This is a genomic window from Marinifilum breve, assembly GCF_003202155.1.
Lineage (GTDB): Bacteria > Bacteroidota > Bacteroidia > Bacteroidales > Marinifilaceae > Marinifilum > Marinifilum breve.
Genome location: NZ_QFLI01000002.1, coordinates 576,713 through 634,383, shown reverse-complemented (window position 1 = coordinate 634,383; position 57,671 = coordinate 576,713). Strand labels below are relative to the sequence as shown.

53 protein-coding genes (2 of these 53 running past the window's edge) are annotated in these 57,671 nt (G+C 35.6%); 38 read left to right on the top strand and 15 right to left on the bottom strand.

All coding sequences use genetic code 11. From position 1 onward, the window contains the following. The 12 genes from DF185_RS06705 to DF185_RS06650 all read left to right on the top strand — a co-directional run. Positions 1-739, top strand: partial view of a class I SAM-dependent methyltransferase gene (locus tag DF185_RS06705; protein WP_110359965.1) — the 3' portion only. It extends 53 nt beyond the left edge of the window; 739 of the gene's 792 nt are visible here — the last part of the coding sequence; its start codon lies off the left edge, out of view; its stop codon occupies positions 737-739. Between the two features lie 300 nt (positions 740-1,039). Then, on the top strand, positions 1,040-1,669 hold the full coding sequence (locus DF185_RS06700; RefSeq protein ID WP_110359964.1) for a lactate utilization protein: 630 nt from the start codon (positions 1,040-1,042) through the stop codon (positions 1,667-1,669). Between the two features lie 122 nt (positions 1,670-1,791). After that, complete coding sequence (locus tag DF185_RS06695; protein WP_165835967.1) at positions 1,792-2,202, top strand: lipocalin family protein; 411 nt, start codon at positions 1,792-1,794, stop codon at positions 2,200-2,202. A gap of 312 nt (positions 2,203-2,514) precedes the next feature. After that, entirely contained in the window at positions 2,515-3,660 is a 1,146-nt protein-coding gene (locus DF185_RS06690; RefSeq protein ID WP_165835966.1) for a TlpA family protein disulfide reductase, read from the top strand. Positions 3,661-3,761: 101 nt separating this feature from the next. After that, complete coding sequence (locus DF185_RS06685) at positions 3,762-4,205, top strand: GNAT family N-acetyltransferase (RefSeq protein WP_110359961.1); 444 nt, start codon at positions 3,762-3,764, stop codon at positions 4,203-4,205. A 45-nt stretch (positions 4,206-4,250) separates the two neighbouring features. Continuing rightward, a complete protein-coding gene (locus tag DF185_RS06680; protein ID WP_110359960.1) occupies positions 4,251-4,787 on the top strand; it encodes an HD domain-containing protein in 537 nt (178 codons plus the stop codon). A gap of 109 nt (positions 4,788-4,896) precedes the next feature. Then, entirely contained in the window at positions 4,897-5,718 is an 822-nt protein-coding gene (locus DF185_RS06675) for a hypothetical protein (RefSeq protein WP_110359959.1), read from the top strand. A gap of 1 nt (position 5,719) precedes the next feature. Beyond that, positions 5,720-6,253 (top strand): hypothetical protein, encoded by a 534-nt coding sequence (locus DF185_RS06670; RefSeq protein ID WP_133249980.1) that lies wholly within the window; start codon positions 5,720-5,722, stop codon positions 6,251-6,253. Between the two features lie 364 nt (positions 6,254-6,617). Continuing rightward, on the top strand, positions 6,618-7,289 hold the full coding sequence (locus DF185_RS06665; RefSeq protein ID WP_207784595.1) for an NAD(P)H-dependent oxidoreductase: 672 nt from the start codon (positions 6,618-6,620) through the stop codon (positions 7,287-7,289). Positions 7,290-7,616: 327 nt separating this feature from the next. After that, complete coding sequence (locus DF185_RS06660) at positions 7,617-8,090, top strand: hypothetical protein (protein ID WP_110359957.1); 474 nt, start codon at positions 7,617-7,619, stop codon at positions 8,088-8,090. Positions 8,091-8,128: 38 nt separating this feature from the next. Further along, on the top strand, positions 8,129-8,926 hold the full coding sequence (locus tag DF185_RS06655; protein WP_110360140.1) for an SDR family NAD(P)-dependent oxidoreductase: 798 nt from the start codon (positions 8,129-8,131) through the stop codon (positions 8,924-8,926). Positions 8,927-8,969: 43 nt separating this feature from the next. Then, positions 8,970-9,776 carry a glycine betaine ABC transporter substrate-binding protein gene (locus tag DF185_RS06650; protein ID WP_110359956.1) on the top strand — a complete coding sequence of 269 codons (807 nt, stop codon included), beginning with the start codon at positions 8,970-8,972 and terminating at the stop codon, positions 9,774-9,776. A gap of 25 nt (positions 9,777-9,801) precedes the next feature. On the opposite strand, the gene DF185_RS06645 is transcribed toward DF185_RS06650, so the two are convergent. Then, positions 9,802-10,659 (bottom strand): AraC family transcriptional regulator, encoded by an 858-nt coding sequence (locus DF185_RS06645; protein ID WP_110359955.1) that lies wholly within the window; start codon positions 10,657-10,659, stop codon positions 9,802-9,804. A 713-nt stretch (positions 10,660-11,372) separates the two neighbouring features. Here DF185_RS06645 and DF185_RS06640 point away from each other — a divergent pair. The 12 genes from DF185_RS06640 to DF185_RS06580 all read left to right on the top strand — a co-directional run bounded on the left by DF185_RS06640 (position 11,373) and on the right by DF185_RS06580 (position 23,380). Next, the gene (locus DF185_RS06640; RefSeq protein ID WP_110359954.1) at positions 11,373-12,551 is read left to right on the top strand and encodes an FMN-binding protein; all 1,179 of its coding nucleotides are present in this window, start codon (positions 11,373-11,375) and stop codon (positions 12,549-12,551) included. A gap of 9 nt (positions 12,552-12,560) precedes the next feature. Continuing rightward, the gene (locus DF185_RS06635; protein WP_110359953.1) at positions 12,561-13,196 is read left to right on the top strand and encodes a nitroreductase family protein; all 636 of its coding nucleotides are present in this window, start codon (positions 12,561-12,563) and stop codon (positions 13,194-13,196) included. A gap of 115 nt (positions 13,197-13,311) precedes the next feature. Next, on the top strand, positions 13,312-14,190 hold the full coding sequence (locus DF185_RS06630) for a DUF4437 domain-containing protein (RefSeq protein WP_110359952.1): 879 nt from the start codon (positions 13,312-13,314) through the stop codon (positions 14,188-14,190). Between the two features lie 651 nt (positions 14,191-14,841). After that, positions 14,842-15,717 (top strand): radical SAM protein, encoded by an 876-nt coding sequence (locus tag DF185_RS06620; protein WP_110359950.1) that lies wholly within the window; start codon positions 14,842-14,844, stop codon positions 15,715-15,717. 1,279 nt (positions 15,718-16,996) lie between these two features. After that, positions 16,997-17,407 (top strand): PEGA domain-containing protein, encoded by a 411-nt coding sequence (locus DF185_RS06615; RefSeq protein ID WP_110359949.1) that lies wholly within the window; start codon positions 16,997-16,999, stop codon positions 17,405-17,407. Between the two features lie 347 nt (positions 17,408-17,754). Further along, positions 17,755-18,684, top strand: a complete 930-nt coding sequence (locus DF185_RS06610; protein ID WP_110359948.1) for a hypothetical protein — start codon at positions 17,755-17,757, stop codon at positions 18,682-18,684. A gap of 249 nt (positions 18,685-18,933) precedes the next feature. Beyond that, positions 18,934-19,935 (top strand): hypothetical protein, encoded by a 1,002-nt coding sequence (locus DF185_RS06605; RefSeq protein WP_110359947.1) that lies wholly within the window; start codon positions 18,934-18,936, stop codon positions 19,933-19,935. A gap of 208 nt (positions 19,936-20,143) precedes the next feature. Further along, the gene (locus DF185_RS06600; RefSeq protein WP_110359946.1) at positions 20,144-20,710 is read left to right on the top strand and encodes a hypothetical protein; all 567 of its coding nucleotides are present in this window, start codon (positions 20,144-20,146) and stop codon (positions 20,708-20,710) included. A gap of 134 nt (positions 20,711-20,844) precedes the next feature. Continuing rightward, entirely contained in the window at positions 20,845-21,315 is a 471-nt protein-coding gene (locus DF185_RS06595) for a hypothetical protein (RefSeq protein WP_110359945.1), read from the top strand. Between the two features lie 165 nt (positions 21,316-21,480). Then, complete coding sequence (locus DF185_RS06590; protein ID WP_110359944.1) at positions 21,481-21,891, top strand: RDD family protein; 411 nt, start codon at positions 21,481-21,483, stop codon at positions 21,889-21,891. Between the two features lie 126 nt (positions 21,892-22,017). Next, positions 22,018-22,554 (top strand): hypothetical protein, encoded by a 537-nt coding sequence (locus DF185_RS06585; protein ID WP_110359943.1) that lies wholly within the window; start codon positions 22,018-22,020, stop codon positions 22,552-22,554. Between the two features lie 157 nt (positions 22,555-22,711). Continuing rightward, positions 22,712-23,380 (top strand): hypothetical protein, encoded by a 669-nt coding sequence (locus DF185_RS06580; protein ID WP_110359942.1) that lies wholly within the window; start codon positions 22,712-22,714, stop codon positions 23,378-23,380. Between the two features lie 157 nt (positions 23,381-23,537). Here DF185_RS06580 and DF185_RS06575 read toward each other — a convergent pair whose 3' ends face one another. Next, positions 23,538-24,431 (bottom strand): LysR family transcriptional regulator, encoded by an 894-nt coding sequence (locus tag DF185_RS06575; protein WP_110359941.1) that lies wholly within the window; start codon positions 24,429-24,431, stop codon positions 23,538-23,540. Between the two features lie 136 nt (positions 24,432-24,567). Here DF185_RS06575 and ftcD point away from each other — a divergent pair, with 136 nt between their 5' ends. The 3 genes from ftcD (at position 24,568) to hutU (ending at position 30,040) form a co-directional block, all read left to right on the top strand. Continuing rightward, a complete protein-coding gene (gene ftcD / locus DF185_RS06570) occupies positions 24,568-26,268 on the top strand; it encodes a glutamate formimidoyltransferase (RefSeq protein WP_110359940.1) in 1,701 nt (566 codons plus the stop codon). Positions 26,269-26,539: 271 nt separating this feature from the next. After that, positions 26,540-28,030: a histidine ammonia-lyase gene (hutH, locus tag DF185_RS06565; protein WP_110359939.1), complete on the top strand. Its 1,491-nt coding sequence runs from the start codon at positions 26,540-26,542 to the stop codon at positions 28,028-28,030. A 12-nt stretch (positions 28,031-28,042) separates the two neighbouring features. Further along, entirely contained in the window at positions 28,043-30,040 is a 1,998-nt protein-coding gene (gene hutU / locus DF185_RS06560; protein ID WP_110359938.1) for a urocanate hydratase, read from the top strand. A 783-nt stretch (positions 30,041-30,823) separates the two neighbouring features. On the opposite strand, the gene DF185_RS06555 is transcribed toward hutU, so the two are convergent. Beyond that, entirely contained in the window at positions 30,824-31,909 is a 1,086-nt protein-coding gene (locus DF185_RS06555; RefSeq protein ID WP_110359937.1) for an acyltransferase family protein, read from the bottom strand. A gap of 81 nt (positions 31,910-31,990) precedes the next feature. Beyond that, positions 31,991-32,578, bottom strand: a complete 588-nt coding sequence (locus DF185_RS06550; RefSeq protein ID WP_110359936.1) for an ankyrin repeat domain-containing protein — start codon at positions 32,576-32,578, stop codon at positions 31,991-31,993. 257 nt (positions 32,579-32,835) lie between these two features. Between DF185_RS06550 and DF185_RS06545 the strand changes: the two genes are divergently transcribed. Beyond that, positions 32,836-34,887, top strand: coding sequence for a helix-turn-helix domain-containing protein (locus tag DF185_RS06545; protein WP_110359935.1), 2,052 nt, complete (start codon positions 32,836-32,838; stop codon positions 34,885-34,887). Positions 34,888-34,922: 35 nt separating this feature from the next. Here the strand turns inward: DF185_RS06545 and DF185_RS06540 are convergent, their stop codons facing one another. Then, entirely contained in the window at positions 34,923-35,615 is a 693-nt protein-coding gene (locus DF185_RS06540; protein ID WP_110359934.1) for a Crp/Fnr family transcriptional regulator, read from the bottom strand. Positions 35,616-35,872: 257 nt separating this feature from the next. On the opposite strand from DF185_RS06540, the gene DF185_RS06535 reads away from it, so the two are divergent. From DF185_RS06535 to DF185_RS06505, 7 genes are all read left to right on the top strand, one after another. After that, entirely contained in the window at positions 35,873-37,477 is a 1,605-nt protein-coding gene (locus tag DF185_RS06535; protein WP_110359933.1) for a tetrathionate reductase family octaheme c-type cytochrome, read from the top strand. A 14-nt stretch (positions 37,478-37,491) separates the two neighbouring features. Further along, complete coding sequence (locus DF185_RS06530) at positions 37,492-38,661, top strand: cytochrome b/b6 domain-containing protein (protein WP_110359932.1); 1,170 nt, start codon at positions 37,492-37,494, stop codon at positions 38,659-38,661. Positions 38,662-38,674: 13 nt separating this feature from the next. Beyond that, positions 38,675-39,184 (top strand): rhodanese-like domain-containing protein, encoded by a 510-nt coding sequence (locus DF185_RS06525; protein WP_165835965.1) that lies wholly within the window; start codon positions 38,675-38,677, stop codon positions 39,182-39,184. Between the two features lie 56 nt (positions 39,185-39,240). After that, entirely contained in the window at positions 39,241-41,115 is a 1,875-nt protein-coding gene (locus DF185_RS06520; protein WP_110359930.1) for a rhodanese-like domain-containing protein, read from the top strand. A gap of 94 nt (positions 41,116-41,209) precedes the next feature. Continuing rightward, positions 41,210-42,250 carry a porin gene (locus DF185_RS06515; RefSeq protein ID WP_165835964.1) on the top strand — a complete coding sequence of 347 codons (1,041 nt, stop codon included), beginning with the start codon at positions 41,210-41,212 and terminating at the stop codon, positions 42,248-42,250. A 36-nt stretch (positions 42,251-42,286) separates the two neighbouring features. After that, positions 42,287-43,141, top strand: a complete 855-nt coding sequence (locus DF185_RS06510; protein ID WP_110359928.1) for a sulfurtransferase — start codon at positions 42,287-42,289, stop codon at positions 43,139-43,141. A gap of 655 nt (positions 43,142-43,796) precedes the next feature. Then, positions 43,797-44,384: a TetR/AcrR family transcriptional regulator gene (locus DF185_RS06505; RefSeq protein ID WP_165835963.1), complete on the top strand. Its 588-nt coding sequence runs from the start codon at positions 43,797-43,799 to the stop codon at positions 44,382-44,384. A 101-nt stretch (positions 44,385-44,485) separates the two neighbouring features. On the opposite strand, the gene DF185_RS06500 is transcribed toward DF185_RS06505, so the two are convergent. The 6 genes from DF185_RS06500 to DF185_RS06475 all read right to left on the bottom strand — a co-directional run bounded on the left by DF185_RS06500 (position 44,486) and on the right by DF185_RS06475 (position 51,358). Next, the gene (locus tag DF185_RS06500; RefSeq protein ID WP_243421755.1) at positions 44,486-46,600 is read right to left on the bottom strand and encodes a M3 family metallopeptidase; all 2,115 of its coding nucleotides are present in this window, start codon (positions 46,598-46,600) and stop codon (positions 44,486-44,488) included. A 203-nt stretch (positions 46,601-46,803) separates the two neighbouring features. Next, entirely contained in the window at positions 46,804-48,777 is a 1,974-nt protein-coding gene (locus DF185_RS06495; protein WP_110359925.1) for a peptidase U32 family protein, read from the bottom strand. A gap of 116 nt (positions 48,778-48,893) precedes the next feature. Continuing rightward, positions 48,894-49,484 (bottom strand): DUF4251 domain-containing protein, encoded by a 591-nt coding sequence (locus tag DF185_RS06490; RefSeq protein WP_110359924.1) that lies wholly within the window; start codon positions 49,482-49,484, stop codon positions 48,894-48,896. 131 nt (positions 49,485-49,615) lie between these two features. Further along, on the bottom strand, positions 49,616-50,065 hold the full coding sequence (locus DF185_RS06485) for a DUF3592 domain-containing protein (RefSeq protein WP_110359923.1): 450 nt from the start codon (positions 50,063-50,065) through the stop codon (positions 49,616-49,618). Positions 50,066-50,164: 99 nt separating this feature from the next. Then, the gene (locus tag DF185_RS06480) at positions 50,165-50,644 is read right to left on the bottom strand and encodes an S-ribosylhomocysteine lyase (protein ID WP_110359922.1); all 480 of its coding nucleotides are present in this window, start codon (positions 50,642-50,644) and stop codon (positions 50,165-50,167) included. A 15-nt stretch (positions 50,645-50,659) separates the two neighbouring features. Beyond that, positions 50,660-51,358 carry a 5'-methylthioadenosine/adenosylhomocysteine nucleosidase gene (locus DF185_RS06475; RefSeq protein WP_110359921.1) on the bottom strand — a complete coding sequence of 233 codons (699 nt, stop codon included), beginning with the start codon at positions 51,356-51,358 and terminating at the stop codon, positions 50,660-50,662. Positions 51,359-51,563: 205 nt separating this feature from the next. On the opposite strand from DF185_RS06475, the gene DF185_RS06470 reads away from it, so the two are divergent. Then, positions 51,564-52,085, top strand: coding sequence for a TlpA family protein disulfide reductase (locus DF185_RS06470; RefSeq protein WP_110359920.1), 522 nt, complete (start codon positions 51,564-51,566; stop codon positions 52,083-52,085). Between the two features lie 89 nt (positions 52,086-52,174). Here DF185_RS06470 and DF185_RS06465 read toward each other — a convergent pair whose 3' ends face one another. The 3 genes from DF185_RS06465 to DF185_RS06455 are packed head-to-tail and all read right to left on the bottom strand — an operon-like array spanning position 52,175 to position 56,139. Continuing rightward, on the bottom strand, positions 52,175-52,525 hold the full coding sequence (locus tag DF185_RS06465) for a hypothetical protein (RefSeq protein ID WP_110359919.1): 351 nt from the start codon (positions 52,523-52,525) through the stop codon (positions 52,175-52,177). A gap of 13 nt (positions 52,526-52,538) precedes the next feature. Next, entirely contained in the window at positions 52,539-53,174 is a 636-nt protein-coding gene (locus DF185_RS06460) for a thioredoxin domain-containing protein (RefSeq protein ID WP_110359918.1), read from the bottom strand. Next, the gene (locus DF185_RS06455; RefSeq protein WP_110359917.1) at positions 53,167-56,139 is read right to left on the bottom strand and encodes an AsmA family protein; all 2,973 of its coding nucleotides are present in this window, start codon (positions 56,137-56,139) and stop codon (positions 53,167-53,169) included. Before DF185_RS06455 ends, DF185_RS06460 begins: the two co-directional genes overlap by 8 nt. Positions 56,140-56,380: 241 nt before the next feature. On the opposite strand from DF185_RS06455, the gene DF185_RS06450 reads away from it, so the two are divergent. Both DF185_RS06450 and DF185_RS06445 read left to right on the top strand, forming a co-directional pair. Then, positions 56,381-57,328, top strand: coding sequence for a hydrogen peroxide-inducible genes activator (locus DF185_RS06450; RefSeq protein WP_110359916.1), 948 nt, complete (start codon positions 56,381-56,383; stop codon positions 57,326-57,328). Next, a complete protein-coding gene (locus tag DF185_RS06445; protein WP_110359915.1) occupies positions 57,325-57,642 on the top strand; it encodes an antibiotic biosynthesis monooxygenase family protein in 318 nt (105 codons plus the stop codon). Before DF185_RS06450 ends, DF185_RS06445 begins: the two co-directional genes overlap by 4 nt. A gap of 3 nt (positions 57,643-57,645) precedes the next feature. Here the strand turns inward: DF185_RS06445 and DF185_RS06440 are convergent, their stop codons facing one another. Further along, positions 57,646-57,671, bottom strand: partial view of a GlsB/YeaQ/YmgE family stress response membrane protein gene (locus tag DF185_RS06440; RefSeq protein ID WP_207784594.1) — the end only. It continues 298 nt past the right edge of the window; only the last 26 of its 324 coding nucleotides appear in the window; its start codon lies off the right edge, out of view; the stop codon is at positions 57,646-57,648.

The following is a 57,671-nucleotide window of genomic DNA, read 5'->3' as shown; positions in this document are numbered from 1 at the left end:
CACAGAATCTAGTTTTTACAATGTGGAAGCCTTTAAAGCAGGGGAAACTTCTCTGAATCATATCGAATTGGAAGAATTGGGAGATGTAAAAGGGAAGCGATTGCTTCATCTTCAATGTCACTTTGGAATGGATACTTTATCCTGGGCCAGAAAAGGAGCCGAAGTAGTGGGGCTTGATATTTCTGATGCTTCCATTCAGAAAGCTAAAGAGTTGTCCGAAGAATTAAATATACCGGCAAATTTTGTGCGCTCAAATGTATATGATATTGAGAAGGTCTTGGATGAAACTTTCGATATCGTTTATACCTCTTATGGAGCAATAAACTGGTTAAATGATCTTGACAAATGGGCGAAAATTATAAATCGTTACCTAAAACCAGGCGGAGTGTTTTACATGGTAGAATTTCACCCGTTTATTTATACGCTAAATGATGATTCTGAAATTACAGACAGTTATTTCAAGTCAGCACCATTAGAGACTGTTGTAGAGAAATCATATACCGACAAGTCAGTGGTTTCCAATAAAAACTTGAAGCATATTGAATGGCATCACTCTTTGAGTGAGGTTTTGAATAGTTTGATTTCAAATGGAATGAGGATTGAGTTCATGAATGAATTTCCTTATCAGGTTTACAACTGTTTCCCCAACCTGACAGAAATTAGCGAAGGAAGATGGGTATATGAAAAACATAGAGATAAGATTCCTCATATGTATTCAATAAAAGCCTGGAAAATATAAACAATTGTTTGTAGAGTGGATTCAAATTCTCTTCATGCAAAAAATATCGAAGCTTTAAAGTCTGGAAAATACTCATGACTTTAGAGCTTTTTTATTTCTACTTACAAATAAAGTTGAAGTGTTGGGCTATGAAGTATTATAAAGGAAAATGTTTTGTTTAAGAATTATTGTTTATAAATTTGATTGCTCTTATGTGATATACTTACACTATACTTGTTTTTAAGGGATATAAGTCACAAAGGATGATATAAGAAAAAGTCAGCTTGTATCATATAAACAGCAATCAAATCAGGGAACACTATGGATTTACTAGAAAAGACGAAAGAACAGCTGGAACGTAATAATTTTGAAGTACACATTTCAGAGAGTTTGGAAGCTGCATATCAGATATTTGTCGAGGAAATATTGCCAACATTAAATGCGAAAAGTGTTTCCTATGGTGATTCTAAAACGATGCATGAAACCAAAGTTCTTGATTATATCAAAACTTGTGATTCATATGAGTTTATAGACACGTTTAATCTGCAGTATACCTGGCGCGAACAAATTTTACAAAGGAAAAAAGCCTTAACTGCAGATTTGTTTTTAACCGGTAGCAATGCCATAACAGAAACTGGTTGCTTGGTAAATCTCGATATGATTGGAAACAGAATTGCAGCACTCACTTTCGGACCTAGGCATGTGGTTTTATTTGTTGGAAGAAATAAGATAGTGAAGGATCTGGAATCGGCCATGAAGAGGGTGAAAGGGCTTGCAGCAATAAAGAACGCGCAAAGTCATAAAAGCTTAAACATCCCGTGTCAAAAAACAGGGAAATGTATGGATTGTAGTAGTCCACACAGAATTTGTAATTCGTGGACCATTACGGAAAAGTCTTATCCCAAAAGTAGAATTAAAATTGTGCTGATAAACGAAGATCTTGGATACTAATTGAGGGTAATAGTATTAGGAAATAGTATACAAATATGGGATGATATGGCACAATATATGTGTCTTGATTGTGCTGAGCATTGAAGATGATTAAGGAACAAGAATCAAAAAAACATACAAGAATGAAGAGAACAATATTAGGTTTACTATTGATGGGGTTAATTTCTTTTGGGGCCTGTAAAGAAAACAAGAACACAGGGGAGAAGAACTTTAAAAAAGATGGAGTAGAGGTATCTGCAGCGCATATCAATAAGCAATTATTGGTAGGCTCCTGGTTGGATACATCTGAATCTCAACTTCACTTTTCTATGCTTCAGGATGGAACGGCACGTTCTGATAATATGGCAACGCTTTTGTATCAGAAATGGAGAGTAGAAGGAAGCAAGTTGATTTTAACCGTTAAAAGCATTGGAAATGGCAGTTCGTCTGTTGATGAAGAAAGTTATGAGATTAAAACATTAACGGAAGAAAAGTTGGTTCTTCAAAATGGGGATTTTACCATGGAATTTGAAAAGAAAATGATCAAAGAATAACTATCTACAATTTAAAAGATATGAAAGAAGCTTTAAAGCTTGGAATGATTCCAGGTTTTAGAGCTTTTTTTGTATTCGCTTACCATTTACAGCAGAATAGATGATAAGTTGTAATTCTCTTAAATATTATTAATGTAAAATGTTTTGATTGAAAATTATTGTTTATAAATTTGGTTGCTTTACAAATTATAATTACTCAGTGTTGTTGAATTTAATTGGGAAGAAGAGAATTAAGGTAGTTGAGATACATTTATTAATTAGAAATTCTTTATGAAATCATGCACTAAACATTGTCGCCAGAAAAAAACATTTATGAAACAAATATGGGTGTTCTTCCTGATTTTAGGAACTTCAAGTTGCACAGTAAGTCATGAACAGGTATTGGAAGAAACAAAAAATAACTTGACTTCAGAAAAAGGAATGGCTTACGATATAAATCAAATCCTTATACAAGGAAACCCCTCAACAGCTGATACCACAATTGTTCACACCACCACTCATGCCATTTTTGAGTATAATAAACAAGATAGTTTAATCAACTTTAAGTACAGCATAGAAGATCAGTATACACACCCTATATTTCAGGTATCTGTAAAGTCAAAATCCTATTACGATTGGCATAAGCACGTTAAGGTATTGGAGAGTGAGTTGAAAAATATGAAGAAAGAGACATGTCACCAAGAGATTGAAGCATCAACACTTGAAAGAGATACCAGAGGACATATAAGCACTGTTCTAAAAATTATTAATAAAGATGAATTTAAATTTAAAGCAGTAAATGACACAATTTTTAAGGATAAAAAATGCATATGTATTAAGGCAATTTCTGAGGAGGATATTTCACATCATTTAATCATTGACAAGGAAATGCATTTACCTGTAAGGCTTCAGATTATTGAAAGTTTTACTCAGCCTTTTATTAATGAATACAATTATTATAATTTCAGAGAAATACTTGATTTTAAAGAAGCTTCGTTTGAAAGCGTTATGCCATATAATGAGTTTGATGCAAAACCTTTGACAGTAGGAGATGTTATTCCTGAGTGGAGTTTGAAATACGTAGATAATAAAAAGATTTCAACTTCTGATTTCAAGGGTAAAAGCACAATTTTGTTTTTATCAGCCATAAATTGTGGCTGGTGTCAAAAAGCGATTCCATCCATAAGTAGAATTCAACAAAAATATAGAGAAAATGATAGTATTCAGACCTTTGTTTTTTATCCTTTAGATACGAAAGAAAAACTTGAATCTTATATTCAGGTTAAGAAAATTGATTTTCCCATTATCTATAATCCAGGCGAAAATAATAAAGAAAGAATAAGAATGCTTAATAGATTGAAATTTAGTTATCCTACAACTATAATTTTAAATTGTAATAATGAAATTGTGTGGTATAAAACAGGTTATGGTGATGGGTTTGAAGAGCTAATAGAAAAATCTATTCAGAAATATTTGTAGGTGGAATTATGGATATAAGTTCCATAAATTACAGGATTTAGCCGCATATTTGAAAATATAAACAAGTTGATGTAAATAACAAGAACACTTTAAGCATAGGAATGATAAGACCATATACAAATAAAGATAGATCCAAACTGATTCAATTGCTAAGACTAAATATCCCGGAATATTTTGCTCCTTCAGAGGAACTTGATTTTAAGGAATACCTCGAAAATGAAATAGAAGATTACTTTGTTTATGAAGAGAATTCTGAAATTATTGGAGCTGGTGGAATCAACTATTTTCCTGACGAAAAAACTGCTAGAATTTCCTGGGATATGATTGATCCAAAATACCAAGGAAAAGGAATTGGGAAAAAGTTGACACAACACAGAATTAATCATTTGAAGAATAAATCGAATATTCAATGGATCACGGTAAGAACTTCACAGTTAGCCTATCATTTTTATGAAAAAATGGGATTCGAACTTGAAAAAGTAGAAAAGGATTTTTGGGCAAAAGGTTTTGATCTTTATCAAATGCAAATGAATAATAAAGCCTAAAAAGCTGTACCAATTTATCAGGTAGAACTTTAAAAATAATAATGTATGACACAAGAAATATATCAAAAGGCAATAAAATTTGCTGGTGAAAAGCACAAAGATCAGAAGATGCCAGGAAGCAATTCGAATTATTTGCTGCACATTTCAAATGTAAGCATGGAGATATTGATGGCTTATGCAATTGAGAAGAATTTTGATGTGGATTTTGCCATTCAACTTGCCATATTGCATGATACCATTGAAGATACGGATACTGAGTTCTTAGAGCTAAAGGAAACATTTGGAGAACGGGTTGCCCAAGGAGTTTTGGCCTTAAGTAAAAATGAAAATCTTCCCTCGAAAGAAGAGCAAATGTTGGATAGTTTGTCGCGTATTAATCAATTGGAAAAAGAAGTTGGAATGATAAAGTTGGCCGACAGAATCACAAATCTTCAGGAGCCTCCATACTATTGGAATAATGATAAGATTGAGAGATATCGAAAAGAGGCTGAGTTGATTAGTAAGGCGCTGTCTGGTAAAAATGATTATCTGAATAAAAGATTGTTAGGTAAGATAGAAGAACACAAGCAATACCTAAAGTGATTTCCTGACTGAGGTATCCTGAATTATTCAATCGGTAAGAAAGCTAGATTAGCAAGTATAAGTTTAATTACCATTTAAAATTCTACAATCAATACATCCATTGCGAAGAATGAGAAAGCTTCTATTATTAATTGCATTACTATTAAGTATTTCACATTTCACAAATGCCCAACAACAAGTAGGGGTTTGGAATGTGAAAAATGGAAATATTGAAACCAACAATTCTGAAAATGATGAGTTGGGAGTTCAGTATTGGGAAACCATACATGCCATTTTGCCTAATGATTTGTTGAATAAATATGTATTGTCCTTGAGATTGTTTTCCGATGGCAAAAGTAAGGACATGGGAGGGATGAATCAGTTGGATGAGACCGTTGAGTTTTGGCAAATTGATTTGGATACTGCAGACATGAATATTTTTACCAGGGATTCCATTCAAATATTGGATTATACTCATACTCTGATTCATGAGTTTGGTCATTTGCTCACTTTAAATACCTCGCAGATCGAACTGACAGATGACAGAACTGAAAATCCTGATCAAGGATATTTAACTACCGAGGGATATGCCATTAAAGAGAGTTATTTGAACCTGTTTGTTGAAGCATTTTGGAAGCCAAATTTGTTACAGGAATGGGATAGAATCAATAAGAAAAGGAACAAGAAAAAGTTGGTAGATCGCTTGTATGACTTTTACCTCGATCATGCCAAGGAGTTTGTAACAGATTATGCTGCCGAAAATCCTGAGGAAGACATTGCAGAGTCGTGGACATTCTTTGTTCTATCGGATAAGCCATTAAAGAGTGGCGGCAAATATGAAAAGATTAAATTTTTCTACCAGTTTCCTGAGTTGGTAAAGTACAGAGCACACATAAGGGAGAATATCTCCTTTATCCCTGATTTCTATGTTGAAAATTTTAAACAAAACTAATATGAAGAAATACATATTGGTAGTCCCAGTACTACTTATCGCATTGTTTGCCTGTAAGCAAGAGAAGGCAAAAAAAATAAGCATCGACAAATTGGTAAATAGTGCTGAACAATTCGAAGGGAAAAGAGTAGAAACCCAAGGAATGGCCGTTCATTTTTGTGGAGCCGGGAAAAAGAAGCTAAAATTGAAATCGGAGAATGGTTCTGTGGTAAAAGTGATTCCTTCTAATTTGTTACTTCATTTTAGTGCCAAGCTCAATCATAAAAAACTAAAGATTGTTGGCAGAGTTGAGACCAAGAGAGTGGAAAGATCATTTGTTGACAAAATAGATCGAGAGAAAACCCTTTTGTGTCATATCGATCATACACCTTGTATAGATGAAGAGTGGGTAAAGAGAAAACAGGAAACAGGAGTTTCGGATAGTTTATCGGCTGTTGATGTGAAGAAATTAAGGAACAAGATGCAGAAATCAGGTAAAGACTATATTACTGTAGTTACCATTATAGCAGATGAGATTGAGGTAATTAAAGGGTAAGCCAATGCCATTAGGAACATTTAAGAAATGTGATCTTACTGATTTTAAACCTCGGCCACCACAGGCAACAAGATTTGGATGTTATTTTGTAATGGGATTTTTCCTGTTAATAGCTATCATTATAATCTGGGGAGATCGGATATTTCTGTAGTTTTCAGACTTTTATTCAAAAATGATTGCAGAAGATAGAATTGGTTAATTGCATATACAACCTTTTAAAATACAATTCTATGTGATTTTCTTACAACAATAGGGGACTTCTGATTGTATAGTTTTGTATTGTCAGGTTGTAGACGTGTTTTGATCGATAAAATCAATGATACCTGATCTCATTTGAATAGAATATTAATAAACAAAGTATAAAATGATGCAAGCAAAAAAAGAAGAGATTTTAAAGGCGCATGCTTATCGTCGTGCAATCAAAGAGTTTGAACCAGAACAAAAAATTAAGGATGAAGATTTTGAATTCATTTTGGAAGTAGGAAGACGTTCTCCAAGTTCATTTGGTTGGGAACCTTGGAAATTTGTGGTTGTTCAGAATCAAGAATTGCGTGGAAAATTATCAGAGCCAAGTTGGGGTGCACAGAAGCAATTGGCTTCGGCAAGTCACTTTGTAATTTTATTGGCTCGTAAAGGTGATGAGATGAGAGTGGGTTCGGATTACCTAAAATACAAATCGCAAGTAGTAGATAAATTGCCTGCTGAAATTGAGGAAATGAAGCTGAAGTTCTTCAAAGGATTTATGGAGAATGAGTTTGATTTAACAGATGATCGTAAGATTTTTGATTGGGCATGTAAGCAGGTTTATTTGCCATTTGCAAACATGATGACTGCAGCTGCACAAATTGGAATCGACTCTTGTCCGATCGAAGGTTTCGACAGAGCAAAAGTAGAAGAAATTTTAACGGAGGCTGGAGTTGTGGATACCAGTAAACTTGGAGTGGCTGCAATGGTAGCTTTTGGTTACAAAAAAGAAGACTCTCCATTTCCACAATCACGTTTCCCAATGGAAGAAGTTGTTGAATGGGTTAGATAATAACCAGACTGTTTGGTTTTATTGTTTAAAAGTCTGTTAGCTTTCATAGCTGGCAGACTTTTTTTGTGCCTTCAATTTTAATTAGAAGTGCACAGTGCAAGTAAAAGGGAATGGCAAGAAATCCCAATTGTTAAAGTGCATTCAAATTGGTTCAATTGATAAAAAGAATGGGTGAAATCAATGGAAATTTGATAATCCAATCGGAATTATACTTTCATATTGTATATACAACCAATTAAAATACAATTTTATGGGATTAGCTTACAATGTTATTACTATCTGATGTCTGTAGATTTGTAATTACTAAGTAAAAAGAATTTCAAAAAAATGGAAAGCAAGAACAGCCGGAACTTAAAGGTTTGTGAGATTATACTGGAAGAAGAAGCACTTCGATTTTGTTTCTTAGATAATGATAAGCAAAAGAAGGAAGTTGCTGTGAATGCTGGACGTAAATATGTTTCTGAACGGTTTTTTAAAGGTGATGTGCCAAAGGATGATGAAGTTGAAATTTCAATCTATCATGTTGAAGAATCGGTAATAGGGAATGAAGAACTCTTGAATCGTGGAGAGCACTTTGTATTTAAGCAGAAGCTACTGCCTGATATCTTTGATAAAAAAGTTGGTGAGACTATATCATTTGATGAGGTGGAGAAAGTAAACCACAAATTTTTTGATGTGATTGCAGGTGTGCCTGAATCGGTGATCCAAATTGACTTCAGCAAAGAGAAGTTTACAGTATTGATGATTCTTAGGGCAATTATGCATGTGCTTAAAATTAGACAAATAGAGATCGCTTGTTAGGTAGTGCTTAAAGTTTTGAACTATTAAAAGTTAAAATGATGAAGAAAACAATATTAATCACAGGAAGTACCGATGGAATTGGGAAGTTGACAGCCACTAAACTGGCTGCCGATGATCATGAAGTGTATCTGCATGGAAGAAACCAAAATAAACTGGATGCTCTAATAGCTGAAATTAAATCAGTAACGGGAAATGAGAGTGTAAAAGGTTTTACTGCTGATTTTTCTGATTTCGAATCGGTAAAACAAATGACCCAACAGGTAAATGGAGAACTATCAAAATTGGATGTTTTAATTAACAATGCTGGCGTATATCATAGTGCGGAATCGCATAACAAGAATGGACTGGAAATGAGATTTGTTGTTAATTATTTTGCACAGGTTTTGTTTACCAATGAGCTGTTGCCATTGTTGAAGAAATCAAATCAGGCCAGAGTCATAAATCTAAGTTCGGCTGCCCAATCATCAATTTCTTTCGGTGCTTTAATAGGAGAAGAAAACATAGGGGTAAGTGATGCTTATGCACAAAGTAAATTGGCTTTAACCATGTGGAGTTTTCATATGGCCCAAGAAGAGCCGGACTTGACTATTGTTCCTGTAAATCCAGGATCTTTGTTGAATACAAAAATGGTAAAAGAAGCCTTTGGGAATTCATGGTCGTCGGTAGATAAAGGTGCTGATATTTTAATTGCCTTGGGAGTATCTGATGAATATGTAGATGTATCTGGAAAATACTTCGATAACGACAGGGGATCATTTGGAATGGCTCATCCCGATGCTTACGATAAAACCATTGTAGATGAATTGATGGAGCTTACCCATAAAATTGTAGGATAATTGTTTGGAGATCTGCAATAAAGCTGTTAATGGAAAGAATCTCATGCATATTAAATACAGGAAAGTAATAAGCCTAGGAGTAACAGACCTCTCTTTTCATAGGGTAACAGCATCCTTACTGACAAATGTGTTGAGGAGTATGGGATTTGATGTAAATAGGGTATACGCACCACATCAGGATAACTTTGACAGGTTGCGATTAGGTGAGGTGGACATGTTGACATCCGCCTGGTTGCCATTTAGCGACGGTAAATTCAAGGCAGAGGTGGAAAAGGAGGTGTCTTTATTGGAACTGGGATTGCATTACAACCCCTATTCCATGTGGGCAGTTCCTGACTATGTTCCAATTGAAGAGGTCGCAGAGATTGCCGATCTTCACAAGCAAAAAGTATTTGAAAAGATGAGGCCTGCCATTCAGGGAGTTTGCTCTGGGGCTGGAATTACTCGCTCATCCAGGAAAATGATGAACTTGTATGGATTGAATAAAACAGGCTATCGCTTTTTTACAGGAACCGAAGAGTGTTGCTATGGTGCGTTGGAACATGCCTTTGCAAATCAGGAATGGATTGTAGTTCCCTTGTGGAAGCCCAATTATTTGCATCACCTTTATGGGATTCGAGAATTGAAAGATCCCAAAGGATTACTGGGATCAGTTGATAAAGCTGTGCTTTTATTGAGAGAAGATAGAAAGCACTTATTTTCTGCTGATCAACTGCATCTCTTGGATTCCCTTCGCTTTTCCAATGAAATTATCAGTGAATTGGATTACCAGGTTTCGTGTAAAAATGAGATTCTGGATGAACTTACCTATAGATGGTTGTTGGCAAACCATAAACTAGTTTTGGTATAAAATGAATTTTCACGCAGAAAATGATTTATGAAACACAATAGGAGTGACCGCCATTCTTGAATTCCTTAACTGTCATTCCGTAAACTTTCTTGAATGATCTCGACAAGTGGCTACTATCCGTAAAATTCAACTGATAGGCAATTTCCTTTAAGGAAAGATCGGTATGCAGAACTTTAGTCTCCACGATTCTTAGTTTGGATTTAATAATGTAGTCTGCCAAACTAATACCAGCCTGCTTTTTAAAGTATTCCGAAAAATAAGATTTAGAAATGCCGAACTTGTCAGCAAGCTTAGGAACTCTTAAATTTTCGCTGTTAAAGATATTGGTATTGATGTAGCGTAAGATTTCGCCAAAACGATTGTCGATCTCATTGGCCTGGTCAACATATCTTTTTTCAATGCTTCGCGCCAGTATGTTTAGGATGGAAGCAATAGAACCTGCAATAATTGAATCGGAGTAAGAATCTGCAGATAAGTATTCCTGGTAAATGGATTTGATGTTATCGATAATGAAATTTCGTTCACGATTGGTGGCAATGATATCACCAGGCACCTTATTGTAATTTGCCAGAATGTAGGCAACCTTATCAAACCAATCTTTATAATCTGTGAGGCCGTCATTTTTTAGAAAGTAATGATCGGTGAAGCGAATGAAATAGAAACGAGATTCTTCTTTAATTTTAAAGGAATGACAATCCAAAGGAGGAAGCAGGAATATATTGCCTTCATGGTATTCGAATTCATGATTGTTGATGCATTGGTAGCCTGATCCTTTTTCCACATAAACGATCTCAAAGAAATTGTGCTTATGTGGTCGCTTTCCCCAAGTTGATAATTCCTCTATATGAATCTCAAATAATTTGTTCGCTCTTTCTGTATGCATTGTATTAAAATTGGTTTGTTTGAACGCAATATACGGAATTAGGGCTGAAAAATCTTGTTAACAAAAACTTAAAGAGGCTGATTTGAAGTAAAATCCAATAATTATACAATTTTATCCAATACATGTACAATCAATACTTTTAAACGAGTTAACAAAATATTGTAGTAATGTCCCATTTTTCCCAATTTCAGTACAACAAGCATTCAAAGGCATCAAGTTAGATTTGTATTCTTCACCAATTAAGTATTGATACCCTCACTTTGAGTGAGAGCATCAATTGCTGATAGGCTGAAGGTATCACTTTAATGAAGTTTATGGCTTTCAAGTGTGGAATAATGGAATGACTCTGAAAATACGGAGCTCATGGGCATTGGAAGGTCAAGCTGCTTATACGCAGAAAACCTTATAGTAAGACGGGATAGCTGAGAACTTTGTTCGAAGATCCTCTCGCCGCACTTAAAGTTCTCAAGTAGAGGTAGTTTGAGTTTACACGCCCTAGATTCTTTGCTTCCTTTCTCATCAATGGAGAAAGGAAGAGCCTTCCGGCTTGAGGTAGAAGAATAAAAAGAATTTTTAAGCCTTGATTCAATTGAGGAGTGAAGGGTAGTTATAAAAACGAAATAGAAAGAAATGAGTGAAAAAAAGAAATTAAGCATTAGCGATGTAATCAACATCATACTGGCTGCAACAGTAATCATTTTATTATTGGCATTATGAGGAAGGGAATCGTAAAACAATCTACCATTCAAAAAATCTATGCCATTGCTATGATTGTCTTGCTGCTGGCTGTTTTGGCAATCCAAAGAGAGAAGATTTTTGGCTATGAAATTTTTGTGAGTAAAACAGATGTAAAGCAGCCAGCTAAATATACCATTGATGACATCAGGACTTTATTTTCGGATGCCTCAAGTTTTAAGCTTCAGAACGATAGTATTCTTGTTTTTTCAAATCAGGATCAGGTGGGCTGGGCTTACAATACCAGTCCTGTATCCGATTCGATTATTGGTTTTGCATCCTCGGTTCCGGTATTAATGGGTTTTACCAATCAGGATAGTCTTGTTGGGATAAGGTTGCTTAAAAACTATGAATCTTCTGATTTTGTTGAGAAGATTAGGAAAACAGGCTTTATGGAAACCTGGGATAAAATGGAAATTCATGATATTCTGAATTCCAAAGTGGATGTGGTAAGCGGAGCTACACTTACATCCAAAGCCATTATCAAAACCATGAAGCACAGTGCGGGAAAAATTCTGAATCAATCGGTTTCTCTTGCCGTTCAAACAGATTTCCTGGCCATTTTAAAGAATGTATTGGGAGTTGTTCTATTGATATTGGCTTTAATCCAGTTTTTTGTGCCTAAAATGCTGAAAAGATTTAGGATTGCCTACCAAATACTAGTTGTGGTAATACTGGGATTCTGGTCAGGAACTTTCTTGTCCTTGTTTTCTTTTAGCAATTGGACCACACATGGAATTGATCTGCCAGCCAAACTATTTGTATTTGGAATATTGGTCTTAAGTGTTGTACTTCCTTTGAGCAAGAGCAAATCTTTTTATTGTGCTCACCTGTGTCCTTTTGGCGCATCGCAGGATTTGTTAGGGAAAGTAAAGAAGAAAAAAGTAAAGTTATCGCCGACGGTAAAACAATTTCTGTCTACTCTGCGCGAGAAAGTATTTGCCACCATCATGCTATTGCTATTTACCGGTGTAAGTTTCGATTTGACCAATGTTGAACCTTTTTCAGCATTTCTGTACAACTCAGCATCAATACCGGTAATCGTATTGGCAGTTGCCTTTTTGATTTTGTCAATTTTTACCCCTCGTCCTTGGTGTACTTATGTTTGCCCGACGGGATATTTATTAGAAACCATTAGAAAACCATTCAAAAATTAAATAGATCATATGAATAAGAGTCATTTATTATCCTTGTTGTTAGCTGTAGCCTTATTGCTTACTACTTATAAGTTGGTTGACACAAGAAAGAAAGCAGAAGAGATTTCACAATCATCAAGTACCAAAAGAGAAGCCATACTATCTGTAATTCACGAACGCAAAAGTGTAAGAAATTATACCGATCAGAAGGTGTCGAAAGATGATATCATGACCCTATTGAAGGCAGGTATGGCCGCGCCAACGGGATTCGATGCCAGACCATGGCAGTTCTTGGTGATTGAAGACCGAAATACCATGTTGGAACTCCGAAAAGAGTTAAAGTATGCACGAGGCCTGGACGGATCGCCAGCAGCCATTGTGGTTTGTGGAGATATGAGTAAGGTGAGGGAAGAAGCACCCGAGTTTTGGATTACCGATACTTCAGCTGCAACTCAAAATATCCTTCTGGCCATGGAAGGAATGGGACTTGGAGGCGTTTGGAGCACCTTGTATCCAGGAAAGGAGAGAATGGAGCATGCCAGGAAAGTATTGAATTTACCAGATCACATCATGCCGTTGGCAGTGATTCCTTTTGGTTATCCAACTGGAGTTGAAAAGCCAAAGGATAAGTTTGATGCCAACAATATTCATTGGGAAAAGTGGTAAATGCTTAAGAGACTGAAATAAAGTTTTGTAAATTATAAGACCTCTTGCTGATGAATATGTATAAAGATAATTATTCGGCATTATTTGAGAGAAGTTTAATTTAAAAATCACTAGGATGAGAATATTTCTAATATTGGCATTGGCAAGCACTTTGTCAGCTTGCTCCAATTCAAAAAGCAAATCTGATGGTGTAAATGATACGAATACAAAGGCCATTTACGAACTTGTTTTAAGGTCAGAAGTTGAATGGACGCACCTAAATCCCAAACGTGGAGATTTGGCTCCAAAAGCAGGAACTTTATGGGGAGATAGAAAAGGAACTGAGCCAACAGGGTTTTTGTTGAAACCTACAGATGGTTTTTCATCACCTCCGCACATTCACAATGTTTCGTATCGGGGTGTTGTGATTAGTGGAGTGATTCATAACGATGATCCAAATGCTGGTGATATGTGGATGCCTTCCGGTTCGTTCTGGATACAGCCTAAAGGTCATGTACATATTACTTCTGCCAAGAGCAATAATACCATTGCCTATGTTGAGATTGAGGAAGGTCCGTATTTGGTACTTCCACCTGAGGAGCATTTTGATAGTGGAGAAAGACCAGTGAATGTAGATGAAACAAATATTGTTTGGTTGGGAGCTTCTGATATAAAATGGATTGATCAACCAGAAGCCAAAGCATCGAAGCATGGTGTTAAAATGGCATTTCTTTGGGGAAGTACTGAAAGTGGTCAGTTGAATGGTACCTTTATTAAACTACCAGCTGGTTTTAGTGGCAAAATAATTAGTCATGCTTCAAGTTTTAGAGCTGTAGTGATTAAAGGTTTACCAAAGTATCATGAACTTGGCAAAACAGAGATGAAAACATTGGAACCAGGCTCATATTTTGCATCAATGGGTGGAGGAGAGCATACAATCAATTCTGACTCGGAAGAAGAAAGTATTTTTTACGTTCGAACTGATGGTAAGTATGAAGTAAACTCGACAAAATAGATGTAATCGATTATTATAATTTTAAGGCTCTCTATGATTTATATTGGATTATTCTTTAGAAGTATCATTTCTGACCTTTATTTTGTTCCAGTGACCAATGTGGGCATTGGAAGGTCTAGCTAATTAGACGCAGAAAAATTTTTAGGAAGACGGGGAAGCTGAGAACTTGTTCGAAGATCACGCCGCCGCACTTAAATTTTTCAAGTATAAATAGTTTGAGCATACACGCCCTAGATTTTTTGCATCCTTTTTTATCAATGGAAAAAGGATGAGCCATGCGGCTTGAGCAAAGTAAAGTTAAAATAAAGAATGATAGGATAATTTTTTCATCAAATAATGATTGCTTTAGTTACCCACTATAAATCATACAGAACTGCTTTTAATAAGCAGAATAAGCATTGGGAAGTATTCTTCCTGATGCTTTTTTTTAATCCGCACTTTAATATGATTGTAATATTCTTGGTTAATGCCTGCCAGAAATGGCTTTTTGAAAAGGATTTGATAGGAAAAATTGGATAATTGCTGATGTATTGAAGGTATTGGCCACTAATCGTACAATACTATCCAGTTATCTTACTCTTAAAAGGAAATGGCACTCCTTAACTTTGCATTGTCAATTAATTAATGGGTTGAGAATTAAATTTTAAGAAAATGAATTACACAGGACCAGTTTACAGGCCACCTTACGAGGCCAATACACTTTTATTGCAAGTAACAGTAGGATGTGCACACAACAAATGTATATTTTGTACCATGTATCGCGATGTAAAGTTTTCGGTAGATAAAGTGGATCAGGTAGAAAAGGATTTGCAGGAAGCACAAACAAAGTATCCTACGGTAAAGCGTGTGTTTTTGGTGAATGGAGATGCTTTTGTATTGTCGGGAAGACGCTTAAAAGCAATTGCTGAATTGATTCACAAATACCTGCCTGAAGTTGAGATCATCACTATGTATGCATCCATCAACAACATTATGGGCAAAACAGATGAAGAACTGGCAGAACTGAAAAACTTAGGAATTGGTGATTTGTGGGTTGGCGTAGAAACCGGTTTAGGCGATGCGCTTGATTACTTGAACAAAGGGGCAAATATAGAAGATGCCTACACCCAACTGGAACGCTTAAATAAAGCGGGCATTACTTTCTTTTATGGATTCATGTTTGGAGCAGCAGGCAAGGGCAGGGGAATACAGAATGCCGAGGCCAATGCAAAATTAATCAACCAGGTAAAACCATTGGGAATTGTTCCCACTACTCTTAATGCCAATGAGGGAACCCAATTGGCGAAGGATATTGAAGATGGTAAATTCGAAATGGCAACGGAACGCGAGGTATTGGAAGAGCAAATCAAAACATTGGAGCTGGTAGATGTGCCTACCTATTATATGGGAATTCATATCATCAACACGGTGAGTTTTGATGCACAACTGCCCAGAGACAGACAGAATGCCATCGATCGTGTAAAGCATGTACTCTCGGATGCAGATGAAGCAGTATTAGACAGTGTTCCGGCACGTCACTCCATTTAAAGGCTGCTTTCTAGGCACATATTTGAAATTAAATATTGATCAGATACAGTTGGATTACAAGATAGAAAGGAAAAACAATTTAAAATGCACCCTTCTGGCTGTTGGTAGCTCATCAAGGAGAGGATTGAGGTGAGGTGACTTGAAATGGATTATACCGAATTGACCCAATGAACAAAAAATACCTCATTCTATCTTTCTCCTTAAGGAGAAAAGAACGTATAATGTAAAAAAAAAATGCATACCACATATTTTTCATTTGCCTGAAAGGCAAAGATCATTCAAGCCCAGAGGAAGGGAGCGAAGTGACTGCCACCCTGAGTTCATGGATTCTGCAGTAAATCGTCGCAACTGGAAGTGTTGTTTTATGGGGCGGATTTTATTGCGACGGAAAAGGATGGTTTTACCCTAGAAAACTCTCACAAATATCCTACGTCTTCACATTCTTTGCACAACTTCCTCTCCTTGAGGAGAGGATTGAGGAGAGGTGATATCGGAGAGAAAATACCTCATTCTATCTTTCTTCCCGATTAATCGGAACAGGCTCTAAATGAGAAAAGAACACCTGTTGTAAAAAAAAGCATAACACAAATTATCATTTGCCTGAAGGGTAAATATCATTATTGAATTTAATAAGATAGGGGTAGAAATTTAACATTAATATTTGAATGTGAATTGTTAAAATATTTCGTCAATTAATATATTTATTTTTGTAATTAATTGAAAGATAATGTTTAAGATTATTTTAAACAGAACAATATATGATGAAAATGTAAATGCTTATTAGGCTTTGTTTATGCAGATTTTAGCAATGGAATGAAGAGTACAATATACTTATTGGTAAGGAAATGAAAAGAAGTTGAGTGCTGGCATTTAAAGATTGACAGAAAGAAGGGGAAAGGTGATGCTACTCTTTGAAAGATTGTTGATGCCATCATAAAAATGGTAAGTGAAGTTTGGCTAATTGTAAGTGTTGATGCCAAAACTGTAAATGATGAAGTAGATACTGTAAATGAAACTTGATAAACTGTAAGTGCAGCATTCAAAAGTGTAAGTGTTGAACCCAAAATTGTAACTGATGAACCCAAAACTGTAAGTGTTGAAGTAAATACTGTAAATGAAGCTTGATAAACTGTAAGTGAAGCAAGCAAAAGTGTAAGTGATCAAATAAAAATTAAGGCATAGAGTATTGAGAATGCTTCTGATGAAATAAAAAATGCGCATGACAAAGAAGAAAACGCTTCTGAACAAACTAGAATGTAAGTGAAACAATTGGATACGTATGGTACTGTTAGACAAATACAATTTGTTGGTAAAAAGAGGATTGATGCTATACATGCGTAGCGTTTATGCTGAAAGTGATCCTGATTTGTTCGATGAGTTTTTGGTGATCATGACCAAAGACTATGCTTCGAGCACACAAAGAGCTCTACAGGGAATGTTTTCCAATGCCAAAACTGGTGAATCCATACGTAATGTAAGGATTTCTATTAATGGCAAGAAAGCAGTTACCCGCCGTGGAATACAGGGTGGTTTTTATATTCAAACTTTAAGTGCTGGTGAACACGATTTGCGTTTTAGCAAGAAGGGATACCTGGATGTTGTAATGCAGGTAGTTGTTTTGCCAGAACATACCTTCCAGTTGGATGTGAAACTGGAAGCTGTTGAAACCAATAAGCCTGTTATGGCTTAATAAACCCATAGTACCATACTTTTCAATTGTATGAAGCCTCCAATTACTTGGGGGCTTTTGTTTTTCAATCAAAATATAAATTGTATTGATAAATTCTATTGATCTTTATTGGGATAAATATTTTGGTTGGTAATAATTGTTGTTAAATTCGGAATTGTTTTTTCTTACAAGAGATATGAACTTATATGGGTGAAAAATCTTTTGCAAAAATTTAAAGTCCTTTAGATGTAATTATTGAGAATAAGTAGCTAGTTGTTAGTGTAATGAAAAAGCCAACAAATGAGGTAGGTAAAGTGCATTGCACTTTAGTCAAATGTTACCTGCAATTTTAATAAACCGAACTGCAAATGAAAAATCAATTCAAATTAGGTAACTTATCAAATATCGGATTTGGACCATATTTTGCCCTAATCCCCGATGAATATGATGAAGAATTAAAAAAACGAATTGCTTCAGCAATGGCGAGTAAACATTTAAGATTGAAATCCATGGATTACACAAAAAGCAAGTATATAGATTGTTTGAATCTTGATAATGGCACTGATGATAATCCATTCTCGAACCTTTTCACAAGAATAGATGCCGAAATCAAATGCGCACTTCATGAGCTTTATGAATATTTCGATTCAATTAACTTTGTTGGTGAAACTATCAGTAGCTTAGCTGTCGAAACAACATTACATCGATTAAGGAATAGTTACGAATGTTCCTTATTGCTAATGGGGCAAATGTTTTATTTCGAAACTATCGCTTTAATAAGACAAATATTTGAGCAACTTGCTTATTGTATGAATATTTGCGACATGACTAATGATGAATTCACTAATCTAAGTGAAAGTGGAAGAAAACATAAATTAAGAACCACTAACATTCATAATTTAAAGGAATTTTTAACTGACAGAAACATAGGGGCATTATATTCCTATTTAAGTCAGATAAGTCACATTGACGCAAAACAAATTGGAAAGTTTATCTCATACGACGAGCAAATTAAAAAAGTAGTAGTGCAAATGAAATCACCAATACAAGTAGCAGAATCCGCACTACTACTTCTAGGCATTATTGACATTCATACAGTAGTCCTCGAATATTCATTACGCATTCACTTGAAAAGTAAATACAAATATATAACAAAGGAAAATGGTCAATATTATATCTCTCAAAACAGAAAAGTTAAAAACTTGTATACTAAATACAGATTGGAATTCGATGCTCTTCTCGAATCAGAACAAAATGCCAATGCACAACACACGCTATATAACATAGGCGGGCAGTAGGTTTTCGAATGTTTTCTGCTTTTAATGCGCAACGTCAAGGTAGCTTTTTTAGAATAGTTATAGTTAAGTGTAGTCCTAAAATAGCTACCTTGCCTTTTTATAAAATTTGAAACATAAATCAATTAAGGCGCCTACGTTACATAGCGCCATCCGCTGTGTGTAATGTCTTCAAAACAAGTGGTTAGGGAATGATAAGAAAGCATAATCAATCACCTACCTCTAATTAAAATTATTGTATAAGGATTTAAGATGGAAATTAAAAAAAAAGAATTTTGGAAACTATTAAGCATTATTACACTAGCTTGTGTAATTGCAAGTTGTAGTTTTGTTGAAAGAAAAAAAGGACCTGAAATCCCTCCTCAAATTAGCAAACCAATATGGAAACTAACTTCTGATTTTTATGTGTCAATAATAAAAGGTGATTTTGCGAAATCAAAACATTTTCTGAATGAGTCAGTTTTTCGCACTAGTAACAATGAAGAATTACAGCCAATATTTTCTAAATTCCAGGCACTTTTGATAAGATTTGAATTTAATACACAGAATAGTTTTTATCAAAAAAGTTTTATTTCAAATTCAGTAGTTAGTACAAATTTTAATGATCCTGAAATAAGACCCTTTTCAATCAAGTACGTTGCAAACTGTAATGAATCCGCTTTTACAACTGCAATTATAGGTCAGGAAGCTGTTCAAAATTGCTTGACTACTATTATGGGCAAATATGATAATGAGTGGAAAATAGATGCATTTCTTATTGGACTTCTTAAAGTAAATGATAAAGATGCAGATGACTGGTTAAACGAAGCAGAGTATTGGTTTGAACAGGGTGATTATATAATGGCTGATTATTGTTTAAAGCTATCCAGTTGGTTATTAAAGCCTGCAAATGAATTCTGGAAATATGAGAATGAAAAAGAAATTTTGGAATCTTCTCAGATTTTAAGAAGGAAAATTAACAGAAAATTTAAACTCCCTAGCTCTATTGAAGAACTAAGTTCAAAACCAAAGATAGTAAAGATATTTCCAACAATATCTTATAGTAATGTATATCCTGCTATTACATATGTAACAAAATTTCCTCTAAACGATAGTATATCTCTTAGTAATGAATGTTCAGCACTAGAACCTACGATTAGTAATTATTTCAAGAATATTGAATCAGATTCTGTTATAATTAAAATCATTGATAAGTATGATCCTTGGTCAGAATCAGAAAAATATAAGCTAGCAATAAAAAAAATTGTAAAGTGAATGTAAAACTACCCTAGGTAGCTTGAGCTCTTAGCTCGTGCTCTGCGTAGCAGAATGCTTGTCAGCCCAATGGCAGAAGTCAGAGCTACAAGCTCGAACCAGCAAGGGGTATAAACAATACATTGAATGAATAATAGAGAAATAAACGCAATTGTGTTTAGCCTTAATTTTCACGTAATAATATCACAATAAACCTGAAATAGTAATTATGAAAAAAATTAATGTCAGAATAGAGAAAGTGATTCTAACCTTTGCCTTCATTTTATCTATTTTCTCTGCTAAATCACAGACATATAATGACATTGTTTCAGATTCAACAGTTAGTCAATTCGTAATTTCATATCTTGACAACTGCATTAAGGAGATTGATGTCCAATATCAAAAAAGACATCCATTTATTATTAATACAGACGAGATAATAGATCCTAAAAAACTTTCAAGTCAACTAGATAATTGGAATTTACTTTTTGAAGATAGTGAAACGAACATCGATTCATTATTCAATTTTGAAGATAAATTATTCATCATAAAACAAGAACAAACTCGAAAGAAGTTCACTTGGAAAATTAAACACAATATCGTTGAATTTAAAGATTTAAAGTATGGTGAAAGCTATTATAGGCTAAGCATGCCCTTATTTTCAAAATCGAAGAATATAGTAATTATTAAACGAAGTTTTGAATGTGGAGATGATTGTGGTGATAGTTTGATCTCAATCTATAGAAAAAGAAATAAAACTTGGGAGTTAATATCAGGATGGGGTTATATTATATGACCAAACCCCTGATAGCGGAAGCTCGTAGTTCTTGCTCTGCCTAGCAAAATGCATATCTGCCCAATGGCAGAGATCCGAGCCACAGGCTCGAACCTTTAGGAAATGTATAGTGAAATGAAATTATATAAAATTAAATGACTTTAACGAAATTATTAAAAATCACTTTTATAATTAGCTATTTGTTTTGGGGAGGTTTCTTTTTGCATTCTTTCTCGGAATTAATGTTACGAAATGCTTGGTTTGACTTTTTTGACATACAAAAAGTAAAGGCGGAAAAAATTGAATTCATACCCATTAATGGAAGAACAACTGAAATTAACTATGAATTTGAATATAAAAATGAAAAGTATATTGGCAAAAGAAGAGTAATTAATAGAATAATTGAAACTAGATTGCCTGAAAATAAAGAAAATGTTGAAATATCTTTTAACACTCTTATTCCGAGAGAAAATTATCTTGACCAGCTGGGCTTAAAAACAAGAAATGGAAATGTCGGCTTAATTTGTTCTGGTTTTCTTCTCCTTTTTACATTAGGCTTTGACCTCTTTGGCAATAAACAGAAATGGATTGGAATTTATAGAGGATATTTCTCAAGCGAAGGCTAACAAAAGTTAAAATTAAAGGTTGTTGAGCTTAACGAGATAATAAAATATGAAAGCGAAAACTTTTAAAGCACACTGAGAGGAGTATTCGGTTCATAGATCATATGTCATAAACCATTTGTCTTGTACAGCTGATAACTGTTTTCCTGAAAATGAATTTTAAGAAAAATGAATTCAATAAAAATTGCATCAAATACGAAACGATTTGTAAACTGGATAATAGATAGTATATCCATTTCTATTTTATGGTTTATCTTACTCCCATTTATAGTAATCGCATTAAAAAAAGCAGGATTACTAGAAAATTTGAAAGCAGGACAAACAATGAGTTTAGAGTTCACTCTTTTGCCAATAGCATTTATTTACTATATCATTCTTAAGGGAATCTTCCATACAACTCTGGGCAAACTAATTACTAGAACGAAGATTATTCGATTAGATAATGAAAAGGTGAATTTTATAGATATTTTATTACGAACACTGTGTAGATTTATTCCTTTAGAACAATTGTCTTTTTTTTCAGAAAAACCGATTGGATGGCATGACAGAATATCCGAAACACGAATCATTACCAAATAAAAGTTAAAAAAGTAGAGCTGTAAATAATGATGCGGTATTTAAAATTTTCCTCATATTTTGGCAAAACTGTTAGAGGTAATGCATACGAAAAAACTGAAACATATACAGAAGAAACTTTAGAAAAACATGAAACTATTTTTAACTCTGAAGCATTGGCAAATTTTTGCCTTGATGATTGTCTTGCCCTTAATTTTAACCCTTACAATATTTAAGCTATTTGATTTAGGAGAATATGAGTTAGATATACTTAGAGGAATATCACTCCTAATTTATTATACCGTTTATATGTGCTGGAACTACAGTGTTATAAATCACTTTAATAAACCTAAAAAAATACTTAGCAATTTACATTTTAAATGGGTAAATAGATTGATTGTTGTTGTCATACTTTATGTAATCGTCTTTTTACAGTTGCAAACCTACTATAGTGAATTAACTGTTCTATCAGCAATATTGATGCCGGTATTTTTATTCACTTTTATTTATTTAACCTATGGAGTTGCAAAAACCTTAAAGACAATTCAATTCCAAGAGAATATAAGAACGTCAGACATAATTGTTGAAATGCTTTTAATTCTCTATTTACCTTTTGGAATTTGGTGGATTCAAAAAAGAGTCAATCAATATTATAAAGAAAGTGCACATACCTCTAACAAAAGTTAAAATTTAAGGGGAGTAGAGGCCAAACATAGATAATGTAACAAAAACAATAAACTATTAAAATACAGAGAGAGGAGTATTCGGTTCACAAAGCATATGGTGTAAAGCATGTGATTTGTACAACTGTTAATGATGTCCCTGTGCTTACATTAAAACGAAGATGAAACATTTGCTTAAATTAATAAAACTGCTACTGGTATTAAGTTGCGCCAATTGTAACTTCCATCCTGCTAAAGGAGATTACGAATATAGTTTAAAACAATTAGGACAAGAACTTTCAGAACATTTCCCTAACTCTAACGAGTTGAAAAGTTTTGGAGTAACTACAAACTTTATTTATGGGGATAATTCTACGTTGGACGAAACAACATTTGACACACAATCCTTAATGGTCTATGGAAAAACAGATAAGGATGAATTTGAGAGAATAATGTTATCTGCTAAGAATAAATCAATAATGAAATATAATTCAAATGATACTTCATTGTTAACATTGATACCTTATAGCGATAGAACATTTGTTGACGGTAAATGGTATAAGAATTTAGAAACTCCAAAAAAACGAAGAATAGCTGAAAAGAACTCCAAAAGACTAGGAAAAATTCCAATTCCCTATTTTACATTAGACAAGTATCAAAACAGTAGTTCTTTATGCAATCTGTCTGATGATTATGAAATTTTTATAATTAAAGCAATCTCAGGTCGTAATCAGTTTAGTATTACCTATGACTGTGAATATTTACCAAATGAATGGCAACATGGAATGATGTGTGGATATGCATTAAATAATAAAACAGAGAATGTTATATATTGGGCAACTGTATGGTAAAATAACTACTTCTAATAGGGCGAGCTATAAGCTTATGCTCTGCGCAGCAAAATGCATATCAACCTAATGGCAGAGATTCGAGCTATGAACTCGAACCAGCAGGAAACATCATTTCATTTAAATCTTGATCATTTGTGAAATTCGAGGATTATTACTTTTAAAAATCAACATCCTCCGCAATATCCAAAAAGTTCTCCAATAGGGGATTGGTGTTTACGGAATTCCATACCAACTTTAAAGTGGTGCGCTGAGGAATTTTATCCAACTCAATGAACTTGATATTCATATCGAAACCCAGTTTTAAAGAAGTTGGAACAATGGATACCCCAAAGTTATTTTCGATTAGCCTGAATATGGAACTTGCATTTACCGTATTGTGTGAGATGATTGGTGCAAAGCCGGCATCGTCGAAAATCTGCATTACCTTTTCGTAATAGGACTGACTGTAGGAGGAATCAAACAGAATGAAAGGTTCATCTTTAAATTGTGACAATCCTTTAAAATTGCTGGCATCCACCTTGTGATCAGCAGGCAAAACCAGTGAAAAAGTATCCTCGAAAAGAGGAAGGATATTCAAACCCCTCGGAACACGTTCCATTCTAACAAAACCAACATCAATTTCCTGTTTCAACAAAGCTTTAATTTGTTTGTTGTTGTCCATTTCGTTGATGTCGAACAATACGTTGGGATGTTCCTCCTTGAACTTTAGTAATAAATCAGGAATAACCCTTTGCATGGCTGAACCCACATAACCTAACTTTAAATTACCATCCATACCATCGTTAAGCAATTTGGCATGCGAAATGATATCATCCAGGCGCTGAAAGTTATTGATGAGTTCGCGTTGCATGTATTCTCCGGCTTTGGTTAACTTTACTTTACGATTGTGCCTTTCAAACAGATTAACTCCCAATGCCTCCTCCATTTGCTTGATTTGTCGGCTCAAACCAGGTTGAGAGATGAACAACCTTTCCGAAGCTTTTCTAAAATGCAAGTCCTCGGCTAGTGCTAAAAAATACCTGAAATGTCTAAATTCCGTTTGATAACTCATAGTTATGAATCCCTAAATTAAATAGTATTGTTAGGTATCAAACTTAGTGATAACTTTACACAATTAGAAATCCTATTGCGATTACTCGAGTAAAGTAATGGGAAAATTTAAGCAACAAATTTAGATCTAAATCAATATGAAGCAATTAATCGAATGTGTTCCTAATTTTTCTGAAGGGAACGACATGAATATCATTAAGCAGATCACTAACGAAATTGAATCTGTAGAAGGCGTTAGCCTAATTGACGTTGATCCAGGAAAAGCTACCAACCGTACAGTTGTTACAATGGTTGGAACTCCTGATGAGGTTTGTGAAGCAGCTTTTCGTGCTGTAAAAAAAGCAGCTGAATTAATTGACATGAGCAAGCACACTGGTGCTCATCCACGTTTTGGTGCTACCGATGTTTGTCCATTGGTTCCTGTAGCGAATATCACAATGGAAGAAACTGTTGAGTATGCACACAAATTGGCTCAGCGTATTGGTGAAGAAGCTGGTGTACCAGTTTATTGTTATGAGCATGCTGCTCGTAAGGCAGATCGTAAGAACCTGGCAGTTTGTCGCGAAGGGGAGTACGAAGCTGTAAAAGAAAGAATCGGAACAGAAGAGTGGAAGCCAGATTTTGGTCCTGCTGCATTTACTGATGAAGTAGCGAAATCAGGTGTTACAGCGGTTGGTGCTCGTAACTTCCTAATTGCATATAACTTCAACTTGAATACTACTTCTACTCGTCGTGCAAATGCAATTGCATTCGACGTTCGTGAGCGAGGTCGTACCAAGCGTGAAGGACATCCTATCACAGGTAAAATTGTGAAAGATGAGAACGGTAAGCCAGTAATGATTCCTGGTACTTTGAAAGCTACCAAGGCAATCGGATGGTTTATTGAAGAATTCGGAGTGGCTCAGATCTCTATGAACATGACTGACATCTCTGTGACTTCAATTCACGAAGCATTTGATGAGGTATGTGCTAAGGCTCAGGCTCGCGGTATTCGTGTAACTGGTTCTGAGTTGGTAGGTGTTGTACCATTGAAAGCAATGTTGGATGCTGGTAAGCATTACCTACGCATGCAAGGTCGTTCAACTGGTATTGCTGATCGTGAAATCATCAAGATCGCAGTAAAATCTCTTGGTTTGGATGAATTGTATCCATTCGATGCAGACAAGAAAATCATTGAGTACATCTTGGAGAACGAAGCGAAGAAGGGTCAGAAGAAATTGGTTGACATGAACCTGACTGAATTCGTTGAAGAAACAGCTTCTGAATCTATGGCTCCAGGTGGAGGATCAATCTCTGCTTATATGGGTGCAATGGGTGCTGCTCTTGGTTCAATGGTCGCTAACCTTTCTGCTCACAAACCAGGATGGGATGAACGTTGGGAAGAGTTCTCTGATTGGGCTGAAAAAGGAAAAGAATACCACACCAAACTAACTTGGTTGGTAGATGAAGATACTAATGCATTCAACAAAATTATGGATGCGGTTCGTATGCCAAAAGGTACAGAAGAAGAAAAAGCTGCTCGTGCTGAAGCAATGGAAGAGGCTACCAAGTTTGCAACTATGGTTCCTTTCCAAACCATGGAGCTTTGCTTAGGCTGTATGGATGTTTGCAAAGCGATGGCTGAAATCGGAAACCCTAACTCGGTTACCGATGCTGGAGTAGGTGCCTTGGCTGCTCGTTCGGGTGTAATTGGTGCATTCATGAACGTGAAGATCAATGCTGCTGACCTTACAGATAAGGCTTGGGCTGAGGACATCATCGCTAAAGGACAAGCGATTGTTGACAAAGCAGTGGCTAACGAAAAAGAAATTGTTGATATAGTGAATGCTAAGATCTAATTAGTGAATTACTATGTTGTTGTTGAACCTGCCAGTTTTCTGGCAGGTTTTTTTTATCATTTATAGATTGATAACCATGTCTTTCATTTAATAATGAAATTAATCGCAATGAATGCTTTTTATTATTCATTACGCATTACTAATTGTCCATTGATAACTCTGGGTTATTATATCTTGATAAAACTAGTCTTGTTGGGTATTAAAATACCATTTACATTTGCAATAAATAAAACTGAGAGGTTTAGAATAAACGATATAAAATACTTAAACAATGTTTAAATACGGGATAGATCGACTAACAGTTGATAAAACAATACAGATTGCTCGTGGTGAGCTAAAAGCTGTCTTAACTGAAGAAGCTATTGCTAAAGTGAATGCATGTAGAGCTAAGGTTGAGACTATGGCCAATTCAGACAAAGCGGTTTATGGTGTAAACACTGGTTTTGGACCACTTTGTGATACTCAAATTTCTCCGGAAGAAACAAGCAAGCTTCAGGAGAACTTGATCATTACTCATGCCGTAGGTGTTGGTAATCCAATTGACAAAGAGTTGTCGAAAATCATGATGATTTGTAAGGTGCAAGCTTTGTCGCAAGGATTCTCAGGTGTTCGTTTGGAAGTAATCGAGCGTATTTTATTCTTTATTGAAAATGATATTTTACCAGTTGTTCCAGAGCAGGGTTCTGTTGGAGCATCGGGTGACTTGGCTCCATTATCGCATCTGTTCTTGCCATTATTGGGAGAAGGAGAATTTTGGGTGAATGATGAAATTAAACCTGCCAAAGAAGTATTGGCTAATCATGGTTTGGAGGCAATTAGTCTTGCAGCAAAAGAAGGATTGGGATTGATTAATGGTACGCAGTTTATTTTGGCACATACCATTAAAGGTCTGCACAGAATGGAATACTTGCTTGATTTGGCAGATGTTGCCGGAGCAATGAGCTTGGAAGGATTTATGGGAAGTGCTGCTCCTTACAAATCAGCGCTACACGAAATTCGTCCATTCCCGGGAAATAAAAAAGTAGCAGAGCGCATGCGCATGTTATTGGATGAATCAGAAAACCTTGCATTGCATAGCAATTGCGAGCGTGTTCAGGATCCTTATTCATTGCGTTGTATCCCTCAGGTTCATGGAGCATCAAGAAATGCATTTGCTCACGTGAATGAAATGGCAGAAATCGAAATGAACTCTGTTACCGATAATCCAATCGTATTGAGCGAAACAGAAGCAATTTCAGGTGGTAACTTCCACGGTCAGCCTTTGGCTATGGCAATTGACTATTGTGCATTGGCGGCTTCTGAGCTAGGTAATATTGCTGATAGAAGATGTTACTTGCTGTTGGAAGGAAAATATGGTTTGCCTCGTTTGTTGACAAACGGAGGAGGATTGAACTCAGGTTTCATGATTCCTCAATATACAACTGCAGCATTGGTAACCGAAAATAAATCATTGTGTTTCCCACCATCAGCAGATAGTGTTCCAACTTCATTGGGTCAGGAAGATCATGTTTCTATGGGATCTATCTCCGGACGTAAGTTCAACCAGATTTTGGGTAATATTGAGAAAATCTTTGCCATTGAGTTGATGTATGCTGCTCAGGCAATCGAATTCAGAAGACCAAACAGATTGTCTGATATCATCGAAAAGAACTTTGATATCATCAGATCGAAGGTTGACAAATTGGAAGATGACCGCGTATTGAAAGATGATATCAATGCAATGGTTGAGTTTGTGAAAAACAGAGCTTTTATCGTAAAATAGGAGAGAATCAAAATGACATTTCAAGAACTAATATTACAGGGAATTCCATCGGAATTGCCTGCTAAAAGAGAATATCCAAAGGATGCCAACAGAGCTCCTAAAAGAAAAGACATTTTATCGGTAGAAGAAAAGCAATTGGCTATTCGCAACGCATTGCGTTACTTTCCGGTAGAGTGGCATGCTGAATTGGCTCCTGAATTTGCACAGGAACTATTGGATTTTGGTCGCATTTACATGTATCGCTTCAAGCCAGAATACAAAATGTATGCTCGTCCAATCGAGGAGTATCCAGCAAAATCGAAGCAAGCTGCAGGTATCATGCTAATGATGCAAAACAACTTGGATCCAGCAGTAGCGCAGCATCCAGAGGAATTGATTACTTACGGTGGTAATGGTGCGGTATTCCAAAACTGGGCGCAGTACTTGCTTTGCATGAAGTATTTGGCGACTATGACTGATGAGCAAACATTGCACATGTATTCAGGTCACCCAATGGGATTGTTCCCATCATCAAAAGGGGCTCCTCGTGTAATCGTTACCAACGGTATGGTAATTCCGAATTACTCGAAGCCAGATCATTGGGAGAAATTTAATGCACTAGGTGTATCACAATATGGTCAGATGACTGCAGGTTCATTCATGTACATCGGCCCTCAGGGAATCGTTCATGGTACTACCATTACGGTAATGAATGCTTTCCGTAAAATGTTGAAAAAAGGAGAAACGCCATCAGGTAAGATTTTCCTAACAGCAGGTTTGGGTGGAATGAGTGGTGCTCAGCCTAAAGCTGGTAACATTTCAGGTTGTATTACCATTGCAGCAGAAGTAAATCCTAAAGCAGCAACCAAGCGTCACGAACAAGGATGGGTTGATGTATTGGTAGACAATATGGATGACTTGGTTAGCCGTGTAAAAGAAGCTCAGGCTAAAAGCGAGGTTGTTTCTATTGCTTACATTGGTAATGTTGTTGATGTTTGGGAACGTTTCGATAAAGAAGATATCTTCATTCACGTAGGATCTGATCAAACTTCACTTCATATTCCATGGACAGGTGGTTACTATCCTGTTGATGTTACTTTCGAGGAATCGAACAGATTAATTCGTGAAGAACCAGAGGTATTCAAGGAAAAAGTTCAAGCTTCATTGCGTCGTCATGCAGCTGCAATCAATAATCACACAGCGAAAGGAACTTATTTCTTCGATTATGGAAATGCATTCCTTTTGGAAGCTTCAAGAGCAGGAGCTGATATTATGGCAGAAAATGGTATCGATTTCCGTTATAAATCATACGTTCAGGATATCTTAGGTCCTATGTGTTTCGATTACGGATTTGGACCATTCCGTTGGGTTTGTACTTCGGGTAAACCAGAAGATTTGGATATGACCGATGAGATTGCAATGAATGTATTGCAGGAAATCATGGAATCATCACCAGAAGAGATTCAGTTGCAAATGCAGGATAACATTACCTGGATTAAGGATGCGAAGAAAAACAAAATGGTTGTTGGTTCTCAGGCTCGTATTCTATACGCTGATGCTGAAGGTAGATCAAAAATTGCTGAAGCATTCAACAATGCCATTGCAGAAGGAAAGATTGGTCCTGTGGTTCTTGGTCGCGATCATCATGATGTGAGTGGTACGGATTCTCCTTTTAGAGAGACTTCGAACATTTACGATGGAAGTAAGTTTACTGCTGATATGGCCATCCACAATGTAATTGGAGATAGCTTTAGAGGTGCAACCTGGGTATCCATCCACAATGGTGGTGGAGTAGGTTGGGGAGAAGTAATCAACGGTGGTTTTGGCATGCTGCTTGATGGAACTCCGGAAGCTGATGCTCGCTTGAAAAACATGTTGTTCTATGATGTGAACAACGGTATTGCAAGAAGAAGCTGGGCCAGAAACGATGAAGCTATGTTCGCTATCAAACGCGAAATGGAACGTCGTCCAGACCTAAAAGTAACTTTACCAAACTTGGTTGAAGATTCATTATTGGAAAACTTGTTCTAATACAAGCATCTCAATTCAAAATACAAAGGCTCAGAATTTTCCTGAGCTTTTTTTCATTCTTAATATTCTCATTAGGGCGTTCCCTCCTTCGTCGGTCGGGCTTTACGTTTCTACTCCTCGCTCGTTCCTCGCTGTGGGGTATCCACTTCAATCCTTAACGCAAAGTAGGCAAGCAGTACTTCGTATTCCCATTTGAGAAACAGCACTACAACTTGGTATTCTCACTCACAGTGAGATTACCAATACCACTGTGAGTATGATTATCAAGTAAAAAGGGGCGCTAGCCCTGATATCTGAATGCAGAATAATTGGTATGGAATAAACAGATGTCAGGGCTAACGCCCCTCTCAGTAGTTGGTATTTGTATTTTAACTCTTAATTGGCATCCTTACTTAATGGTGAAATTACCGATTGCATTGATTATACTATATATTACAGTACTCTGTACCTTTTCTTCATATTATAATTCTTTCTCTATAAAGATTATGGTGCTCTGCACCAAAATGTAGAATCAAGCAACGGAGTTGTGTTATATTTATAGATGCTAGTTATTGCTAAGCCATTAGGTACAGAGTACCGTAACTGGATTTCCTGAATCTTTTTTTATTCATTTATTTTGTGGTGTTTCTGTGCTATTTTCATTCTGAGGGTATCACTTTATGTGATGCTCTCAGTTATTCGTAAGATACAATCATCTTGTACAATTGATACTCTCACGGAAGTGAGAGCATCAAAAAGTGTTGAAGGATGCCATCCGACATTCCTATGGTCTTATTTTTTCGATTACGGAACTTGTTTTTGCAATTCTAATTTTGGTTTCAACTTTATTTTCAATCCAAACAAAGGTCGCAATACAATACTTCGTTTAATCACAAACTCATACAATGCAAAACATCCTACAAATGTGATCAGATTGATGAGTACAAACTGTAAGAATACCGGCATTTGCAAAGGAATTATCAGATAAGATGCACCAAATAGCATCACCATGTGCAAAATATAAACCGGATAGGCAGCCTCGCTTAGGTAAGTCAAAACTTTGCTCGCTTTGTTCAGGTATTGGAAAGCAAATCCAAATACAGCAAAAATCCATATGTTTGACTCTATTGCCATCAGGTAATTTGGTGCTTGTAATTCGAATACTACCAAACGGCATGTATACAAACCTACAGCAAGAAATAGAAAGAACCATTTCCATTTGACCAAAGTTCTTCGAAGGGTTTCTCCAGCCAGAATGAATACAAAACCAAAGAAAAAGGCTAACAGACCCAAAACAAATCCATGCACAGTCATTGCATACATTTCAAATGGATTTGGATTGATTAGGATGGCTTCCAATACAAAAGGGATCATTACAACTAGCAATCCTAAAGGTGTTTTGAACAGTTTATTCAACAAATTTTTTATCACGAAATGATTCTTTTTAATATAGAGGAACAGAGGCAATAATATCAATACATAGGCGAATATATTCCCCAGGAACCAAAGGTGACTTGGATTTGCCATGTAAGCTATATCCTGATTGTAATAACGCTGCCAAACTAGAAAATGTAGTGGTACAACACAAAGCATCCCAAATAGAAAAGGAATTAATATTCGAATACTACGTTCCTGAAGCAATTGTGCTCCAGATCTTTTGCGCATGGCAAAGCAAACGCCCATTCCCGAAACGAAAAATAGTAAAGGTATTCTCCAGATGTTTAGGGCCGACATGGGAATCCAGATGCTTTCCATTGAGGTTTCACTTTTAATAAAACCTATAAATGGCGCCCAAGGTTGAAATACAATTGCTATGTGGTAAATCAATAACAATCCTATGGTAATCACTCTTAACCAGTCAATATCGTATCTTCTTTCTGTCGTTGTCATGATTTGTGTTTTTAAATACCGATATAGAATCGAAGAATGATTCTTAATCGGTATAATTTTCCAATTTAATTAACTCTAAGCTTAGCCCTGATTGCTTAATAATTCAGCAACTTCAGGTCTGGCCTTTTCAATTCTTTCGAAATCCAATCTCAAGCCAAGAGGTCCCAATTCCTTATTAAAGAATTCATAAACACCCTTTACGTGTGCAAATGGAGCAGAAACACTTTCCAATGCAGTTGCACCAGCATTGTTTTTTATACTCTGATCAGCGCCTTTTTCAATAAGAGCCTTAACAATCTCGGTTCTACAAAAGAATGCTGCAACATGAAGTGCGGTTGAGCCGTCATTGTTTTTAATACTTAAATCTGCGTCAGCATTAATAAGAGCTTTTGCAACTTCAGTTTTGCCAAATAAACATGCAGTAATTAAAGGAGTAGATCCACCAATTGGTTCTTTGCTGTTTAAATTTGTTCCAGCTGCAATGTGTTGCTCTACCATTTCTAATTTTCCCATGAATGTAGCTGCATGAATATCGGTTTTAGGAGCTTTTACTTTTACAGCAGTATTTGATTTACCGTCTGATGATTTAGAATTCTTGTTTTCGCATGAGTAAACTGCCAATACAAATAGGATATACATTCCAAATACTAATAATTTATGTGCTTTCATTTTTACTGATTTTTAGTTCAACATTTATCTGATGTAAAGGTCTGGGAAATCGTGATGCAAGTCATATCATTTAAAAATCGAAGTGTATAAGCTTTTGACAACCAGTATAAATTATGACGCACATGTATAAAATATGATGCAAGCTATGCATTCTAAGCCCCAATTTGGTGGAATTACAGCCAAATAATTTAAGTCAGGGTGTTAATATTATTTGTATCTTTTTCACGAATTATTGATGACCCTTTTATCCCACTATAATGGCAACGAACCAATTTGAAGAGAATGATTTTTTATTGAAGCTGAAGTCTATTGTTGAAGAAAACTTATCCAATGAGAGTTTTGGTGTTTCCGAATTGGCTGATGCAATAGGAATGAGTCGTTCTAATCTCTTGCGAAAAGTAAAAAAGCAATGCAATCTTTCCGTTAGTCAGTTTATCAGGCAAATCAGACTTGAAAATGCGAAGGATATTTTATTAGGCGGAGATTCTAATGTATCTGAAGTTGCCTATCAGGTTGGTTTTAGCAGCACATCATACTTTATAAAGTGCTATAGGGAATTGTATGGATATCCTCCAGGAGAAGAAGGCAAACATGAAACACCAGAGAATGAAATTGAAGTAGAGAAACCAAAAAAGCGCAAAGGTCGTGTAATTATTGCATTAGCTGTTATACTGAGTATTGTGTCAACTTATTTTATTATAAATCCATTTCAGTTTATTCACAAAGAGGAGGATAAGTCAATTGCCGTTCTACCATTTAAGAACGATAGTAAAGATTCAGCCAATGTTTATATCGTAAATGGATTGATGGAATCTGTTTTGAATCATTTACAGAAAATTAAGGATGTTAGGGTAATTAGCAGAACATCGGTTGAGAAGTATAGAAATACGAATATGACGATTCCTGAAATTGCGAAAGAATTGGGCGTGAGTTATTTTGTAGAAGGTAGTGGTCAGAAAATCGGAGATCAGATCTTGTTGAATATTCAGCTTATAAAAGCCAGCAACGATAAGCATTTGTGGGCAGAACAGTACGACCGACAAGCCAATGATATTTTTAATCTACAAAAAGAAGTGGCTAAAAAGATTGCTACAAGCGTGGAGGCAATTATTACCCCTGAAGAGGAAGAATTAATAGATAAAATTCCAACCGAAAACCTTGAGGCTTATGATGAGTATCTAAAAGCAATGGAGCTAATGCGACAGGAGAAGAGAGAAGTATTACTTGAAGCTATTACTCATCTTGATAAAGCAATTGAACTAGATAATAAATTTGCTCGTGCATATGCATTTAAGTCTATTGGTTATTACTATTTAGACATATTTAAAGCTGAGAAAGTGCACGTTGATAAAGTTGTTGCTAATGCAGATAAGGCCATGTTTTATGATTCTAAAGATTATCAGAGCTTGATATCAAAGGCTTTATCGTATTTGGCAAAGGAAGAAAATGAAGCAGCAGTACCTTATTTTGAAAGAGCATTGGAGTATAATCCCAATTCTGCTTACGTATTGAATTACCTTTCGAATTTCTATGCGAACTACATGCCTAATTCTGAAAAATATCTTGAATATGCATTAAAAGGAATTCAATTAAACATTGCAGCTAATGATTCTGTAACAGCTAGCTTTATCTATCTGCATGTAAGTAATGCATTAATTCAATCTGGATTCATAGAGGAGTCAGAGGTGTATATCAACAAATCTCTGGATCACAATCCGAATAATTTATTTTCTGAATATTTAAAGGCATATATATTATTAGCAAAAAACAAAGATTTTAATGAAGCAAAGCAATTGCTTATTGCTGCGTGGAATAAAGATCAGACAAGATTGGATATTTTGCAGGAAATAGGAAAAGTTTGTTACGCTCAACGAGACTATGAAGAAGCTTATAAGTACTACAGCATTTTTGTAAAAGCCAGAAAAGATCGGAAACTAGACATCTACGCTGGCGAGGATTCTAAAATTGCTCATGTATATGCAAAAGTGGGCAAATATCAAGAAGCCAAATTGCTATTTGATTCCTATCGGGAATTTGCGAATACACACAGTTCAATATACAAGCATTTAAGTTTGGCAGTTTGTGCAGTGCAAGAGGGAGATAAGGAAAGAGCCTTTAAAGAACTGAATCTATTTGCTGAAGAAGATCAGTATTCTTTGTGGGTGATCATGTTTTTGGAAGATGATCCGTTGTTCGATGATATTCTGGAAACAAAAGAGTACAGACAGTTTATTGATATTTTAAAGAATAAGTTTAATAAACGACACGAAAGATTGAAGAAAGTACTAGAAGATCAAAAGTTGATATAAATGAAAAGGGTTCTGTTTAGAACCCTTTTTATATTTTAACCTAGATTACTAATTTTTGAGAGCATTTCTGCATTTAGTATTTCCAGAGTTTTGTCTTTTTGTAGAATGAGTCCATCATCCTTAAAATTCTTCATTACTCGAATAACGCTTTCTGTTGACATGTTTGTAAGTTCTGCCAATTCGCTTCTCGAAAAAGCAAACTCATAAGTATTACTTTTATATACACGATTCTTCAGACAAAGTAATATATCTGCAATTCTTCCGTGAAGTTGTTTGTTCGAAATACAGAAAAAGCGTCCATATATTTGAATTATATTTTCATTCATGATATTGAGCGCACGAAAAGCGAATTTTGCATTGGTTTTTAATAATTGCTGAAATACTTTCATGTCAATTAAATCAACAACCGATTCAGTATAAGTGGCAACAGAATAAACAGCCGTATTATTCCCTTCGTAGATGGAAGGCATTCCAATTAGGCTATTTTTTGGAGCGATTTTTAAAATCAAGTTATTGGTTTCACTTTCCAGATATACTTTTGCCAATCCTTCTTTTATATGCATTACATTAGAGGCAAAAGAACCTTGTTTACAAATTGTTTCTCCTTTTTTATAGCTAACCGTAAGCGTGTTTTCTTCTACCAACTTTTTTTCTTCATCACTAAGCTCATCAAAAAGAGTAAGATTCTTATTGTGTATTGTGCAGGTATTTGTGAATTTACAAGTCATACTTTCGATTTTGTTCGTACTTAAATGTATCACTTTTATTTCAAATTAACCACTTTGATAATGGATGCGAAAAAGTTAATTGTCATGAAATAAGGAGATTATTGAATTAAATAGGACGGAGATCATATAGAAAACTGATCTACATCAGCTTTCTATATGAGGCGAATCTTCTAAAAACAAAAGTTGCCTAATAGCGAATTATATCTTTATTAAAAGGTAAGGTCGTAGTTTTATCATGTACCTAATCTGTAAGGCTTATGAAAAAATTACAACTATCTTTTTTAGTCGCTTTTCTGTTTTCTATAACGAGTTTCGCACAAACAGATGTAGAAAATGTAGAGAGCGATTCTATCACAATCCTTAAATTGAGAAATTATATTATGCAGGCAGATAGGGATGCTAAGCCATCTGTAGATCATAGTACATTTCCACAATTGCAAAAAGAATTTAAGGATGCACACGAGGTTACTGCAGCTTGCCTGTCTTGTCATACTGGAAGAGCAGCTGAGGTAATGAAAACAAATCACTGGACTTGGGATCGAACAGAGAAGCTCGATGGACGTGAGGAAGTAGCCTTGGGAAAGAAAAATATACTGAACAATTTCTGTATTGGAATTGGTGGTAGTGAAAAAACTTGTACCCGTTGTCATATTGGATATGGTTGGGAAAACAAATCTTTTGATTTTTCTAACCCATTAAATGTTGACTGTTTAATTTGTCATGATAATTCAGACACTTACAAGAAGAAGAAAGGTGGGGCTGGTTATCCTGATGAATCCGTTGATTTAAATTTTGTTGCTCAAAGTGTTGGGAAACCTTCGAAGGTAAATTGTGGTGTTTGTCACTTCTGGGGGGGCGGCGGAAACAATGTGAAACATGGTGATCTTGATAAGGCTCTATTGAATTGCGATCGCAGTGTTGATGTTCATATGGCAGTTGAAGGTGAAAATATGAGCTGCGTTGATTGTCATACAACTGACAAGCATGTTATGGCAGGAAAGTTATATGCTTTATCGTCCGAAAACAAAAACAGAGCTACATGTACGCATTGCCATACCGATGCACCCCATAAGGATGAAATATTAAACGAACACTTCATTCGTGTAGCTTGTCAAACCTGTCATATTCCTACCTATGCAAAGGCCAACGGAACAAAAATGATTTGGGATTGGTCAACGGCTGGACGTTTGGATGAGGATGGACATCCAATGCATGAAAATGATGCCGATGGAAATCACAATTATCTATCTATTAAAGGAACATTTGTTTACGATAATGATGTGATCCCAGAATACTATTGGTTTAACGGACTGGCGGATCATCAGTTAATTACTGATCAGATTGATACAATTCCTGTTCAAATGAACACTTTGGCAGGATCATATCTTGATAAAGGAGAAAGACAAAGATCTGATAAACCTTCGAAAATATGGCCGGTAAAAGTACATCGAGGAAAACAAATTTACGATTCTATTCACAATACTTTAATTCAAGCAAAATTACATGCTGAAGTGAAAGGAGATAGTGCTTACTGGAAGGATTTTGACTGGCACAAAGCTTCAGTTGCAGGCATGAAATATTTAAATCTTCCATATAGTGGAAAGTATGGTTTTGTTGAAACTGAAATGTACTGGCCATTGAATCACATGGTCGCACCTAAAGAAAAATCACTGAGCTGTAAGGATTGTCATACCAGGGATGGTGGAAGACTGGCACAACTAAATGATTTCTATTTGCCGGGAAGAGACAAGAACACTCTCTTAGATGGTTTGGGAATTGCCTTGGTGGTATTGGCATCTCTGGGAGCTCTTTTGCATGGAGTTTTACGCATATTTTACAGGAAAAAATCAACATCTAAATAATAGGAGATAAGTCTATGAAAAAAGTATATATATACAAGATATTTGAACGTTTCTGGCACTGGACTCAAGCTTTATTGATATTGATTTTAATGATTTCCGGGTTTGAGATACATTCTTCCTTCGATTTGATTGGTTATCAAAAAGCAGTAGAGCTTCATAATGTGTCTGCATGGATATTCTTATGCCTAATTGTATTCGCCATTTTCTGGCATTTTACTACAGGTGAATGGAAGCAATACATTCCAACCACAAAATATCTGAAAGCACAATTCAATTATTACATAGGAGGAATCTTTACAGGTGCTCCGCATCCAACCAAGAAACTAGTTTACGATAAGTTTAATCCTCTTCAGAGACTGATTTATTTGGGTCTGAAAATATTAGTAATTCCTGTTCAAGTAATATCTGGATTTCTATACCTCTATTTTCATTATCCGGCAGAAGGAATGGAATTGCAGAGTCTTGAATATGTAGCAGTGATTCACACCTTTGGAGCTTTTCTATTGTTAGCTTTTATGATTGCTCATGTTTATTTGACAACTACTGGTCATAAACCGGGTTCTGCGATTAAAGCAATGATTACAGGATGGGAAGAAATGAGTGATGAGGAAATAAAAGAGAGAGTGATAAGCGATATTGAGGCTTCTATAAAAAAGAGCCGAGCACAATTGCAATCGAATGTTGAAATAGGTGATTTGTTTGAAGCTGCTATGAATAAAGCCTCTTTAAATGCGGGAGTTTCATCTATTGCAGATACTCGCTTTAAAGATGCGATTGAAAATAGTGGTGCAGGCTATTTCTGTATTGGAAAAGATGGCAATTATATCGATGTAAACGATACCTGGTTCAAACTGTATAAATATGATGCCAAGGAAGAAATCATAGGTAAGCATTACCGATTAAGCAGGAATAAAGAAGACTTTGAAGAACTGCAAGGGAACATTGATAAGGTTTTAAAAACCGGACAAATTATTAATCATGGAGAAGTGAAAAGAATTTGTAAGGATGGATCAGAAGGCTATCATACTTTGACCATGTCACCAGTTTATGAAGAGGCAGAAGTGGTGGGAGTGGAAGGATTTATTATTGATACCACAGGGCAATTATTAGCTGAAAGAGAAATGCTTAAGAAGCAAATTCGAATCAACGATGAATTAGATAAAAAGAAAACAAGTAAAGACTAAAACTTGAATGGAAATGAAAAATAGCAATGTAATATATCTGATAGTAGCTCTAATTATTGCTTGGGGCTGTGATAGCAATAAGGTTTATACCAATGTTGATGAAATGGTTAAAGAGGCGGAACAGATTGTGCCGACGATTACTGTTGAAGAACTGAAAGTTAAAATAGACTCTATGGAAATGTTTAACCTGATTGATGTGCGTGTAAAATCAGAGCACAATCATGGTTACATACCTAGTGCCATTAACATTCCGCGTGGAACATTAGAGTTTAAGATTGCTAATGAAAAATACTGGGAAAATGAAGGTTTGTATTTGCCTGCAAAGGATGAGGAATACATACTGTACTGTAAAAAAGGTAGTCGTTCTGTCTTGGCTGCTAAATCTCTAATGGAGCTGGGATATAAAAATATAAAATATATCAAAGGTGGTTTCAAAAAGTGGGAAATGACTTATCCGCTGTTGCAAGAAAAGAATTTGGAAGAGGAAGGGGGACACCATGAGGAAGAAGTTGGTGGCTGTTAAATTTCTCCAATCTCAACTATAAACAAATACCCTAATAACTATAAAAACCTAATGTTATGAAAAAATTATTGAAGTATTTTTTTATTCTGACAATTATACCTGCATTATTTCTTACTTCTTGTAAGGAAGAAAATGATGAGATCACTCAAGGACCAGATCCAGATCTAACGGAGAATTTTGAAGCATTAAAAGATTATATGGTAGCTAATGATCTTGATTTACCGGATGTATTAAATGGATGGATTACAGGTGCTCCGGCAGAAGCTGATCTGGCTACATTTTTAAGTACTTATGATATTATTGATATTCGTAATGCCGCAGATTATGCTGCTGGTCATATCGAAGGTGCGGTTAATTCATCATTAGCTAATATTTTAACTACTGCTGCAAATACAACTAAGCCTATTTTGGTTGCTTGCTATACAGGACAAACAGCGGGTCATGCAGTTGTAGCTCTTCGTTTAAGTGGTTACGCTGATGCTAAGGTGTTAAAATTTGGTATGAGTGGTTGGAACTCTACTTTATCAGGTCCATGGCAAGGCAATTCTGGAGCTGATAATGGAGCTGTTGGTGAAGGTCATACAAATTGGGTAACTTCTCCAGTGGCAACAAACCAAACATACAACTATCCTGGTTTTAATATATCTGCTACAACTGGTGAAGGTATTCTTGAGGAAAGAGTTAACGCAATGATAAATTCTGGCTTTAAAGGAGTAAATGCAACTGATGTTTTAGCTTCACCATCAAACTATTTTATTAATAATTATTGGGCTGAAGCTGATGTCGCTAAATATGGACATATTGCAGGTGCACACAGAATTCAACCGTTAAGCCTTGAAAATGATGAAATAGCAAACCTTGATCCTGATGCTACTATTTGTACGTATTGCTGGACTGGTCAGACTTCATCAATGATTACTGCTTATTTGAATGTTATTGGTTTTGATGCTGTTTCGTTAAAATTTGGTTCTAATAAAATGATTTATCCATCTTTGGAAAGTCATAAGTTTACGACTCCAACAACTGATTTACCGCTTGTTACATCTACAGCAGCAAATGTTTTTGGAACCCTATCTGATTATTTGGTAGCCAATGATCTTGATTTACCGGACATTTTAAATGGATGGATTACAGGAGCACCAGCTGAAGCTGATTTAGCTACATTCCTCTCAACCTACGATATTATTGATATTCGGGCTGAAGATGCTTATAATGCTGGACATATCGAAGGTGCAATTAATTCTACTTTAGGAAATATTGTATCAGATGCGGCAACTACAACAAAACCAATTTTGGTGGCTTGTTATTCAGGACAAACTGCTGCACATGCTGTTGTTGCACTTCGTTTGAGTGGTTACACAGATGCTAAAGTATTGAAGTTTGGTATGAGTGGATGGAATTCAACTTTATCAGGTTCATGGGAAAACAATTCAGGTGCTACCAATGGAGCAGTTGCTGAAGGACATTCTAATTGGGTGACTACTGCTGTGGCAACTAATCAAACATTCGATTATCCAAGTATTATGTCCACATACACCGATGGAGCTAATATTCTTCAAGAAAGAGTGACAGCCATGACTTCGGGCGGATTTAAAGGAGTAAACGCTTCTGATGTTTTAACTTCTCCATCAAACTATTTCATTAATAATTACTGGGCTCAAGCTGATGTTGATAAGTATGGACACATTGCAGGTGCATATAGAATTCAACCTTTAAGCCTTGAAAATGGAGAAATGGCTAATCTTGATTCAGGTTCTCAAGTTTGTACTTACTGCTGGACAGGTCAAACATCATCTATGATTACTGCTTATTTAAATGTTCTTGGATATGATGCTGTATCATTAAAGTTTGGTTCTAATAAAATGATCTATCCATCATTGGAGAGTCACAAATTTACAACACCAACAACTGATTTACCTTTGGTTAACTAGAAATGGAATAAGATTGATTCATAAAACTAACTGAATTAGAGGAATTGTATCATAGGAATGGAAGATGCAATCCAAAAACCTAAAAAGAATAATCATGAAAAAATTATATGCCTTAATATTTGCACTTGCTTTTTGTCTTCCTACGCTGGTTAATGCACAGGGATGCGATGAACCTTCGGACGAGGGAGTTAATGTTTTTGGTTTTATTCAGCCGAAATACCAATATAATGAGCATTCAGCTAATGATGATACCAATACTTTTGATTTTAACAGAGCAAGAATTGGTGTGATGGGGAAAATCCCTTACGATATCAGTTACTATGTAGTTTTGGAAGCAAGTCCTGATAATACAAGACATGATGGAGATGCCTATTTGTTGGATGCATTTGTAACCTATTCGCGTTACGATTTTGCGAGAATCTCTCTAGGTTCATTTAAATCACCTATCTCTTTGGAATTAAATACTCCATGTCACAAGTTACACACAATTAATCGTTCAAGAGTGGTTGAGCAATTGGCGACTCCTGATCGTGACCGTGGTTTTATGGTGCTTGGTGGTGCAGATACTACATTATTCCAATATAGTTTTGCTGTAACTAATGGTACTGGTTTGTTCGAAAAGGATAATAACAAAACCAAAGACTACGCTGCACGTGTGGTTGTGAATCCTCACAAGAATTTTAAACTTGGAGCAAGTTATAAATATGGTGAATCAGCTTCTGCAACTGCAGGTATGCCAGATGATGAAAGAACAAGATATGGAGCAGATCTTCAGTATAAAAACGGAGCATTTATGTTACAAGCTGAATATTTGTATGGTAAAGATGTAGGTTCTTATACAACTGGTGGAGGTTGTGGAGAAGAACTAACCGTTCATCAGGGAAGCGTGAAGCGAGATGGTGGATTTTTAATGGCTATGTATAGATTTAACAACAACCTTCAGCCAGTAATTAAGTGTGAGTTCTTTGATTCTGATAAGGATATGGGCAACAATACTGAATTTTGTACCACTTATGGACTTAATTATTTCCTAAACGACTGGACAAAAATACAGGCAAACTATGTTTATCGCGCCGAAAGAGCAGATGAAATTGATAATGATATTTTCATGCTGCAAGTAACTGTTAAGTTTTAAATCGATTAAATCTGATTAATTAAAAAGTATAACATTATGAGAAAATTTTTAGTTGTTGCTTTGATGCTTTTTATTGGAGTACAAGCAAGTTGGGCCCAGGCTGATGTAATATCGGTGAAAGATTACCTGAAAATTATGAAGGATAAGAATACGATTCTTATTTCCGCAAGAAAGCCTGCTGATTATAAAAAAGTTCACATTGTAAATGCAGTCAATATAAATCACAAAGATCTTTACAATAACGAACCTGTAAAAAGTATGTTGAAATCTCCTGCTGAAATAGCAAAGATTTTAGGATCAAAGGGAGTTAGCGAATCGAAAAATATTGTAATATACGATAGTGGAACTGGTAAATATTCAGGTCGTTTGTATTGGATTCTAAAATATATGGGAGCCAAGAATGTAAAAATTCTGGATGGACACATGGATGCATGGAAAGCAGCAAGAAAACCAGTGACACGAATGCCTTCAAAAGTTAAACCTACAACATTCACTGCCAATGTAAACAAAGGAATGAATGTGGATTTGGCTTACGTGAAGAAAGCTAAAGGAAACTCAAATGTGGTATTGGTTGACACTCGCTCTCCTGAGGAATTTAATGGAACAAAGGATTCTAAAATTAGAAAAGGGAAGATTCCTGGATCAATAAATCTAGAATTTAAGCATGTATTAAATTCTAAAAAAATGCTGAAGAGTAAAGAGGAGTTGGCGAAGCTATTTAAAGCTAAAGGCATTACTGCAGATAAAGAAGTAATACTGTTTTGTGAAACTAGTGTAAGAGCAGGTATTGTATATATGGCGTTGGTTACAGCCCTTGATTATCCTAATGTAAAAGTGTACGATGGAGCTTATTATGAGTGGCAAAGCATAGCTGCGAATAAGGTGAAATAACAATTCAAATAAATTTGTGATTAAGCCAGAAAAGTGAAATGCTTTTCTGGTTTTTTATTGCTGCTACTTTAAGTCAATTTCAATCTATTAAATTGATGAAAATCATATGGTCTGCCAGATGAAGTTAAGGGTTGGGGTACTAGCCATTCGTTCAATAGAATGTGTTGTACCAATCTCGTACGGCACTTCTGGCTAACCAGAAATAGTTTACGCATGTCGTACGTTCCATTTTGTGAAAAGAATTGCATGTACGAGTTCAATATGCGTCATCCAGTCAGCCGAAAGTGTTGTACGAATCTCGCACGGCACTTCCGGTCAACCAGATGTAGCGTACGGATGTCGTACGTTCCGTTTTGTGAAAAGAATTGCATGTACGAGTTCAATATGCGTCATCCAGTCATCAGAAAGTGTTGTACCAGACTCGTACGGCACTTTTGGCCAACCAGATGTAGCGTACGGATGTCGTACGTTCCGTTTTGAGCAAAAAATGCTTGTACGAGTTCAAGTACGTTACATTTTCTCAACGAAATCAATGAGTTTTAAACCTATTGCAGAGCATTCAATGACTTTTTGTAATTATAAATTTTTGGAAGTAAGCAAATTTCTGTCGTAACTTAGGTAAAAACCGATGTTTTTCATCTAAATGATTGTTGTTATGGCTTCTAAAAAAAAATTACCACAAGATGTTGAGAAAAGGAGGGAGATATTAAATACCGCCTTAGAGATTTTTGTGCAGGAGGGGTATTTTGCTGCAAAAGGAGCAAAAATTGCTAAAGCTGCCGAAATTTCGGAAGATCAATTGTTCTCTTACTTTGAAACCAAGGAAGATTTGCTGCATACCATAGTGGACGAAGCTGTTCATGTATTGTACGATGGTTTAGATCCAAATGAAGATGGAGATCTTCAGGAAGTAGAATTGCTGTTCTTTATAAACGATTACGTTGATTCTATAGAGAAGAATTTAAAATTCTTTAAGCTGTTTTACGCATTACGATTACAGCCTGGAGTTTTGCCATTATATCAACAAGAGTTAGATGAAATTGTAAGTATGAAATTTGATGTGCTGAATGAATATTTCAGTAAGAGTGGAGCGGCTGATCCGGAAATGGAAACAGAATTTTTGACTTCTATGTTGGATGGAATTGCGATGAATTTTGTATTAGAGCCAGAAGGGTATCCGATTGATGCCATGCAGCAGAAGGTCTTGAATATGTATATTACTAAAGCAGAATATGAAGAGTAATTATAAATTAATAATGAATAATAACAAAAAAACCGATTCAAATTGTGAATCGGTTTTTATATTTTGCTAAAAGTGAATGGCTAATTGCCAACAACTTTTGATTATTTTAATCCTCTTTTGTTCAATAGAGGCTCAATGCTAGGTTCTGCACCTCTAAATTGCTTGTACAATTTCATTGGATCTTCTGTACCACCTCTAGACAATACATTGTCGCGGAATAATTTAGCGGTTTGCTTATCGAACAAGTTGGTTTCTTTGAAAGCCTGGAAAGCATCAGTATCCAATACACCAGCCCAAATGTAAGCATAGTAACCAGCTGAGTAACCACCAGCAAAAATGTGGTTGAAGTAAGTAGAACGGTATCTTGAATAGATTTCAGGGATTAATCCTAAACCTTCCAAGTAGTTCTTTTCAAATGTCATTACATCTTCAGTTAATTCTTCAGTTAAAGTATGATATTTCATATCTAACATTGAAGCAGCCAAATACTCAACAGTAGCAAATCCCTGGTTGAATTTACCAGCATCCTGAATTTTCTTCACCAACTCAGCAGGAATAACTTCACCAGTTTTGTAATGCTTCGCGTAAATTGCTAACATTTCTGGTTCGAAGCACCAGTTTTCCATAACTTGAGAAGGAAGCTCTACAAAGTCGCGAGCTACAGAAGTACCAGATAGGTAGTTGTACTTACACTTTGAGAAGAATCCGTGTAGAGCGTGACCAAACTCGTGGAATAAAGTTTCAACTTCGTCTGGAGTTAACAATGCAGGAGTATCACCAACTGCTTTTGTAAAGTTACAGATGTTCATGATAATTGGAGTAACTTCCTTATCGGTTCCAAAACCAGACTGCTTACGGAATGAGCTCATCCATGCACCACCACGCTTAGAAGTACGTGGGTGGAAATCCATGTAGAAGATACCAATGTGAGAACCATCAGCTTCCTGCATTTCGAAGACTTGATTTTCAGGGTTGAATTTTGGAATATCGTTACGCTCAATGAATTTAACACCCCAAAGTTTGTTAGCCAATGCAAATGCACCTTCGCGAACATTGTTAATTTCGAAATATGGACGCAATTCTTCTTCGTCAAGGTTGTATTTAGCTTTCTTCACTTTGTCAGCATAGTACCACCAGTCCCAAGAAGCTAATTTAAATTTACCACCTTCTTTGTTGATGATTTTTTGCATTTCCTTCACTTCTTTCTTGGCGTTAGGAAGAGCAGCTTTCCATAGTTTGTTCAATAATTCGAATGCTTTTTCAGGAGTTTTAGCCATGTTCTTTTCAAGAACATACTCTGCATAGTTATTGTAACCGAAAAGTTTAGCACGCTGAATACGAAGGTTTACTAATTTCTTAGCAATCTCTTTGTTATCGTACTCGTTGTTGTTGTTACCACGGTTTACATATCCCATGTATAACTTCTTACGAAGCTCACGTTTGTCAGCATACTGTAGGAATGGCAACATGCTAGGCTTTTGAGTAGTGAATACCCATTTTCCTTCTTTACCTTTTGCTTTCGCAGTTTCAGCAGCAGCTGCAACAACACCAGCAGGAAGGCCAGCAAGATCTTCTTTTTTGTCGATAACCAACTCGAAAGCGTTAGTTTCGTTCAATACATTTTCACCGAATTGAAGAGTTAAAGAAGAAATCTCTGAATCGATAGCACGAAGTTTTTCTTTCTTGTCAGCTGGCAAGTTAGCACCACCACGAACAAATCCCTGATAGATTTTTTCCAACATGGTTTGCTCTTCAACAGAAAGTTCTAACTGATCTTTTTGTTCGTAAACAGTCTTAATTCTTTTGAATAAATTTTCGTTTAAGCTAATATCACCATAATACTTAGTTGTAATTGGAGATAATCTTTTAGCTAATGCAGCAATAGAATCGTTGTTTTCCGATCCTTTAATATTGTAGAATACATTTCCTACTTTATCCAATAAAGCACCTGATTTTTCGTATGCTAAAATTGTATTTTCAAAAGTTGGAGCTTCTTTGCTGTTTGCAATTGCATCAATTTCCGCACGACCTTCTTCCATACCCTTCATGAAAGCAGGTTCAAAGTGTTCGAATTTAATTAAATCAAACGGAGGAGTTTGATGTGGAGTGTTGTACTCTGCAAAAAACGGATTGTCAGTCTTTTGCTCGCTTTTTTTTCCATCGCAGGCTGTAAATGCCATACCTGCTACAAGTAAATAAAGGAACGTCTTTTTCACTTTGTTAGGTTTAGTGTTAATATTAAAATTGTTCGATCGCCAAAATAGTAAAAAAACTCTGTCTTTGCTAGGGTTTTTACCCATTTAGCAACATGATTTATTTAATTACGAATTGGCAATTACGAATTACTATTATAATAGAAATATTAGGTCTATGTCAATAGTATTTGTAAATTTCTTAATTACTCATTATTAACGGGTAATTACTTTAGTCCTTTTTTTAGGTTAAAACTAGTTGATGGCTGCACTTGTTTTGATTGTTGGAAGTTCTTCATCAATCTCTTAAATGTATTCGATGATACTTTCTCATTAGTCAAGTCAATCAAAAACCTTCTGAATCCTTCTTTGAAAAGGTTGTTTTTTTGTTGCATCCAGGTAACCGGATGTTTTGGATAAACAATGGTCATTCCATCGCGAAGTTCCTTGTTGTATTCCCCCTGCATGTCATCAATTAATTCATCATTTACCGTTTTTACTGGCATACGAGAGTAGAACAATTGAGGGTAGAAGTAAACAGGAACAATTCCAAAACGATCATTGCTTTTTAACAGGTTTTCCAGATCATTTTCCTGAGGATGACAGAACAGATTGATTCTTTCATCACGCAAGTGAGCTATTGCAGCATCGTTAAACAAATAAACATTCTCGTTGCATGAAACTCGAGCTTTATTTGGAAGTAATAGTTTTTGTGAAAGGTGACTCAGCATAAAGTTTTGATATCCATTGCGCATGGCCTTTTTGCATAGCTGCTTATAGAAACCTAAATCTTTCTCTTGAATAAACTTTGGCAATTCAATGATTAGTTTGTTTGCATTTTTCTGAAGAAATGGAATATCCCATTTTAACTCTTCCCATTCTGCTTTTTTTAGGTTAAGAATTAAATAGTTGACTTCATTTAAATTTACCTTACGCAACCATGCCAATGAATCAATTCGAATGTAGATTTGTTCCTTTTGCGGAATATTCTTTTTTCCTAATGAGTTAAGGATTTTGGCTTTATCAGTTCTATGCATGTTAGCCTTGAGTGGTTTACCTTCCTCGCGGAATTTGTTTGGGAATTTTTCCTGCATCATTCCAGCTAAATATACCTGATCACCTTTTTCAGCTACAATATTTCCGATTTCAAGTTGATAAGTCCCTTTACCAAGTTCTTTAAATTCTTTAACCTTAACAGCTTTTTGTGGTTCACCATTCTTTTGCTTGAATCTGATTCTGTTTCCTACTTGTATTTCGTGAGAAGAGGAGAAGATTACGGTGTTTCTATTTCTCTTTTCAACTGTTCCAATTAAAATACCGGTATTGGTGTTCTCGGTGATGGCTTTGTTTACATTTCCTGCAAGAAAATATCCTGTCTTTTCTCGTCCCATATCATAGGCAAGAATTTCCTTAGCTGTTTTTAAATCATTATTATCAATTACCTTTCTATAAGCTCTAGATACATTATATACAAACTCTGCTGGTTTTAATCGACCTTCAACTTTAATAGATTCTACACCCATTTCCATAAGTTCAGGCAATACATCCACAGCTTGATTGTCTTTTAAACTAAAGACATAGCTTTTCTCTTTTCCTGTTTCATAGAATCTTCGGCACGGTTGAGCGCATAAACCTCTATTGGCACCACTTCCACCTAGAAAACTACTGAACAAACACATGCCAGAGAAGGAGTAGCATAAAGCTCCATGCATGAATATCTCCAATTCAATATCAGATTTCTTACGAATATCCTTTAACTCAGGAAGAGTCAGTTCTCTTGCCATTACAACTCTTTCAAAATCTTTGTCTTTGCAATAAATGGCTCCCAAAGAGTTGTGATGAGCCATTTGTGTACTGGCATGTATAGTAATTTTGGGAAAATGTTTCTTCACCAAATAGTAAACACCCCAATCTTGAATGATGATGGCATCAATTCCAGTTTTCTGAATTAAATTTAAAGTATCCAGCAAGTCAGGTAATTCTTCATTTTTAATTACCGTGTTTAAAGTAAGGTAAACCTTTATGTTGTTCTTCCTTGCAATTTTTATCAGTGCCAGCAATTGTGAGCTTGTAAAGTTTGATGCTCTTCCACGCGCATTAAATTGACGCAATCCCAGGTATACGGCATCAGCTCCACCTTTTACAGCAGCATGAAACATTTCAGGATTTCCAACAGGTAGTAATAATTCAGGTTTACTCATTCTTCAAAATTTTGTTCTGCATGCAAAGATAGAATTGAAAATTGGGCAAACGACTTTTGTACACAAAAAAACCGCTCTTTTGTGAAGAACGGTTGAGATAGTGCTGTTGTATGTAACTATATGTCGAAACCACTTTTGTAAGTTCTTGTATCATCTTTTGGCACCAGGCTTCCGCGAAATTGGATTTTACTACTTCTGGTTGATGCATCAACAGAGGCGTCAGCAAAATTGTCAGAAGCATTCAAACTTATTCTTACCTCAGCATGAATTGCAGCACCCATTACATTGAACTCCAAATATTGGTTACCATGTTTATCTGTAGAGAACTTCTCGTTGCGGATTTTACCATTTAATGTAATTCCACCTAATCCATTTAGTCCGCCGTATCCTCTAAATGACAATTGAAGAGTAGCCTTGTCTTTTTCAATTGAAATAAAGTTTAAATGATCAGAAACATTAATCATTTTACCCCTCTTATTTTGTAAACTTGTGGCTTCAAGAACAAAATTAAGATCCTTTAATGCTTGATATGCTTTATCATGCATTTCCTGATTATATCTTTCTCTTTCGGATTTACGAATTGCTCTCTTTTCTTTTCGAAGTTCTTTCTTTTCTTGCTTGGTTAATTCTTTACCTTCTGCAAAACTTGAAGATGAGATTGCTCCCAATATTAAAATTGCTACTAGTGTTAATGTATTTCGTTTCATAACTATAAAATAATATTTCTAACCCAAATAATTTTACTGCAGTCGATCACACAATTGCAAGATGCGTGCCATTTAAATGTCAACAAATCTTAAAAAGATTGAAAATTAGTTATTTGAAGAAGGGAGTGGGGTTAGTTTAATTGATGGGAAGAGAATTTTCCGTTGGATTTGAACTTTTCTCTTTGTGATCTTCTTTTATCACTTTTAGGACTAAAGCTTAAATAAAAAGCTACCCATAAAACGAACATGACAATGGCAACGGAGGTCGAACGATTGAAGTAAATGCCTTTGAAATTGTATAGAATCGCGTCATGGGGATTATCAGGATCAAATAGTATGGTAAAATTTTTTCCAAGTGGATATTCAACATTTTCCAATCCTTTTAATTGGTAGGTTTTATCTTTAACTTCATACTGGATGATGGAGTAAATTGAATAGAGTTGTCCCATATTGTCTTTACTGGTTTTTATAACGATTCCTTCAGTTTTATCACCATCCAATAACAATCTCCAATTGCTGTAAATTGGAATAAGTAGTATTAAAGCGGTAATAATAAAGAATCGAAAACCAGTAATTTTCATAGGTTAGGGCAATTTCTGTTTCCATAAATTTAATGAAAATTAGTAAATAAAAAAGGTCATCAAAGAATGACGACCTTAACCTTTTTTATATGGTTTGAATTATTGTGGGTAATTCAAGTTTTCATCTGTAAGATTGGAAAGTACTTCTTTTCTGTACTTATCCGATTCCCATTTTGCCACTGTTAGATCGTGACTCACGTAGTTACCACATTCTATTTTATTGGTTCCAGGAATCTCTCCTTGGAAATCAGCCATAAAATCAAACATCTCTTTGGTAACATCAATAATATCTTCTGATCTTAGATCACCATGGAAGATGATATAGAATCCGGTTCTACATCCCATAGGGCCAAAGTAAACTGTTTTGTCTGCCCACTCTTTGCTGTTTCTTAAGAAAGTTGCTCCAAGATGTTCCATGGTATGCATAGCAGGAATATCCATTGCAGGCTCCTGATTTGCTAATTTGGTTCTGATATCGAATGTTGTAATGGTTTCGTCACCAAATTGATCTTTTCTTGATACGTAAATACCTCTCTTTAATTTATTGTGATCAACTGTAAAGCTATCTATCTTTTCCATATCCTTTGATTTAAACTATTTTGCTAATTCTTTTGTCATTTCAACAACCATATTTGCTGAATTTACAGCTGCTGTTTCAACAAATTCTTCATACTCAACTGCATTCTCTTGTCCTGCAATATCCGAAATTGATCGGATAACTACAAAAGGAACTTTAAATTGAAAGCAAGTTTGAGCGATTGCAGCTCCTTCCATTTCAACAGCTTCGGCAGTTGGAAAGGTATCTTTAATTTTTTTAGTGGCTTCAGGATTATTCATAAACTGATCGCCAGTAAGAATTGTTGCTGTTTTGGTTTTTACATCAATTAATTTGTGAATGCATTTATCAGCCAAATCGATTAATTTTTCATCAGCAACAAAGCTAGCAGGCATACCAGGAACTTGACCTGTTTTGTATCCAAACACTGTACAGTCCATATCGTGATGAATCAATTCCTTGGAGATAACAATATCGCCAACTTTTAAATCGCCAAGAAATCCTCCGGCAGCACCAGTGTTTATTACAAAATCAGGAGAGTAATTATCGATCATGATGGCCGCACCAATTGCAGCATTTACTTTTCCAATACCTGATTGTAACAAAACAATATCATTTCCGTTTAGCTTTCCAGTATAGAAAACAAAACCACCTTTTTTTTGTTCATTCTTATCCGACAAAAGTGCTCGAAGTCTTACAACCTCAATTTCCATTGCCCCTATAATGCCTATTTTCATGGATACAGTATAAAGTTCAAAGTTTGAAGAATAAAGTTCAATTGCCTTTATTGTTCGATTTATTAAGAGCCCACAAAGTTATAAACAATTCTTGAACCTGAGTTTGCTTTTAAAGGAGACTTCGCGTATAAATTGGACTATTTTAAAGGTATTTTGTCAGTTTGGATATAAAGTGCATCTTTGTCATTGAAATTATTTTACCATAATGAAATATTATATTGTAGTTCTTTTTGTTTTCCTGTTAATTGGAGATGTACAAGCACAAATTTTAAAAGTAGGTGATAAAGCCCCAGAGATTGTGCAAAAAACATTTTCGGGAGAAGAAATATCCTTATCAGATTTAAGAGGAAAACTTATTTTAATAGACTTTTGGGCTTCGTGGTGCAAGCCATGTAGAAAAGAGAGCAAATACCTACTTAGGGCATATAGCAAATACAAAAATATTGAGTTTCGTAAGGGGAGTGGATTTACAATCTATAGTGTTTCTTTCGATAGAAATAAAGAAGCTTGGGAACAAGCAGTTGAACAGGATAGTTTAATCTGGAAGAATCATGTTTGCGATCTTAAGGGATGGAGAAATGTAGCTGCTAAAACTTATCGAATAAGATCGATACCTGCAAATTACCTTATCGATGAAAATGGAATTATTGTTGCCATTAATTTAAGAGGTGAGAAACTTGAAAAAAAATTAAAAAGCTTGCGAAAGAAGCGATGGTTTTTCTTTTAGAGGTGATAAATTGTGAAAACAATTTAGAGATATAAAAAACAATAGGCTGTATTGAAAGATATAGCCTATTGTTTTTTCGAACTTAGCTTTTAATAACACTCTGCAGTCATTCTAGCTTGTTCCAATAATTTTTGGGTTTTTGCATTAAGTTGCTTGTAAACCTCTGCTGCTTGCGATTTTGATAGATCAGGACACATAACGTTTAATAGTTCTTGCTGTCCAGCATCTGTATAAGCATACCTTTTCCCATTATACAAGTAGTAGCAATTGTCTTCGTCGGAACAACACGCGGTTGCCTGAGTAGATGTATTGCACTCTTTTGGAGTTGGGAATGCCTCACAAACATCTTCATTCTTGTCTGAATCAGAATCACAACCAAATTGTAAAAGAGCAATGATTGCCAACAAACTTATCGGTAAAAAAAGAAGTTTTTTGTTCATGTTGATTTGATTATTAGTGTTTTATATTTCTTATTATTTCTTTTAGTTCTTCGAAACTTTTAAATCCTTTGTAGATGTGTTGATTGATTACAAAGCTAGGAGTTCCTGTTAAGTTTAAGTCAATAAATTCCTGATAATTTTCTTTCAAGTATTTATGGTCCTCATTATCATAGAAATGTTTTTCGATTTCAGAATTGTTTCTGGTGAAATCATCGCAGAGGACTTTAAATTCATCCGTATAAACGATTCTATAGTCATGGAGTAGGAGTTCGTGTAATTTATCGAATCGACCGAACTTGTTTACAGAGATTGCCAATTGCAATGCATCAACCATTTCCGGATCTTGATTTGGTTCAATCAGTTTGATGACTAGATTGATTTGATTCTTGTCGATATAATTCTCTTTCAACAAAGGATATACGTCTTGAAAGAAACGACGACAATATCCGCATTTGTAGCTAGTGTATACAAATATGGATTGATTAGCATTGGAGTTACCAAAAACAATGTCAAATTCTTTTTGAACTACTTCTGCATTGGCTTGAATTGCATTGTTGGAAGTAGAAACAAATTTGTGTACCACAACATAGCAAAGCAGTGCAAAGAGCACAAATGAGATGATATATATGATTCGATTGAATTTATTCATGCTTCGTAGGATTTTCTTCAACTTTTGTGTCAAAATCAATTAGCTTAGGGTGGAATAGAAAATCCAGAACTACTTGTTGCAATTTAATTTTGGTTTTCATTTTTGCTCTGCCTTTCTTGGTATCTAGGCCACTGTGTGATTTGCCATCAATATTTTTAGAAACCAGAAAAAGGGATGTTAAGCCTGATGTGCCGCCATCGGGTTTGTTTTCTTGTTTTTCCTGCTTCTCTCTTATTCGTTTGGTTTTACCTCTTAGTACTTCACCCAGGTATACGCGAAGGTGATATTCATAATCATCGTTGAAGCTCTGCATTCCATAGGCCGAAATATCCATTGCATTGCTTTTGATTTCGGTTTGTGGGATGTAAACGGCATTTTTAAATACAAAAACTTTACTTTCAATGGTTTTGAAATGCATGTTGTCAAGCTCTTCTATGTTTGTGGATTTTGAGAGTTCCATTGCAGGCTTGAAATTAAACAGTCCACCATCTTCTAGTTTGAAATCACCTTTGAGTAAGGTTGAATCATGCACCAGAGAATCTCCCATTAACAGAACTTCTCCATGTAGATCAGAGCTTAGCGTACCACTTATTTGTTCTGATTTGATATATTCCTGCTCATACTCTTTAAAGTTGTTGAAATCCTTCATCAATTGAGCAATGTCTAAATTCTCGGTATGGTTATAGAAATTAACGATTTGCTTATTGTCTGATATGATTTTGTAGCGAACTGAATTGTTCAGATTTCCTTTAAAGGCATCAAACTCGAATTTGTCGAGCAAAACGATGCTATCGCTGATGTTAAAAAGAGTAGAGATGTTGTTTGCCTTTGCTTTTTGATAGGTAAAGTGATCACCTCTAAGTTTTCCTTTTATCTCGTAAGAGTAATTGCGTGAACTTTTTGTTTCTGCATTATCGGTATCACTGCTAAATGACTGAAGAAGTGAGTCGATGGTTTGGTAATTGATTTGATCGAAATGAAGAGAGCTGTAAATGGATAATTTTTGCTCTTTATTTTCAACAATGGTATGGTAGTAGTTCCCGATTTTGGTTGAATCCAAATTCATGTTAATGCCAAAGGCCGAAGCAGTTGTGTTGTGCAGTGTAATGGTGTCTTCTTGAATCTTAAATTGCCCTGATAGATCGGATATTTGAATGCTTGGGTTGGTGCTTTTGATTGAAATGTTTTTGCAGTTTGCTTTTATCTGACTGTGATTGCAAACCAAATCAACTATTTGCTTGTCGATAGAGTCGGGATTTAATTTACCAGCTGAATGTATTTCTGTAATGATGCTGCCATTCAGGTTTGTGATTAGAGAATCAGGAATCAGATGTTTAAACTCTTGTAAATTAATATCAGAAAGCAAATGAAGTTTGTAGTTTGGTTCTGTTACATTCTCCATTTGAATGTTTCCAGAAAGTAGACTCTGATTGGTTTGCAAATGTATAGAATCGATGCTTGCCTTTAGCTGCTTTAAGTTTGACAATTTGCCTTCAAGATTCAATTGTAGGCTTCCTTTTTTAAGTTTGATGTTATGCGAAGTGATTGTGCCTTTAGCCAGTGAAATAGCAAGCTGATTAGGCTTGTAATCAAGAAGAAGGTTTAACGAATCAAGCTGAATGGAATCTTTAGATGCTTTTACATCTTTTAAATCAATCTTTCCTTGTAATCGATTCATCAAATAATCAGGATTCTGTAATTCATCAAGTGAATTAAGTTTTCCTTTGCCTTTTGTGTGAACATTGGCTGTACCAGAGCATAGCTTCATTAATGAATCAGGCAGGAATGATTTGACCTCTTCCAAATCAATGGAAAGGTTTGAATCGAATTTGTAAGATGGTTTATCAAGATTTACAATGTCGAAAGACAAACTTCCTGAACTCTTTTCTGTAGTGAAATCTAAATTCTCGCATATCACACGAGTACTTTCTATTGCTCTTTCTGCTCCATTGTCGATGCTTCCCTTGCAGTTTAGCTTTTGTAGAGCAGGGAAGCCTTCTTTTTTGAGCTGTGCATTGCTGAGTTTAAAGTTGGCTTGTACTCTAGGTAATAATGTATCAGAGAGGTTTCCTTCAATGCTTCCTGTAAGGGCTAAAGTCCCGGTGATTTGTTGTATTTGATTGTTGTAAAGGATATCCTTGGGAATGTATTGCTTGATTTTATCGAGCTGTACATTGCAAGTCAGGATGTTGATGTTAGAGTTTAGTTTATCCTGAAGATTGATATTGCCTTTGGCATGTAGGTTCACTCCTTTGCTGGTAATTAGCAGATTTTCGATGTGTAAGTCTTTATCGGCCAAGGAAATTTGATAGCTGACCTGGGCATTCTCCAACTTGTGTAAATTGCTATTTTGATAGTTGCAGTTCGAAACCACTGCATTTCCATTGATTTTAGCTTGGTAGGTATTGTTACTACCTTTGCCTTTTACCTCCGTTTTGTCGATTAGGATTTCGGCCTGTGTGGCAGAGGTAGAATCAGCATAGAAAAAGCGAATGTTATTTAGCAAGACTTTGTTGAGGTCTAATTGTTGAGAACTCGAACTTTCAGAAGAGTTGCTATTTCCGCCAATTGATAAAAGGCAATCTAAATTGCATTGGTTATTGTGGCTGATGATATAATTGCAGAAACCATCCTTTAGCTCCAGCTTTTTGGTGTTGATGTTTCCGTTTATTAGATCTATAGTATGGAGAGAAGCATAGGCTTTACTGGCTCCTAAAAGAGTATCCTTGTTTAATTTAGATTGGATTAGAATGTTTTCGAACTCAATGGTGGCATAAGGGAACCTTTTGAGAAGGGAAAAGGAAATGTCTTGAATTTCGATGGAGGCATCAATGTCACTGTTAATTTGATTGAGTGCAGTTTTGGCAATAAAATCTTCAGCCATTTCTGCGATAAGCACCAAAACGATACAGAGGCTTAAGAGAATTGCTATAAATCTTTTCAGAATCTTTGGTATTCTGTTCATTTCCTTTTGATTAAGTAGAGCATTCAGCAAATTGTTCCTGGTGAGCTTTTGAAGCTCTAAAATACTGCTTCAGCATTAACATTATTATAGATCGCAAAGATAAAATGATTTTCCGTAGATGATGAACAATAATTAACTTGTTTTTCGAAGTGAGTGACATCTTTATCGTTTTATTTAATTGTGTTGATGTTAATAATGAATTTTTATTATCTTGACAATCCTGATAATAAAAACTAATAATATGACCTTAAAACAGCTTGAATATGCTTTGGCTTTGCAAAAGCTAGGGGGATATGGTAAGGTGGCCAAGTTTATGGGGGTATCGCAACCTGCTGTTAGCTTGCAAATACAAGCATTGGAAGATGAACTGGGAATAAAGCTATTCGACAGAAGCAAGAAGCAGGTAGAACCCACTACAAATGGAAATCTTTTTCTGGAGAAAGCACAATTGCTGATCACAGAATCGAAGCACCTGGAAGATTTTGCTGTGAACTTGTCTGAAGATATTCAGGGAGAGCTTTGTTTGGGTATCATACCAACCCTTTCGCCATATTTGGTGCCTCTGTTTGTGGATGAACTCAATCAGCGCTATCCGAAACTGAAACTTACCGTTAAAGAGATGATTACCGAAGAGGTTTTACAAGGCGTGAAAGACGGTAGCTTGCATGGAGGGATTATTTCAACTCCAATTCAACTGAAGAGTAATCTTGAGATTTACCCGATTTTTTACGAGAAGTTCTATCTCTACGTATCCGATAAGCATGATTTGTTTGAGGAAGATGAAATCAGTATTGATAAGATAGATCACAACAGCATATGGATGCTGAAAGAAGGGAATTGTTTTATGGATCAGGTTACCAATATCTGTTCTTTAAACAAAAAAGAGGAGAGTGAACTGGTTTATGAAAGCAATAATATAGATGCTTTGCGAAGAATCGTGGAATACAAAGGGGGTATTACATTTGTTCCTGAATTGGCAACATTAATGATTCCTGCTGATCAGGAGGATTTGTTGAAAGAGATCAAGGGAAACGATAAGGTTAGGGAGGTTAGTCTGATTCAACTGAAAAGCGAGGTGAGAAAGAATCTTCTGAACTCAGTGATCAGTACCATTAAAGATTGTATTCCTAAAAAGATGCTAAATAAAGACAATAAGGAAGTAGTTAAAACAAATTTTATAGAACAATGATTGCTAAGACATTTAAAACACCATATTACGCTGTGATTTTTTCATCAGTAAGGGCAGAAGGAGATGAAGGTTATTCGGAAATGGCGGATACAATGATAGAGCTAGCCCAAACACAAGTTGGATTTCTGGGAGTGGAATCGGCACGAAATGAATTGGGCATAACGGTTTCGTATTGGGAGAGTTTGGAGGCAATTAAGAAATGGCAGGAGCATCCGGCGCATAGAATTGCCCAGAAACGAGGAAAAGAGGAATGGTACGAGAAATATGCCGTTCGGATCTGTAAGGTGGATTCGGATTACTTTTTTGAGAAGTGAATCTCATCTTCGTATGAAGCCGATGAGCC

Bases quoted from the DNA above. Each gene is read 5' to 3' on its own strand.
- DF185_RS06505 (WP_165835963.1), top strand. From the start codon at position 43,797: ATGGCTTCTAAAAAAAAATTACCACAAGATGTTGAGAAAAGGAGGGAG.
- DF185_RS06545 (WP_110359935.1), top strand. From the start codon at position 32,836: ATGGCAACGAACCAATTTGAAGAGAATGATTTTTTATTGAAGCTGAAG.
- DF185_RS06610 (WP_110359948.1), top strand. From the start codon at position 17,755: ATGAAAAATCAATTCAAATTAGGTAACTTATCAAATATCGGATTTGGA.
- DF185_RS06525 (WP_165835965.1), top strand. From the start codon at position 38,675: ATGAAAAATAGCAATGTAATATATCTGATAGTAGCTCTAATTATTGCT.
- DF185_RS06475 (WP_110359921.1), bottom strand. From the start codon at position 51,358: ATGAAAATAGGCATTATAGGGGCAATGGAAATTGAGGTTGTAAGACTT.
- DF185_RS06605 (WP_110359947.1), top strand. From the start codon at position 18,934: ATGGAAATTAAAAAAAAAGAATTTTGGAAACTATTAAGCATTATTACA.
- DF185_RS06680 (WP_110359960.1), top strand. From the start codon at position 4,251: ATGACACAAGAAATATATCAAAAGGCAATAAAATTTGCTGGTGAAAAG.
- DF185_RS06640 (WP_110359954.1), top strand. From the start codon at position 11,373: ATGAGGAAGGGAATCGTAAAACAATCTACCATTCAAAAAATCTATGCC.
- DF185_RS06650 (WP_110359956.1), top strand. From the start codon at position 8,970: ATGCATATTAAATACAGGAAAGTAATAAGCCTAGGAGTAACAGACCTC.
- DF185_RS06465 (WP_110359919.1), bottom strand. From the start codon at position 52,525: ATGAACAAAAAACTTCTTTTTTTACCGATAAGTTTGTTGGCAATCATT.
- ftcD (WP_110359940.1), top strand. From the start codon at position 24,568: ATGAAGCAATTAATCGAATGTGTTCCTAATTTTTCTGAAGGGAACGAC.
- DF185_RS06470 (WP_110359920.1), top strand. From the start codon at position 51,564: ATGAAATATTATATTGTAGTTCTTTTTGTTTTCCTGTTAATTGGAGAT.
- DF185_RS06450 (WP_110359916.1), top strand. From the start codon at position 56,381: ATGACCTTAAAACAGCTTGAATATGCTTTGGCTTTGCAAAAGCTAGGG.
- DF185_RS06530 (WP_110359932.1), top strand. From the start codon at position 37,492: ATGAAAAAAGTATATATATACAAGATATTTGAACGTTTCTGGCACTGG.
- hutH (WP_110359939.1), top strand. From the start codon at position 26,540: ATGTTTAAATACGGGATAGATCGACTAACAGTTGATAAAACAATACAG.
- DF185_RS06635 (WP_110359953.1), top strand. From the start codon at position 12,561: ATGAATAAGAGTCATTTATTATCCTTGTTGTTAGCTGTAGCCTTATTG.
- DF185_RS06675 (WP_110359959.1), top strand. From the start codon at position 4,897: ATGAGAAAGCTTCTATTATTAATTGCATTACTATTAAGTATTTCACAT.
- hutU (WP_110359938.1), top strand. From the start codon at position 28,043: ATGACATTTCAAGAACTAATATTACAGGGAATTCCATCGGAATTGCCT.
- DF185_RS06670 (WP_133249980.1), top strand. From the start codon at position 5,720: ATGAAGAAATACATATTGGTAGTCCCAGTACTACTTATCGCATTGTTT.
- DF185_RS06485 (WP_110359923.1), bottom strand. From the start codon at position 50,065: ATGAAAATTACTGGTTTTCGATTCTTTATTATTACCGCTTTAATACTA.
- DF185_RS06480 (WP_110359922.1), bottom strand. From the start codon at position 50,644: ATGGAAAAGATAGATAGCTTTACAGTTGATCACAATAAATTAAAGAGA.
- DF185_RS06510 (WP_110359928.1), top strand. From the start codon at position 42,287: ATGAGAAAATTTTTAGTTGTTGCTTTGATGCTTTTTATTGGAGTACAA.
- DF185_RS06595 (WP_110359945.1), top strand. From the start codon at position 20,845: ATGACTTTAACGAAATTATTAAAAATCACTTTTATAATTAGCTATTTG.
- DF185_RS06615 (WP_110359949.1), top strand. From the start codon at position 16,997: ATGGTACTGTTAGACAAATACAATTTGTTGGTAAAAAGAGGATTGATG.
- DF185_RS06655 (WP_110360140.1), top strand. From the start codon at position 8,129: ATGAAGAAAACAATATTAATCACAGGAAGTACCGATGGAATTGGGAAG.
- DF185_RS06580 (WP_110359942.1), top strand. From the start codon at position 22,712: ATGAAACATTTGCTTAAATTAATAAAACTGCTACTGGTATTAAGTTGC.
- DF185_RS06630 (WP_110359952.1), top strand. From the start codon at position 13,312: ATGAGAATATTTCTAATATTGGCATTGGCAAGCACTTTGTCAGCTTGC.
- DF185_RS06540 (WP_110359934.1), bottom strand. From the start codon at position 35,615: ATGACTTGTAAATTCACAAATACCTGCACAATACACAATAAGAATCTT.
- DF185_RS06685 (WP_110359961.1), top strand. From the start codon at position 3,762: ATGATAAGACCATATACAAATAAAGATAGATCCAAACTGATTCAATTG.
- DF185_RS06645 (WP_110359955.1), bottom strand. From the start codon at position 10,659: ATGCATACAGAAAGAGCGAACAAATTATTTGAGATTCATATAGAGGAA.
- DF185_RS06515 (WP_165835964.1), top strand. From the start codon at position 41,210: ATGAAAAAATTATATGCCTTAATATTTGCACTTGCTTTTTGTCTTCCT.
- DF185_RS06590 (WP_110359944.1), top strand. From the start codon at position 21,481: ATGAATTCAATAAAAATTGCATCAAATACGAAACGATTTGTAAACTGG.
- DF185_RS06490 (WP_110359924.1), bottom strand. From the start codon at position 49,484: ATGAAACGAAATACATTAACACTAGTAGCAATTTTAATATTGGGAGCA.
- DF185_RS06585 (WP_110359943.1), top strand. From the start codon at position 22,018: ATGAAACTATTTTTAACTCTGAAGCATTGGCAAATTTTTGCCTTGATG.
- DF185_RS06495 (WP_110359925.1), bottom strand. From the start codon at position 48,777: ATGAGTAAACCTGAATTATTACTACCTGTTGGAAATCCTGAAATGTTT.
- DF185_RS06445 (WP_110359915.1), top strand. From the start codon at position 57,325: ATGATTGCTAAGACATTTAAAACACCATATTACGCTGTGATTTTTTCA.
- DF185_RS06455 (WP_110359917.1), bottom strand. From the start codon at position 56,139: ATGAACAGAATACCAAAGATTCTGAAAAGATTTATAGCAATTCTCTTA.
- DF185_RS06575 (WP_110359941.1), bottom strand. From the start codon at position 24,431: ATGAGTTATCAAACGGAATTTAGACATTTCAGGTATTTTTTAGCACTA.
- DF185_RS06535 (WP_110359933.1), top strand. From the start codon at position 35,873: ATGAAAAAATTACAACTATCTTTTTTAGTCGCTTTTCTGTTTTCTATA.
- DF185_RS06460 (WP_110359918.1), bottom strand. From the start codon at position 53,174: ATGAATAAATTCAATCGAATCATATATATCATCTCATTTGTGCTCTTT.
- DF185_RS06520 (WP_110359930.1), top strand. From the start codon at position 39,241: ATGAAAAAATTATTGAAGTATTTTTTTATTCTGACAATTATACCTGCA.
- DF185_RS06690 (WP_165835966.1), top strand. From the start codon at position 2,515: ATGAAACAAATATGGGTGTTCTTCCTGATTTTAGGAACTTCAAGTTGC.
- DF185_RS06660 (WP_110359957.1), top strand. From the start codon at position 7,617: ATGGAAAGCAAGAACAGCCGGAACTTAAAGGTTTGTGAGATTATACTG.
- DF185_RS06550 (WP_110359936.1), bottom strand. From the start codon at position 32,578: ATGAAAGCACATAAATTATTAGTATTTGGAATGTATATCCTATTTGTA.
- DF185_RS06695 (WP_165835967.1), top strand. From the start codon at position 1,792: ATGAAGAGAACAATATTAGGTTTACTATTGATGGGGTTAATTTCTTTT.
- DF185_RS06555 (WP_110359937.1), bottom strand. From the start codon at position 31,909: ATGACAACGACAGAAAGAAGATACGATATTGACTGGTTAAGAGTGATT.
- DF185_RS06620 (WP_110359950.1), top strand. From the start codon at position 14,842: ATGAATTACACAGGACCAGTTTACAGGCCACCTTACGAGGCCAATACA.
- DF185_RS06700 (WP_110359964.1), top strand. From the start codon at position 1,040: ATGGATTTACTAGAAAAGACGAAAGAACAGCTGGAACGTAATAATTTT.
- DF185_RS06600 (WP_110359946.1), top strand. From the start codon at position 20,144: ATGAAAAAAATTAATGTCAGAATAGAGAAAGTGATTCTAACCTTTGCC.
- DF185_RS06665 (WP_207784595.1), top strand. From the start codon at position 6,618: ATGATGCAAGCAAAAAAAGAAGAGATTTTAAAGGCGCATGCTTATCGT.